This window comes from Marinitoga hydrogenitolerans DSM 16785 (assembly GCF_900129175.1).
GTDB classification, from domain to species: domain Bacteria; phylum Thermotogota; class Thermotogae; order Petrotogales; family Petrotogaceae; genus Marinitoga; species Marinitoga hydrogenitolerans.
The window spans coordinates 1-57,671 of record NZ_FQUI01000010.1; the positions used below are offsets into that span (position 1 = coordinate 1).

Annotated in this window: 50 protein-coding genes and 1 riboswitch (1 of these 51 running past the window's edge); of the genes, 33 read left to right on the forward strand and 17 right to left on the reverse strand. The window is 26.6% G+C overall.

Annotated features, from left to right (window positions below):
* Positions 1-306, forward strand: a 306-nt coding sequence (locus BUA62_RS04200) for a transposase (RefSeq protein WP_143148321.1), incomplete at its 5' end; no start/stop codon positions are given.
* Between the two features lie 112 nt (positions 307-418).
* On the opposite strand, the gene BUA62_RS04205 is transcribed toward BUA62_RS04200, so the two are convergent.
* From BUA62_RS04205 to BUA62_RS04215, 3 genes are read right to left on the reverse strand one after another with little or no spacing between them, the layout of a single operon-like run.
* Complete coding sequence (locus tag BUA62_RS04205) at positions 419-2,002, reverse strand: hypothetical protein (RefSeq protein ID WP_072863776.1); 1,584 nt, start codon at positions 2,000-2,002, stop codon at positions 419-421.
* Positions 2,003-2,017: 15 nt separating this feature from the next.
* A complete protein-coding gene (locus BUA62_RS04210) occupies positions 2,018-2,782 on the reverse strand; it encodes an outer membrane lipoprotein-sorting protein (RefSeq protein WP_072863778.1) in 765 nt (254 codons plus the stop codon).
* Positions 2,779-5,508, reverse strand: coding sequence for an efflux RND transporter permease subunit (locus BUA62_RS04215; protein ID WP_072863780.1), 2,730 nt, complete (start codon positions 5,506-5,508; stop codon positions 2,779-2,781). The genes BUA62_RS04210 and BUA62_RS04215 overlap by 4 nt, the downstream gene beginning before the upstream one ends.
* Positions 5,509-5,709: 201 nt before the next feature.
* On the opposite strand from BUA62_RS04215, the gene BUA62_RS04220 reads away from it, so the two are divergent.
* Positions 5,710-6,453, forward strand: a complete 744-nt coding sequence (locus tag BUA62_RS04220) for a transposase (protein WP_072863782.1) — start codon at positions 5,710-5,712, stop codon at positions 6,451-6,453.
* Between the two features lie 87 nt (positions 6,454-6,540).
* Here the strand turns inward: BUA62_RS04220 and BUA62_RS04225 are convergent, their stop codons facing one another.
* The gene (locus BUA62_RS04225; protein WP_072863784.1) at positions 6,541-7,881 is read right to left on the reverse strand and encodes an NCS2 family permease; all 1,341 of its coding nucleotides are present in this window, start codon (positions 7,879-7,881) and stop codon (positions 6,541-6,543) included.
* Between the two features lie 256 nt (positions 7,882-8,137).
* A riboswitch (purine riboswitch) is annotated at positions 8,138-8,239 on the reverse strand.
* 62 nt (positions 8,240-8,301) lie between these two features.
* Entirely contained in the window at positions 8,302-9,972 is a 1,671-nt protein-coding gene (locus BUA62_RS11665) for an HD-GYP domain-containing protein (RefSeq protein WP_200782320.1), read from the reverse strand.
* A gap of 288 nt (positions 9,973-10,260) precedes the next feature.
* Here BUA62_RS11665 and BUA62_RS04235 point away from each other — a divergent pair, with 288 nt between their 5' ends.
* Together BUA62_RS04235 and BUA62_RS04240 are read left to right on the forward strand one after the other, a co-directional pair.
* Positions 10,261-11,922, forward strand: a complete 1,662-nt coding sequence (locus tag BUA62_RS04235) for a formate--tetrahydrofolate ligase (RefSeq protein WP_072863786.1) — start codon at positions 10,261-10,263, stop codon at positions 11,920-11,922.
* 9 nt (positions 11,923-11,931) lie between these two features.
* A complete protein-coding gene (locus BUA62_RS04240; RefSeq protein ID WP_072863788.1) occupies positions 11,932-12,723 on the forward strand; it encodes a bifunctional 5,10-methylenetetrahydrofolate dehydrogenase/5,10-methenyltetrahydrofolate cyclohydrolase in 792 nt (263 codons plus the stop codon).
* 7 nt (positions 12,724-12,730) lie between these two features.
* Here the strand turns inward: BUA62_RS04240 and BUA62_RS04245 are convergent, their stop codons facing one another.
* Positions 12,731-13,246, reverse strand: a complete 516-nt coding sequence (locus BUA62_RS04245) for a chromate transporter (protein ID WP_072863790.1) — start codon at positions 13,244-13,246, stop codon at positions 12,731-12,733.
* Positions 13,239-13,769 carry a chromate transporter gene (locus tag BUA62_RS04250; RefSeq protein ID WP_072863792.1) on the reverse strand — a complete coding sequence of 177 codons (531 nt, stop codon included), beginning with the start codon at positions 13,767-13,769 and terminating at the stop codon, positions 13,239-13,241. The genes BUA62_RS04245 and BUA62_RS04250 overlap by 8 nt, the downstream gene beginning before the upstream one ends.
* 158 nt (positions 13,770-13,927) lie before the next feature.
* Between BUA62_RS04250 and deoD the strand changes: the two genes are divergently transcribed.
* From deoD to BUA62_RS04280, 6 genes are all read left to right on the forward strand, one after another.
* A complete protein-coding gene (gene deoD / locus BUA62_RS04255; protein WP_407656617.1) occupies positions 13,928-14,635 on the forward strand; it encodes a purine-nucleoside phosphorylase in 708 nt (235 codons plus the stop codon).
* Between the two features lie 83 nt (positions 14,636-14,718).
* A complete protein-coding gene (locus BUA62_RS04260; protein WP_072863796.1) occupies positions 14,719-16,470 on the forward strand; it encodes a sensor domain-containing diguanylate cyclase in 1,752 nt (583 codons plus the stop codon).
* 171 nt (positions 16,471-16,641) lie between these two features.
* On the forward strand, positions 16,642-18,441 hold the full coding sequence (gene abc-f, locus BUA62_RS04265; protein ID WP_072863798.1) for a ribosomal protection-like ABC-F family protein: 1,800 nt from the start codon (positions 16,642-16,644) through the stop codon (positions 18,439-18,441).
* 4 nt (positions 18,442-18,445) lie between these two features.
* Positions 18,446-20,434 carry a glycoside hydrolase family 13 protein gene (locus tag BUA62_RS04270; RefSeq protein ID WP_072863800.1) on the forward strand — a complete coding sequence of 663 codons (1,989 nt, stop codon included), beginning with the start codon at positions 18,446-18,448 and terminating at the stop codon, positions 20,432-20,434.
* Between the two features lie 43 nt (positions 20,435-20,477).
* Positions 20,478-20,792: an STAS domain-containing protein gene (locus BUA62_RS04275; RefSeq protein ID WP_072863802.1), complete on the forward strand. Its 315-nt coding sequence runs from the start codon at positions 20,478-20,480 to the stop codon at positions 20,790-20,792.
* A gap of 119 nt (positions 20,793-20,911) precedes the next feature.
* The gene (locus tag BUA62_RS04280; protein WP_072863804.1) at positions 20,912-21,151 is read left to right on the forward strand and encodes a glutaredoxin family protein; all 240 of its coding nucleotides are present in this window, start codon (positions 20,912-20,914) and stop codon (positions 21,149-21,151) included.
* Between the two features lie 45 nt (positions 21,152-21,196).
* Here BUA62_RS04280 and BUA62_RS04285 read toward each other — a convergent pair whose 3' ends face one another.
* A complete protein-coding gene (locus BUA62_RS04285) occupies positions 21,197-22,549 on the reverse strand; it encodes a glutamine synthetase family protein (protein WP_072863806.1) in 1,353 nt (450 codons plus the stop codon).
* Between the two features lie 217 nt (positions 22,550-22,766).
* Here BUA62_RS04285 and BUA62_RS04290 point away from each other — a divergent pair, with 217 nt between their 5' ends.
* From BUA62_RS04290 to ppdK, 6 genes are read left to right on the forward strand one after another with little or no spacing between them, the layout of a single operon-like run.
* Positions 22,767-24,035 (forward strand): hypothetical protein, encoded by a 1,269-nt coding sequence (locus BUA62_RS04290; protein WP_072863808.1) that lies wholly within the window; start codon positions 22,767-22,769, stop codon positions 24,033-24,035.
* A 12-nt stretch (positions 24,036-24,047) separates the two neighbouring features.
* Complete coding sequence (locus BUA62_RS04295; protein WP_072863809.1) at positions 24,048-24,950, forward strand: ABC transporter substrate-binding protein; 903 nt, start codon at positions 24,048-24,050, stop codon at positions 24,948-24,950.
* A gap of 23 nt (positions 24,951-24,973) precedes the next feature.
* Entirely contained in the window at positions 24,974-25,369 is a 396-nt protein-coding gene (locus BUA62_RS04300) for a MazG nucleotide pyrophosphohydrolase domain-containing protein (protein ID WP_072863811.1), read from the forward strand.
* Positions 25,362-26,540 carry a metallophosphoesterase gene (locus tag BUA62_RS04305; protein WP_072863813.1) on the forward strand — a complete coding sequence of 393 codons (1,179 nt, stop codon included), beginning with the start codon at positions 25,362-25,364 and terminating at the stop codon, positions 26,538-26,540. The genes BUA62_RS04300 and BUA62_RS04305 overlap by 8 nt, the downstream gene beginning before the upstream one ends.
* A gap of 14 nt (positions 26,541-26,554) precedes the next feature.
* Positions 26,555-27,538, forward strand: a complete 984-nt coding sequence (locus BUA62_RS04310; RefSeq protein ID WP_072863817.1) for an NAD(P)H-dependent glycerol-3-phosphate dehydrogenase — start codon at positions 26,555-26,557, stop codon at positions 27,536-27,538.
* 33 nt (positions 27,539-27,571) lie between these two features.
* Positions 27,572-30,235 carry a pyruvate, phosphate dikinase gene (gene ppdK / locus BUA62_RS04315; protein WP_072863819.1) on the forward strand — a complete coding sequence of 888 codons (2,664 nt, stop codon included), beginning with the start codon at positions 27,572-27,574 and terminating at the stop codon, positions 30,233-30,235.
* Positions 30,236-30,648: 413 nt separating this feature from the next.
* Here ppdK and BUA62_RS04320 read toward each other — a convergent pair whose 3' ends face one another.
* Both BUA62_RS04320 and BUA62_RS04325 read right to left on the reverse strand, forming a co-directional pair.
* Positions 30,649-32,568, reverse strand: a complete 1,920-nt coding sequence (locus BUA62_RS04320) for a BMP family ABC transporter substrate-binding protein (protein WP_072863821.1) — start codon at positions 32,566-32,568, stop codon at positions 30,649-30,651.
* Positions 32,569-32,588: 20 nt separating this feature from the next.
* Positions 32,589-33,323: a metallophosphoesterase family protein gene (locus BUA62_RS04325; protein WP_072863823.1), complete on the reverse strand. Its 735-nt coding sequence runs from the start codon at positions 33,321-33,323 to the stop codon at positions 32,589-32,591.
* A gap of 343 nt (positions 33,324-33,666) precedes the next feature.
* Between BUA62_RS04325 and BUA62_RS04330 the strand changes: the two genes are divergently transcribed.
* The 3 genes from BUA62_RS04330 to BUA62_RS04340 are packed head-to-tail and all read left to right on the forward strand — an operon-like array spanning position 33,667 to position 36,924.
* Positions 33,667-34,683, forward strand: a complete 1,017-nt coding sequence (locus BUA62_RS04330) for a Fe(3+) ABC transporter substrate-binding protein (protein ID WP_072863826.1) — start codon at positions 33,667-33,669, stop codon at positions 34,681-34,683.
* A 1-nt stretch (position 34,684) separates the two neighbouring features.
* The gene (locus BUA62_RS04335) at positions 34,685-36,271 is read left to right on the forward strand and encodes an ABC transporter permease (protein ID WP_072863828.1); all 1,587 of its coding nucleotides are present in this window, start codon (positions 34,685-34,687) and stop codon (positions 36,269-36,271) included.
* Complete coding sequence (locus BUA62_RS04340; protein ID WP_072863830.1) at positions 36,271-36,924, forward strand: ABC transporter ATP-binding protein; 654 nt, start codon at positions 36,271-36,273, stop codon at positions 36,922-36,924. Before BUA62_RS04335 ends, BUA62_RS04340 begins: the two co-directional genes overlap by 1 nt.
* A gap of 73 nt (positions 36,925-36,997) precedes the next feature.
* On the opposite strand, the gene BUA62_RS04345 is transcribed toward BUA62_RS04340, so the two are convergent.
* The 7 genes from BUA62_RS04345 to lpdA all read right to left on the reverse strand — a co-directional run bounded on the left by BUA62_RS04345 (position 36,998) and on the right by lpdA (position 44,007).
* The gene (locus BUA62_RS04345) at positions 36,998-38,716 is read right to left on the reverse strand and encodes a phospho-sugar mutase (protein WP_072863832.1); all 1,719 of its coding nucleotides are present in this window, start codon (positions 38,714-38,716) and stop codon (positions 36,998-37,000) included.
* Positions 38,717-38,743: 27 nt separating this feature from the next.
* Positions 38,744-39,052 carry a hypothetical protein gene (locus BUA62_RS04350; protein ID WP_072863835.1) on the reverse strand — a complete coding sequence of 103 codons (309 nt, stop codon included), beginning with the start codon at positions 39,050-39,052 and terminating at the stop codon, positions 38,744-38,746.
* Between the two features lie 82 nt (positions 39,053-39,134).
* Complete coding sequence (locus BUA62_RS04355; RefSeq protein WP_072863837.1) at positions 39,135-40,178, reverse strand: GGDEF domain-containing protein; 1,044 nt, start codon at positions 40,176-40,178, stop codon at positions 39,135-39,137.
* Between the two features lie 57 nt (positions 40,179-40,235).
* Complete coding sequence (locus tag BUA62_RS04360; protein ID WP_072863840.1) at positions 40,236-40,541, reverse strand: type 2 periplasmic-binding domain-containing protein; 306 nt, start codon at positions 40,539-40,541, stop codon at positions 40,236-40,238.
* A gap of 1 nt (position 40,542) precedes the next feature.
* Positions 40,543-41,790 (reverse strand): amidohydrolase family protein, encoded by a 1,248-nt coding sequence (locus BUA62_RS04365; RefSeq protein WP_072863842.1) that lies wholly within the window; start codon positions 41,788-41,790, stop codon positions 40,543-40,545.
* Positions 41,791-41,872: 82 nt separating this feature from the next.
* Entirely contained in the window at positions 41,873-42,643 is a 771-nt protein-coding gene (locus BUA62_RS04370) for a metallophosphoesterase family protein (RefSeq protein ID WP_072863844.1), read from the reverse strand.
* An 11-nt stretch (positions 42,644-42,654) separates the two neighbouring features.
* Entirely contained in the window at positions 42,655-44,007 is a 1,353-nt protein-coding gene (gene lpdA / locus BUA62_RS04375) for a dihydrolipoyl dehydrogenase (RefSeq protein WP_072863846.1), read from the reverse strand.
* Positions 44,008-44,271: 264 nt separating this feature from the next.
* Here lpdA and BUA62_RS04380 point away from each other — a divergent pair, with 264 nt between their 5' ends.
* The 14 genes from BUA62_RS04380 to BUA62_RS04445 form a co-directional block, all read left to right on the forward strand.
* Positions 44,272-44,589 carry a hypothetical protein gene (locus tag BUA62_RS04380; protein WP_072863848.1) on the forward strand — a complete coding sequence of 106 codons (318 nt, stop codon included), beginning with the start codon at positions 44,272-44,274 and terminating at the stop codon, positions 44,587-44,589.
* 15 nt (positions 44,590-44,604) lie between these two features.
* Complete coding sequence (locus tag BUA62_RS04385) at positions 44,605-45,645, forward strand: V-type ATPase subunit (RefSeq protein WP_072863850.1); 1,041 nt, start codon at positions 44,605-44,607, stop codon at positions 45,643-45,645.
* A gap of 2 nt (positions 45,646-45,647) precedes the next feature.
* Positions 45,648-47,504: a V-type ATP synthase subunit I gene (locus tag BUA62_RS04390; RefSeq protein WP_072863852.1), complete on the forward strand. Its 1,857-nt coding sequence runs from the start codon at positions 45,648-45,650 to the stop codon at positions 47,502-47,504.
* A 14-nt stretch (positions 47,505-47,518) separates the two neighbouring features.
* A complete protein-coding gene (locus BUA62_RS04395; protein ID WP_072863855.1) occupies positions 47,519-47,956 on the forward strand; it encodes an ATP synthase subunit C in 438 nt (145 codons plus the stop codon).
* 3 nt (positions 47,957-47,959) lie between these two features.
* A complete protein-coding gene (locus BUA62_RS04400) occupies positions 47,960-48,274 on the forward strand; it encodes a V-type ATP synthase subunit F (protein ID WP_072863857.1) in 315 nt (104 codons plus the stop codon).
* A complete protein-coding gene (locus BUA62_RS04405) occupies positions 48,267-48,842 on the forward strand; it encodes a V-type ATP synthase subunit E family protein (RefSeq protein ID WP_072863859.1) in 576 nt (191 codons plus the stop codon). The genes BUA62_RS04400 and BUA62_RS04405 overlap by 8 nt, the downstream gene beginning before the upstream one ends.
* On the forward strand, positions 48,842-50,587 hold the full coding sequence (locus BUA62_RS04410) for a V-type ATP synthase subunit A (RefSeq protein WP_084670693.1): 1,746 nt from the start codon (positions 48,842-48,844) through the stop codon (positions 50,585-50,587). Before BUA62_RS04405 ends, BUA62_RS04410 begins: the two co-directional genes overlap by 1 nt.
* A gap of 22 nt (positions 50,588-50,609) precedes the next feature.
* Entirely contained in the window at positions 50,610-51,980 is a 1,371-nt protein-coding gene (locus BUA62_RS04415) for a V-type ATP synthase subunit B (protein WP_072863863.1), read from the forward strand.
* Between the two features lie 33 nt (positions 51,981-52,013).
* Positions 52,014-52,622 (forward strand): V-type ATP synthase subunit D, encoded by a 609-nt coding sequence (locus BUA62_RS04420; RefSeq protein WP_072863865.1) that lies wholly within the window; start codon positions 52,014-52,016, stop codon positions 52,620-52,622.
* A gap of 406 nt (positions 52,623-53,028) precedes the next feature.
* Positions 53,029-53,421, forward strand: a complete 393-nt coding sequence (locus tag BUA62_RS04425; protein ID WP_072863867.1) for a methylglyoxal synthase — start codon at positions 53,029-53,031, stop codon at positions 53,419-53,421.
* A gap of 1 nt (position 53,422) precedes the next feature.
* Complete coding sequence (gene trhA, locus BUA62_RS04430) at positions 53,423-54,073, forward strand: PAQR family membrane homeostasis protein TrhA (protein WP_072863880.1); 651 nt, start codon at positions 53,423-53,425, stop codon at positions 54,071-54,073.
* Positions 54,074-54,105: 32 nt separating this feature from the next.
* Positions 54,106-55,014, forward strand: coding sequence for a phospholipase D-like domain-containing protein (locus BUA62_RS04435; protein WP_072863869.1), 909 nt, complete (start codon positions 54,106-54,108; stop codon positions 55,012-55,014).
* The gene (locus tag BUA62_RS04440; protein ID WP_072863871.1) at positions 55,007-56,017 is read left to right on the forward strand and encodes an ABC transporter substrate-binding protein; all 1,011 of its coding nucleotides are present in this window, start codon (positions 55,007-55,009) and stop codon (positions 56,015-56,017) included. The genes BUA62_RS04435 and BUA62_RS04440 overlap by 8 nt, the downstream gene beginning before the upstream one ends.
* A gap of 1 nt (position 56,018) precedes the next feature.
* Positions 56,019-57,671 carry the 5' portion of a diguanylate cyclase gene (locus BUA62_RS04445; RefSeq protein ID WP_072863873.1) on the forward strand. Its footprint extends 153 nt past the window's final position, so the window shows 1,653 of its 1,806 coding nt (coding positions 1-1,653); the start codon lies at positions 56,019-56,021; its stop codon lies beyond the right edge, outside the window.

The window sequence follows — 57,671 nt, forward strand, 5'->3', positions numbered from 1 at the left end:
TATGAATATCTAAAAGAAATATATGAAGCAGTAAAAGAATTCAAAAAAGTGCTATTTTCCAAAAGCACAGAAAAATTACATAATTGGATAAAAAAATATGAAAAAAGTTCTATTCAAGGGATACAGAGTTTCATACATGGAATAAAACGAGACATAGTAGCAGTAGAAAACGCAATAAAATATGAATATAGTAATGGCTTAGCAGAGGGAAAAATAAACAAAATAAAATTAATAAAAAGAATGATGTATGGAAGATGTAAATTTGAAACATTAAAAAATAAAATTCTGTTGATTGAACATAATTAAACTAATCTAAGCATAATCACAGTTTATTCAAGTAACTTTGGAAAGAGCCAAATTAATATATAGCTAAGTAAGCAAAAATCACCTGCTAACTTGCAGGTGATTTTTTAACACTTTAAAAGTAAATTTTTATATTTAAGGAAATTGCATTTAATTTTTCTATTTGTTTTAATGAATGTTTTTTATCTTCTGAATATGCATATTTTAATTGTAATGATGGTTCAAAATTATCTATTCCTGAGTATGAAATTTTTATATTAGTCATATAACCTGGTTTATATTTATTATCTATTTTCGAAAATGCTATTAATCCTAAACCTTCAAAAGAGATATCTGATATTTTCATTTTTAAATAAGCATCACTTCCAAATGAAATATTATCTTTTAATTCCTCAGTTGGTAATCCATTAAAACCTTCAATTCCTAAAGTAAAATCTTCACCTTTTGTATATTCTATTCCACCAATCATTTTTACATAATATTTTTCGAATATTTCAATATTTGTAGATGTTTTTGTCGCAATAGTTTTTGTGGGTTGATTTGTATCTGGAATATAATATGATGTATTAACAACAACATACTTTTTTTCAGGGATTATAAATGCAGCTTCTCCATGATAGCTAATAGAATCAAATAAATTTGATATTCCTTGAGTGTCTAAAATTATAGAATTTCTTGCTGGTCTATATAAAATTGTTTTTGATGTTCCTGATCCATCTTCAGAATATTGTATATCTATTTTTTCTGGAACCATAAAATGATAGTGATCATGAACATATCCTAATTTAACATCAAAATTCATTAGACTTGTTGTAAAATCAAGAGAATAATTTCCATTTAGAGTGTTTAATTCATCAACATTTGTGGCTGAAATAGTTGTTGTTTTTATATTATACTCTTTAGGTAATGTCAATAAAGTTTGCCCTAAATAAACTTGAAGAATTTGAGTTTCGCTTAAACCAGCATTTGATAGCAATTCGGGATTTTGAAGCATCGCTTCTATTTCAGTATCACTTAATCCTGAAGATTCTAATTGAGCTTTTAATGCAGCTATTGCAGCTATTGCTTCTTCATGTTTTTGTGTAAATTGATATGTTAATATAGTAGCATTTTCTTCCGCTATATTTCTATTAATACTTATAGGATATAAATAAAATCCAGGTATGTCATCATAAGTTTTTGGTGTGAAAATGAAATTATAACCGTAATCGTTTAAATAACCATTAAATTCTATTCCATCTACTGGTAATGATTTATAGTTCTCAAATGGATTTAAACCATCATGAGCGTTCAATAATACAGAAGGACTGTATAATGTTGAGCTTCCGTTATTTAAAATAAATCTTCCAAATTTTAATGTCGAATCTTCTATATATATATCTGAATATGCTTCATTTAAAACGTATAACGTCCAAGGAATATTTGGTTTTATTAATTCTGAAGGAATTAATCCCATAATGTTTGTAGTGTCAATCTTTAAAGAATTTTTTCCTTCATCTAATCTAAATAAATCTAAAGAAAGTTTAAAATATAAAGAATCCATTGAATTTTCTAATGTTATATTTGACTTTAATCCAGAATAAGTTTTTGAGGATTCATCTGAAAAGTTATATCCATATATATATTGTAAGTCTCCATTAAATGAGAATATTAAAGTTGCAAATAATGTAAATAATATAATATTTATAATTTTTTTCATTCCTCTCACCTCGCATTATTTATATTTTAATACTGGCTTTGAAATATTTCTTCTATCAAAGAATCTTTTTGTTATTGGAATATCAAATTCTACTTCTTTTATTTTCAATATCGTTGAATGATTTTCCTCTAAATTATTTAATTCAATTTCTGTAGCTAAAATGTGTCCGTCAAAATTTTGTTCATCTCTAAAACTCATTGTTTTAATTAGCTTATTTTCATGATTATAAAATTCTATTTTTTGAAATAACATATGTTCTTTTTTTATTGTCATAACTATTTTTCCGTAATCATTATCTTTTTCGTGAGGAATTATTTCTACAACATATTTATCATTATTTTCTTCAATTAATTTTGAGTTATAATCACCATTTTGTTCATTATATATTAAGGAAATATCGTTGTATTTAAAATCCGAACCTACGAATTTACCATTTTTAGCTCCACCAGAAATTCTTTTTGTTTTTCTGTATGCAGGCATATATAAATATATTTCATCATCTGATAGTGTTAAAAGGGTTATATTTTTTACTTCAGAAGGTTTGTTGAATCTTACCAATGCTAAAGAATCATCTCCATAATGCATTAAATACATGTTAAATTCTCTTTCTCTAATGTTTCCATTTCCATCCTTTAATTGCATAATAACTACTGATTTTTCTGTTTTAAAATTATCATGTGCATCTTTTACTTTATCCAGTACCTCTTGCCCTGTAATTGCAAAACCTAATGAAGTTAATAAGATAAGTACTACTGATAAAATCACTACTTGTTTTTTCATGCTGCTTCCTCCCTTTTCTTTAGTTTTCTTTTTAATATGGATTCTTTTGATATTTTAGTTAATAATTTATCACTAAGTATGGTCATCAAAACAGGAAAAATTGTTAAAGTTAATAATGGTGCCACAAACATTGCAGTTGCAGTTAATACCCCAAATTGTTTTAGCATACCTATTTCAGAGAAGATAAATGTTGCAAATCCTAGTATTACAGCTAAAGAATTTATAACGATAGCTCTTCCAGATGTTGCAGATGTTCTTATTGCTGCCTTAAATTTATCCTTGCTTTCTCTATACTCTTTTTTAAATCTTGAAATATAATGTATAGTATAATCGATACCTGTACCTATTGTTATTGATGCTATCGTAACAGTAGCTGCATTTAATGAAATTCCTGTTAATCCCATAATTCCAAAATTTACAACTATAGTTAAAGTAATTGGTACTAGTGATAATAATCCTAATATTATAGAATGCATTTGTATTGCAAATAATATAAATACTAAAATATACGCTAATAACATACTTTCTTTTTGATTATCAAAAACCATATCATTTACTTTGTTTGTTAAAACAGGGATTCCTGTAACTCTTGCTTGTAATATATTTTCACCATTCTCTATAGGAACTTGTTCATCGTTTACGTATTGAGATAATTCATTTAAAGCATCTTTTGAAAGTTTAATATCAAGATTTGACAATTTGTTTATTACATATTGAGCTTTTAGATTTGGTTCATTATCATACAAGAAATAGTCATAATATTCTTTTAAATATTCATCATCAATCATATGATTAATTAAAGATTCAAAAGTTTTATAATCTATAGTATTTTCTTCATTGTATTCTAAATAATCATTGAACATATCAAATAATTCTTTTGCATTTAAAGAGGTAATTAAATTTTCTACATTTTCTGATTTTGCTTTAATCATCATATCTACAATTTCTTTTTTATACTCACCATTTCTTGAAATTACAAATTGTTTAATTTCTTTTTCATAAGCTTTGATATGTTCAGGATTTGATATATCAAAATTTTCTATATGATATTTTGTCATTATATATGTGTTTATATATTTTTTTAAAGCCGATTCAAGGAGTTTAACTTCATTAAAACTTTTTGTATTTACCATAATTTGTGAGATAGATTCATTTTTTTCTGGAGAAAGAATTTTATCTATTCCATCACTACCTTCAATTAACATATAATTTTGTTCCATCGCATCATTTGAACCAGGTATATATTTGTAACCAGTAAACCCTTCTGTTAATTCGGCTACAACATCACCTATATTTGTTATTTGTGAAACAACAGTATAATTTTTAGCAAACATTGATACGTCTCTTATAGATCTGTTAAAATAAAAATCTCTAAAAGAATTTTTTCCTTTAGCTTGAAAATCAACAAATATATAATCATTTCCTCCAAAATTATTTCTTAAAAATTTTGAACCTTTAACCATTTGAGTTTTTTCGCTCATGAAATTTTCAATTTGCATATCTGATTTTATTCTTGGAATAAACAAAGTGGTAATTAATACTAATCCGAAAATTATAATCATTGTTATCACTCGATGATGAACGATTTTATCAGATAAATTTCTTAATAAACGGCTTTCGCCATTTTCAGATAATTGAATTTTTGATTTTGGTTTAAAAATAATCAACATTGCTGGAACAAATACTGTAGCCATTAATAAAGCTAGAGCAATACCTAATGAAGTAAAGATGCCTAATTGCCAAACAGGTGTTAAATCAGCAGTCAATAACGATAAAAATCCAGCTATAGTTGTCAAAGCGCTCAAAACAACTGCAGTTCCAACATGTTTTAATGTGTTATTTACAGCTTCTACAGCAGAAACACCTTTATGAAGTTCTTCATAATATTTGCTGATTATGTGAATAGAATATGCTGTACCTATCCCTACAACAGCTATTGGAACAGCAGATGTTGTAATATTGAAGTTAATACCTAAAAGGTACATTATTCCAACTGTCCATATGTCTGCTATTAATACAGAAATTATTGGTAAAATCACACCTGCGATATTTCTATAGCTAAAATATAAAACAAGCATAACAAGTATTAATACTATAGGAATTAATTTTAAAATATTTTCCTTTACTATGTTTTCAATTTCTCTATTAGCAATAGCTGTTCCGAATATATAATAATTAACACCAGCATCTTTGAAAATATTTTCAACCATTAATCCTGCTGATTTTTCTTCAACATTCTTTTTTAAACCAATAGCAAATAAAACGCTTTTTCCATCCTTCGAAATAAATTTTCCTTTAATCATGTCATCATTAATTAATTCATTTTTTAGCCTTTTTGCATCATATGAAGAATTTGTTGAGAAATCAAAACTTGATTTTAAATTACCAACTGAAATATCTCCATATTCCGTCGTACTTATTCTTGGTGCATTTACAGGTGATATGACGTTATCAACAACATCTAATTTTTTTAATTTTTCAGTTATTTTATTGATTTCATCAAAATGTTTATATGCATCATCGAATTTAACACCTGTTAATATAATTCCATTCAAACCAAATTCATCAGCAACCTCATCATAAATTACTTTGTCTGGATCATCTTTTGGTACATAACTTGCAATGTTATCCTTTACACTAACTTTTGAAGCGTAATTCATAAAAAACACTGTTAATATAGTTATCGCAACTACTATGAAAATCGATTTACCTTTATCTAATTTCATACTCTCCCTCCTTTGGTGGCAAATAATTAATACTTATTTCAAATTGAATATACTCCAAGATTATTTCATTTTTATTTAAATTTATAGAATTTTTTGGTGGCAAATAATTAAGTCTTTATTAATGTGGTAAAATATATATAGAAAAAATTTTTCTTATTTCTTTGAACAACAAGATTTATACTTTTGAAAGGGGTATTTGGTATGACAATTGAAGATTTAAAAGATGATAAAGATGCGGAAAATTTTCTAATTGAGTTAGAAGTGTTAAAAATAGAAAAAAAATGCCCATACTGTGGTAATACTGAAGTTTATACGGTAAGAAGAAATCATTTAAAATGCAAAAATTGCAGAAGAGAATGGTCAAAGTATAATAATACTATATTTAAAGATATTAGAATAAAACCTTTAAAGTTTTTAAAAATAGTTCATGCAATCGCAAAAGGAAAAATCTTAAAAAAAATATCATTGGAAATTGGAGTTTCGTATAATACAGTATTAAAAATTAAAAATCTTATTTTAAAACGTCTGTTAAAAAGAATTTTTAACATAGATGAAGTTAAGCCTTTGTTTTCTATAGGTATTAAAATAAAAGAAGAAAATATCACATTAGATTATATTGAAGAAATTAATCTTAAAGAATTATCCAAATTAAAAAATGAAAAAATCGGTAGATTATATTTATTCAAAAATATAAAAGATTTTGATTTGTTAATAGTTTTTTCTGAAAAGAATATTAAAGAGTTTGAAGAGAAGTCAGATAGATTAAATATAAAAAGTTTAAAGAAAGATTTAAGGGATATAATAAAGTCATTTTCACAAAAAGTATTTCAAGGAAAAATCTCAAATATAGACACTTTGTTATATACATTAACCCACTGTCATTTAAATAACGAAAATGAAGAAGATGAACTCTTTTATTTTTTTCTAGAAATATTAAAAAATTAACCCCGCAAAAGCGGGGCAATTTTTTAATATCTTTATTGAATTTATTATATTTTTATTTAGAATCAAATATACTAACGCTAATCATTTTTAATGTTGTAAGAAAATCAAATAATATACAAAAGCTAATGCTAATATCCAATTTAACCAATGAATTTCTTTTCCTTTTCCAGAGAATATTTTTACTAATGGATATAATATCAAACCAAGAGCAATACCATTAGCTATAGAATATGTAAGAGGCATCATAATTATTGTTATAAATGCTGGTATAGCTTCTGTTGTATCTTCCCATTTTATTTTTGTTAAATTTTTAAGCATTAAAGATCCAACAAAAATCAAAGCTGGTGCTGTTGCTGCTGCTGGAATAGTTAACCCTAATGGAGAGAAGAATAACATTAATAACATCAATATTGCTACTGTAACTGCTGTTAATCCTGTTCTGCCTCCTTGGGCTATTCCTGTTTCACTCTCTATATATGTTGTTACAGTAGAAGTACCAAACAATGCTCCTACACTTGTCCCAACAGCATCTGCCATATATGCTTTATTTGATCTTGGGAAATCCGATCCATCCTTTATAAACCCTGCACTTTGTGCTAATCCTGTTAATGTACCAAGAGTATCAAAGAAATCAACAAAGAAAAATGTTAAAACAACTACCCAAAATGTTCCCGATAACAAATCTCCCCAGGATAATTGTAACTTCATAAATGTTGGAGCAATACTTGGAATTTTACCTATTATACCTTGATAATGCGTAACTCCAAAAACAGGAAATGCTCCAATAATTGTTGAAATTATAATCCCCAATAATATTGAGCCTGGTATCTTCAAAGCAAACAATACTGCTGTTATTATTAAACCAATAATGGCAACTACCGCACTTGAATTAGTTAAATCACCTAAACCTACAAAAGTTGCTGGATTTGAAACAATAATATTTGCACTTTTCAAACCAATAAAAGCAATAAATAACCCTATACCGGCACTTGTAGCAAATTTTATATTTTGTGGAATAGCTTTAACAACAAAACTTCTTGCGCCTGAAACCGTTAAAAGAATAAACACAATACCTTCAACGAAAATTGCTCCTAAAGCAACTTGCCAAGGAACTCCCATTTTTAAAACTACTGTATATGTAAAATATGCATTTAACCCCATACCTGGTGCCAGCGCAAATGGATAATTAGCATACAATCCCATTATTAATGTTGCTGTTGCTGCACCAAAAATCGTTGCAACCATTATAGCCCCAAAATACTGACTATAAATAGTTGATCCAACCTCTGCGCCTGGAGCCATTGCTGTTACTAAAATGTTCGGGTTAACAAAAAGAATATACGCCATACTCAAAAAAATAGTCAATCCAGCCAAAATCTCAGTAGTTACAGTTGTTCCGTTTTCTTTTAATTTAAAGAACTTTTCCACCCCTTGACACCTCCTGAGTTAATAAAATATAAAAAAACCTTAACATTATTGTATAGAAAATAGATTACTTTGTTTTTTCCGTTTGTTTAAAACGGTGTTAATTTTAATTTCAAAGTTACAAAAAACTTTTTCACATAATCTATCAAACATTTATAAAAATAAATCTAATATACGATTACTAAATTTTTATAATAATAAAATATAGATAAACACCTTTAAAAATAAAAAACCTCTCTGGAAGAGAGGTGTAATAAAAATCCTACAACTCCCTTCCTATAGTCAAACAGTTTACGGCTGTTTGGTAGAAACTCCCGAGCCATATTCTCAGGATTATATAGGAAGATAAATATTATCAACTTTTTCATACAAATATTACTAAAATTCCATTAATTTCATCTATTTAGAAAGAAAATATTTTCATCAATCAACTTTATCAAACTTTTCAATCTCAATTCTTTCTCTTTTCTTGTATTCTGTATATATTTTATCAAATTCCAAATGATATTTTTTAAATACTTCTAAAACTTCAGGATCAAAAATTGATGGTTTAGTTTTAAAATCACCTTTAACAATTATATTATATGCCTCTTCGTGAGTATATTCATCTTTATAAGGTCTTTCACTTCTTAAAGCATCATAAATATCTGCAAGTGCCACTATTCTTGCTTCAATCGGGATATCTTCTCCTTTTAATCTAAATGGATATCCTGTTCCATCATAATTTTCATGATGATACATAGCTATATTTTTTGCCATCTTAAAACGTTCATCATCACCAAATATTTTATCAGCTAATACTGTATGTTTTTTCATTTCCTCATATTCATCTCTTGTTAATCCTCCTGGCTTATTTAAAATTTCATGTTTAATCATAAGTTTCCCTATATCATGAAGAGGAGCATACGCTTCTATATCACTTACAAACTTTGCGCTGTATCCCATTTTCTTCGCAATTATTTTAGAATATTTTGCCACCCTTTCAATATGATTACCCGTTATTTCATCATATTTTTCTGCAATTGAGGACAAGTGTGCTGAGAATTTTCTATATGATTCTTCTAAATCATTATATGCTTTTTCAATTTGCAAATATAAATCTTCAAGTTCTTTATTTGTTGCTTCTAATTCCTCTGTTGATGCACTAATTTCATCAAATAATTCCAAAATTTCTTTCACCGAATAAAACTCTACTTCTTTTAATTCTTTTAATTCTTCAAAGTAAAATTCCTCATTTTTTATAGGTTGTATAACATCTTCAAAATCTCTTTCTGAAACATTCAAAAAACTTTGTTTATCCAATATCCTCAATTCTTTCAAAAAATTTTCCATACTTTTAATTATTTTAGAAAATTCCATTTCAAATATATTCATAAAATTAAGATTTTTCTTTCTATCAACAAAATTCCATATAATAATTATTAACATTATCAATGAAATTACCAAATTATATAGCAACTGATTAGTTATATCAACAAAAGTATATAATGTTATTTCATTCCATTTTGAAGGAAAATTTATATATAATCTACCATCTAAATATAGAATTTTACTGATTGATTTTAAATTATATTTTGAATATATTATTTCATTCTTTTTATTCTTTATAGCAACAAAATAATTAGAATCATTTCCAAAATTTATTTTTTCTAATTCTCCAACTAAATAAGTTTTATTAAATTTACCTCCGATATATAAACGAGATATCTCATCGTTAGTTTTAAAAATAAAAATACCTGAATTATTGTTGGTTAATTCATAATAAAAATTAGTATCTGATATATTATTTTCTTTATCAAATATTGGTGGTAACGCTTTTCTAATATTTCCTTTTTCATCTATAACATAAAATTTAGAAATATTAATATCTTCTAATAACTTTTCATCATTAATAATACTAATATACTTCAAATGATAATAATAATTATTCATCATATCATTAAACTTATTTAAATTAATTTTAGATATGGATTTCAAATTTGAATTTATATTCAAAAAAAACAATATCCACAATATGAATATAATCAATAAAAAGATTATATTTTGAATTGTGGAATTTTTTATATGTTTTTTAATTAGTTCGCTATATCTCATATTTTGACCTCTTAATTTTAAATGTTTTATTAACTCAAAATTAATATATCAGATGATTAATTAATTTTCTATTCGATTATAACATAAAATATATATTTTCTCAAGATCATGGGAACAATTATTATTATATATAATTCAAATTCTATTCATTATATTTTTCGACAAAAAAGTCAAAAAACCTTAATATTTTGATATAATAAAAATGAAAATTATATATGGTTATATAATTTTAAAAAGCGAAATTGTTATTCAAATCTATATTAAAACAATGGAAGGGGGAGAGAATTTATGTTAAATGATATTGAAATTGCTAAAAAGACTAAATTAAGAAAAATAAATGATATTGCTAAAGAATTAAAAATCGATGAACAATTTATTCATCAATGTGGTCATCATATTGCAAAAATTTCTCATCATTATTTAAGAGAACTAAATCAAAAAGAAAATGGAAAATTAATTTTAGTTACAGCGATAAATCCAACACCTGCCGGTGAAGGAAAAACTACAACAAGTATAGGTCTTTCTATGGCAATAAACAAATTAGGGAAAAAATCAATAGTTACACTTAGAGAACCTTCATTAGGTCCTGTTATGGGTATAAAAGGTGGTGCAGCTGGTGGAGGTTATTCGCAAGTTTTGCCTATGGAAGATATAAATCTTCATTTCACTGGTGATATTCATGCCGTTACAACTGCGCATAATCTTGTTTCTGCAGTGATAGATGCGCATATAAAATATGGCAATGAATTAAATATAGATGAAACACGTATTTTTTGGAAAAGGGCTATGGATATGAATGACAGGGCTTTAAGACAGATTGTTATTTCATTAGGAGGACGCGCAAATGGTTATCCCAGAGAAGATGGTTTTGTAATTACAGCAGCTTCTGAAATTATGGCAGTATTATGTTTAGCAGAAGACATTCCTGATTTAAAAAGACGATTACAGAATATTGTAATTGCAAGAAACATAAAAGGAAAACCTATTACTATTGGCGATTTGAAAATAGAAGGCGCTTTAGCTGTTGTATTAAAAGATGCCTTAAATCCCAATTTAGTCCAAACAATTGAAGGTACTCCCGCCTTTATACATGGTGGCCCTTTTGCAAATATTGCTCATGGAACAAACTCATTAATTTCCACTAAAATGGCTTTGAAAATTTCCGATTATGTTGTAACAGAAAGCGGATTTGGTGCCGATCTCGGAGCAGAAAAATTCCTTGATTTTGTATCTCCCGCAGCCGGATTCAAACCAAACGTTATAGTATTAGTTGCAACGATTAGAGCATTGAAATATAATGGTAAAGCAAAAGAACTTGACAAAGAAGACATGGATGCTTTAAGAAATGGAATCGTTAATTTAAGAATACATATTGAAAATCTTCAAAAATTCGGGATACCAATTGTTGTTGCTTTAAACAAATTTGATACTGACACTGATACTGAAATAAAATATGTTGTTGATTTTGTTGAAAATATGAATACTCCCATAGCAATAAATAACGCATATTATGAAGGTTCTAATGGTGCTTTAGAACTTGCTCAAAAAGTAATCAATGCTGCAGAAAAAGATAGTGAATTAACAACAATATATAACTGGCATGATCCGCTGGAAGTAAAAATAATGAAACTTGCAAAAGAAATATATAGAGCAAAACATGTTGATTATGAATTGTCTGCAAGAAACAAAATTAAATTTTTCAAAAAATTCGGATACGATCACCTTCCTGTAATAGTTGCAAAAACTCAATATTCAATTTCAGACGATCCAAAAAAATTAGGCGCTCCATCTAATTATAACTTTACTATTAGAGATTTCGAATTGTCTGCAGGTGCAGGATTTATTGTTGCATTAGCTGGTGAAATAATGAGAATGCCTGGATTACCTAAAATATCAAATGCCGTTCATCTTGATATTGATGCAAAAGGTAATATTACAGGATTATCCTAAGGTGATATCATGATTATTAATATTGACAATCTTGCAAAAAAAATTACAGAGAATATATTGAAAACATCAACAAAACATAAAATTAAGCTCACTAGTGTTGCTTTAAATCCTGAAAAACCAACATTGGCATATCTAAATTCACAGAGAAAATTGGCAAAAAAATTACATATTGATTTTGATTTAATCAAATTATCTTCAAAAAATGAACTACTTGAAACTATACATATTCTAAATAACAAAAATGATGTTCATGGGATTTTTTTAGCTCAACCATTACCTTTTGATCCTTTTGAAATAATCTCTAAAATCAATCCAAAAAAAGATATTGAAGGCATAACACCTTTTAATTTAGGAAACTTATTATATGAAAAATCCTATTTTAAACCATGCACAGCAGACTCTGTCGAAAGAATACTTAATGATTTTACAACATTAGATGGAAAAAAAGTTACTGTAATAGGAAGAAGTGTTATTGTAGGAAGACCTGTATCTATATTATTATCAAATAGCAAAAATAATGCTACTGTAACAATTTGTCATAGTCATACAAAAGATTTAAAAGAGATTACTTTAAATTCTGATATTATAGTATCTGCTGTGGGTAAAGCTGATTTTATAACAAAAGAAATGGTAAAAAAGAATACTATAATAATTGATGTTGGAATAAATTTTAAGAACGGGGAACTTACTGGTGATGTGTCTCCTGATGTAAAAGAAATAGCTTACGTTACAGAAGTCCCCGGTGGTGTTGGAGAAATAACTTCTCTAATTTTATTTGAAAATTTAACAAAAGCTTTGTGATTTATTTTCATAATATTGCTATTATTAATCCCATCAAAGCCGAACTTAGGATAATATAAATAGGATCAAGTTTGGTTTTCATAAATAATATAAAAGCATACGCTGCTATTAATAAACTAATCAAACTTCTATTTATTATTACTGGCTTCAAAACTGATAAAAGAGTCATTGATATTAAAATAATTGTCCCCATTCTCAGCGATTTTATTAATCTTTTTTTATTAATATTGAATTTTCTCAATAAATTTTTAGCTACTATATAATAAATAATAGCTGGTATAATTAAAAATATTGTATTAAAAAACGCACCTAAAAACCCATATTTTAAATATCCAATATACGTAGCGAGATTAACCGCTACAGGGCCTGGTGTCATTTGAGATATAGATATTGCACTCTGTAAAGCTTTTTCTGTCAATAATCCATTTTCTAAAATTAGCTGTTTAATAACTCCTAAAGATGCCCATCCTCCACCAAAAGAAATAAAACCTATTTCAAAAAAAATTAAGATCATTTTAAGCATTTTTACCAAATCCCTTATCTAAAAAATAAAAAAGTATTATTGAAGCAAAAAATATAATAACAGTAAACCGGGGATAAAAAAACATTATGAAAACCGAAAAGATTATAATTAAAATGTCATAAATTCTAATTTTTGTACTTTTTATGAAATCATATAAAATTCCTCCAACCATACCAATTAAAGATGCATATGCTCCATTAATAAACCCAGAAACATAAATATTATCAGAATATTCTTTTAAAATAGATGCAACTAAAATAATGCTAAAAAAAGGCGGAATTAATACTCCCAACGTTGCAGCTATACTACCTTTAATTCCAGCAATTTTTTTACCTGAGAGAAATGAAATCTTAAAAGCTATTGGTCCTGGCATAGCTTGTGCAACTATTAAAATATGTTTAAATTCATTATTTGTAAGATATCCTTTATTTGTTAAGTTTTTCATCATAACTGGTACCATAGCATATCCACCACCTAATGCTACAGCTGAAATTTTAAAAAACATCCAAAAAAGTCTCAACATAATATTCCTCCCATATTATAATACAATTAATATTATAATACCATAATTACTTCAACTTCAATTTTCTTAATTGTAATTATATTGAGACATTTTTAAATCGCAAAAAGTGTATAATTATAAACACACTACTTAAAAAATCAAAGGAGGAGATACTAATGATTCCAACACCACATATTGAAGTGGATAAAAAAGGTATTATTGCAGAAACTGTTATTATGCCTGGAGATCCTTTAAGAGCCAAATTTATTGCAGAAAATTTTTTGGAAAATCCTGTATTATTTAATAAAGTAAGAAATATGTTTGGCTACACAGGAACTTATAAAGGAAAAAAAATTAGTGTAATGGGTAGTGGTATGGGAATGCCAAGTATTGGTATATATTCATATGAATTATTCAAATTTTATGATGTTCAAAATATAATAAGGGTTGGTTCTTGCGGAGCATACACTGATGAAATTGATTTATATGATGTTATTTTAGTAGAAGAAGCTTATAGCGAATCAACTTTTGCAAAGGTTATGGCTGGCATAGAAGATAAAATATTAAAACCTTCTTTTGAATTAAATGAAAAATTGGAAAATGCGGCAAAAGATTTAAATATCCCTATTCACAAAGGTAGAATTCATAGTTCGGATGTTTTTTACAGACAAAATTTTGATGATTACAAAAAAATAAGAGATGAACACGGATGTATTGCTGTTGAAATGGAATCTTTTGCTCTATTTGCAAATGCAAAAGTTACAGGTAAAAATGCGGCATGTTTATTAACTGTTTCAGATTCTTTAGTAACAATGAAAGCTACATCAAGCGAAGAAAGAATGAAATCATTTACAAATATGATGAAAATAGCCTTAGAAATGGCGTAATATAGAAAACAACAAAAATGGGCTTTGCCCATTTTTGTTGTTTATGTTATAATTAGTATATATTAAAAAACATAGGTGATAAAATGAAAGATATTTTATATAAAGGATTATTCGATTATACAGATAACGCTATTTTTTATTGGAATAAACACTTAAAATTAATAAAAGCAAATAAAAGAGCCGCAGAGTTATTAGGATACACATCTCCAGATGAGATGATAGGTATTTCTTATGAAAAACATATTTATGATACCGAAATTGAAATATTAGAAAGAATTAAAAAAGCTATAGAAAATAAAACCTTCATACAGATATTTGAAAAAAAATATATTTCAAAACATGGAAAAATAAGATGGGTTGAGGTACATATTTCACCTATATTATTAAAAAACAATGATGATTATATAATACAAGAAATAGCCTATGATATTACCGAGAGAAAGAAATTAGAAAGCCAACTAGATTTTGAAAAAAGAAAGTTTGAAAATTACTTTAATCTATCACAAACTATAAATATAGTTTTGGATAAAAATGGAAATATATATGATATAAATAACAAAGCATGCGAATTGTTAAATGTAAATAAAAAAGAGATCATAGGTTCAAATTGGTTTGATAACTTTATTGAAAAAGAATTTAAAGATGAAATTAAAAGTGTTTTTTTCAAAATAATTAATAATGAAATCGAGCAAGTTGAATTTTATGAAAATGAGATTGTCAGTAAAAATGGAGAAAAGTATTTGGTTTCCTGGCATAATGGATATATAGAAGAAAATGGGAGAATTAAATATATAATTTCTTCCGGTATTGATAGAACAAAAGAGAAAATATATATCACTCAGTTGGAATATAATAATATACTATCAACTGAATTGTTAAAATTATCTAATGAAATTATCTCTTTTGGCTATACTGATGATTTATACAAAAAAATATTGGATAAATTAGTAGAAGTTTTGCCTCATGCTGAAGCTGGGAGTTTTGTTTTAAAAAATGGTGATTATTATGAATATAAAGCGGTTAATGGTTTTGACTTCGATAAATTAAAAAAGATAAAATTTCAGGTTGATTTTGAAAGCTTTTTAAAAGATAGTCCAAGTATAGTTACACAATGGAAAAATTTTTATACTGCTTATGGTCATGATAAATTTATACTGAAAAAATACGGAAAAATTGACAAAATAAAGGAAACTTTAGTTATTCCTTTATATATAAAAAATTTATTTTACGGCTTTGTAAATTTCGATACATTTACCAAATCATTTGACGAAATCGAATTAAACTTTGCTAAAGTCTTGAAATCCAATTTAGAATTTTTGTTATGGAAAATAGAAACTGATAAAAAATTAAAATATGCTGCTGAATACGATTTTTTAACAAAAATCTATAATAGACAAACCTTTATTTCTAAAACTACAGACTTAATGAAATTTGAAAAAAGACATAAAGAGAAAATAGCTTTTATATATATGGATATAAACAAATTCAAACAAATCAATGATAAATATGGCCATAAAATTGGCGATGAAGTCCTAAAATTTTTTGCTGAAAAGGTTTCTTCTATTCTCAGAGAAAGTGATATTTTCGGAAGGGTTGGTGGTGATGAATTCATAATCTCCTTACCTAACACCGATAAAAATGGTGCCGAAAAAGTAATTGAAAAAATAAATAAAGCTCTTTTAACACCTTTTAAATATAATAATATCGAAATATATTTATCAATAAGTTATGGTTATTCTATTTTTCCACAAGATAGCGAAGATATAAATAAATTATTTGATATTGCAGATAAAAGAATGTATAAAAACAAAAAAAAATATAATGAAAAAAAATAACTCTATTGAAATAAAATTATATACAGTTAAATATTCAACAGTTGTATTCATACTACAAAAGAAGATAAAAAAATGATTTATTCTAAAAATGTTGTTTTATATAAGAATATATAAAAAATGCCATTAATCAAATATATATGATTTTTTCAGAAAGCAACATGAGGTGAAAATATGCTTTTTAAAATAGAAAATGTTTCTCATAATTTTGGAAACCAGGACATCTTCTACGATGTCAATTTGTTTGTTTATGAACAAGATAGAATAGCATTAATAGGTCCTAACGGTTCAGGAAAAACAACTCTTTTAAAAATTATAAACGGAGAAATAGAACCTTTAGAAGGAACAGTTTTAAAAACCAAAAACTTAAAATTAGGTTATTTAAAACAATTTAGAACAGAAGAATTAAACCTTTCATTGTTTGAATATGTTTTAAAAGAAATTGAAAAAAATATTAATGATGAAATGAAAAACAAAATAGTTCGTTCTGTACTTAAAGGTATGGGATTTAAAGAGAGTGAATGGGAAAGAAAGATAAATTCTTTAAGTGGTGGCGAATTAACACGTTTAGCTTTAGGTCGTGTATTAGCAGGTGACTATAATTTATTAATTCTCGATGAACCTACTAATCATTTAGATATATATTCCATTAAATGGTTAATTAATCATTTAAAAAATTATAAAGGCGCCCTTATTTTTGTTTCACACGATAGAACATTTATCAGTGAATTGGCTAATAAATTTTGGGAAATAAATAATTATAAAATTTGGAATTTCAACGGAAATTATAATCAATATTTAACTCTTAGAAAAAATAAGCTTACTAATATTATAAATAGAAAGAAAAATTTAGAAAAAGAAATTGAAAGACTAAATGCAATGATAGAACGTTTTAGAAAATGGGGAACAGAAAAAATGATGAAACAAGCAAAATTTAGGGAAACGCTAAGAGATAAGCTTATAAAAGAATACGAAGAAATAGATAATTTAAAAGATGATGAAATAATAAAAATTAAAATTCCAGAACCTAAAAGAACGGGATATAATGTTTTAACTGTTAAAAATCTTTCCTTTGGTTATGAAAAAGGTAATTTACTTTTAAAAAATTTTAATTTTGAAATAAACGAAGGAGAAAAAATAACCATTTTAGGGAAAAATGGTTGTGGAAAATCTACATTATTAAAAATTTTAATGGGAAAGCTAAATTCATATAACGGAATAGTCAATTGGGGATATAATATAAAAATTGGATATTTAGATCAAGTTATATCTTCCTTAAACAAATCTTTAAATGTTATGAACATAATATGGAAAGATGTTCCAGAATGGAAAGATTTTGAAGTTAGAAAATATTTGGGTCGCTTCGGTTTTTCTGGAGATTCAGTTTTCAAAAATGTCAACTCTCTTAGTGGCGGCGAATTAACAAGATTAGCTCTCTCTAAATTAATACTTCAAAAACCTAATGTTTTAATATTAGATGAACCTACTAATCATCTAGACATCTTTACTGTCCAAACTTTAGAAGAAACATTAAAAGAATTTAAAGGATCGATTATTATGGTTTCTCATGATGAGGATTTAATCAAAAACATCTCTGATAGAATTTTTTTAATTAAAGATGCAAATTTAAAAGAATACGGAAATTTTGAAGAAGTATTACCAAAATTAATAGATGATTCGTTTAAACTAAAAAAACAAAATAGAACAAATTTAGATTTTGAGCTGTCAAAAAAGATTAAAAACAAGATAAAATCATTAAAGCGAGAAAAAAAGAAATTAGAAGGAGAATTTGAGGATATTCTGTTGAAAATTGATGAAATAGAGAATTTAATGTTCACTTATTCACAAAATTATCAAAAATTGATGGAACTAGAAAATGAAAAGTCTTTATTGGAGAAAAAACTAAATGATATCTCTAATAGAGAAAACGAAATAATTCTTGAGTTACAAGAATTAGAAAATATTGGAGGATGATTATATGTTCTTTGGAATTTATTCCGATCAAAGCGAAAACTTTTTAACACCTACTAATCCAAAAATAGGCGACGATGTAATAGTCAAGATTAGAGTACCAAAAAAATATGGAGAAGTCTCTGGAAATTTATATCTTTTAACAAAAAAAAATTCAAACAAATATAAGCATTCACCTATGCATTTAGAAAATGAAAATAGTTTATTTTGGTATTTTTCAACAAAATTTAAACTAACAGAAAGATATATAAGATATCATTTCGAATTAAATTTTATTAACCATAATAAGAAAATAAAATATGATTCAAGAGGTGTTGCTGAAAATAGACATATCGAAGATTTTGTTATTATACCAGAATTTGAAGTTCCCAAATGGGCAATTGGCGCTGTTTATTATCAAATTTTCCCTGATAGATTTCACAATAGTGACCCTTCAAATGATCCTGTTGATGGTGAATATATTTATGATGGCGAACCTATAAAAAAGAAAGAATGGAACGAACTCCCACATCCTACAAAAGGTCACACAGAATTTTATGGCGGAGATTTAAAAGGTATTATAGATAAATTAGACTATCTGAAAGATTTGGGTATTGAGGTTATTTATTTAAATCCTATATTCGTATCTCCAAGCCCTCATAAATACGATACTCAAGATTATGAACACATAGACCCTCATCTTGGAGTTATAGTTGAAGACACTGATAATTTAAGTGAAAAATATAAAGTAAGAACAACTTCAGAAAAAAACTTGACTGAAAGTGATAAACTTTTTGCAAGATTAGTTGAAGAAGCTCATAAAAGAAACATAAAAGTAGTTTTGGATGGTGTGTTTAATCATTGTGGTTCATATCATAAGTGGGTTAATGAATACAAAATTTATGGTGAAAATGTTGGAGTTGCTAATGATCAAAATGTTCCTGAATCTGAATTCTTTTACTGGCATAAAGGTGAATATGAAGGATGGTGGGGATATAAATCTCTCCCAAAATTAAATTATGATAAAACAATGTTAGTTTGGAAATACATTTCAAAAATTGGTGAAAAATGGGTGAGTTATCCATATAATGCTGACGGTTGGAGACTCGATGTTGCAAGAGATTTAGGAAAAAATAAAAACATTAATAAAACATTTTGGAGATATTTCAGAAAAATCGTAAAAAAAGCAAATAAAAATGCCGTCATTTTTGCTGAAGATTACGAATCCCCAAAAGAGTGGATAGAGAGTTTGTCATGGGACGGAGTAATGAATTATATTGGTTCGATGGATCCTATTAGTTATTTTTTAACGGGCACAGAAAAACATAATGATGAATTTAAACCGGAATTGATTGGAAATTCCGAATGGTTTATAATGCACTTAAAATGGGCATGGAGCCAATTACCTTTAAATTCAAAATATATTTCATTAAACCAATTAAGCAATCATGATCATTCAAGATGGGCAACAAGAACAACAAAAAAAATTGGTAGAGCTCATTCTTCAGGACATAAAGAAGCCGAAACTGGAATTGATTGGGATATATTCAAAATTGGTTATTTAATGGCATTTACTCTTCCTGGAGCACCTGGATTATATTATGGAGACGAAATAGGTTTAGCTGGATGGACGGATCCAGATAATAGAAGAACTTTTCCATGGGAGAATTTAAATGAAAAAACTTATCAAGAGCGTTTGATTTTTACGAAAAATATGATACAATTCTATAAAGAGCTTTCTTCATTAAAAAATGGTTCTGTAGAGTTTTTAAAATGGGATAAAGGTTTTATATCTTATGGTGTATGGAATAAAGATGAACACATAATTGTAATAATAAACATAAACGAAACACCATATGAGTTTGAAATACCTGTATGGATTTCTGAAATTCAAGATGGCATATTAAAGACTATTTTCAATACTAAACCCGTTAAAAATAAAGAATTTAATGTATATAATGGTGTAATCAAAGGAAATATTCCAGAAAAATGTGCTATTGTACTTCAAAAATTATAATTTTTTGTGTTATAATTAATTGTATTATGAAAGGAGGAATAATATGAAAAAAGAAATTTACGGGAATAGTGCGACAGTTTTTTTACAAGGTAGAATCGACATAAATAATTCTGAAGAGCTCAGGGATGAATTAAACGAATTAGCCGAAAATGGGATAAAAAGGATATTTATAGATATGTCTGCTTTAGAATACATTGATAGTAGTGGGCTAGGTAGGATATTATACTTTTTTATGAATTACAAGAAAAAAGGTGGCTCTATGGAACTTCATAATGTAAAGAATGAAAACGTTAAAAAAGTGATTGAAATTGTTAGATTAGATAAAATAATTCCCGTAAAAGATTATAATGTTGAATAAATCTTCCCATATGGGAAGATTTATTTTATTTTAACATAAAATGCTTTTAAATTTAAAATTATTATGGCATAAATTTTCTTAGATATATACAATTTGTATATAATTAAGGAGGGATTATTTTGGCTCATGTAAAAATTGCTATATACACTACATCTCGTTGCCCTTGGTGTAAAAAAGCAAAAAAATATTTTAAACAATTGGGCATTCCTTTTAAAGAATATAATGTAGAAAAAGATCAGAAAGCTGCAGAAATAATGGTAAGGAAAACAGGACAAATGGGCGTACCTGTAATAGAGATAGGAAATCAAACTATTGTTGGATTTGATAAAGCGAAAATTGAAAAATTATTAGGAATATAATAGAGGAGACTATAATAGTCTCCTCTATTATATATTTTACAACCACTATAATTCAAAATATAATTCAAATTCTTTTGGAACAGGGATTGAATAAATAATATTAGCTTCTTTTAATTTGGTATCAACCCATTTATTAATTAATGATTCTGGAAATGTTTTTAAATATTTATTATCTTCCTTTAACCCTATGATCACATCTTTTAAATTTAAAGGAAACTCTTTATTATTCTCTCCTTTTGAATGAAATCCCATTTCTATTGGATCATAATTATTTTCAATTCCACTTAACCCTGCTAAAATCATAGCTGACAAAAAGAAATAAACATTTGCCGTTGCATCACCTGTTCTAAATTCAATCCTTGTATCAGCTTTACTCAAATAACCTGGAATTCTTATTGCCGCACTTCTACTACCTTTAGAAAATGATGCAGATATTGGCGCTTCAAAACCTGGCACTAATCTCTTATATGAATTAGTACTTGGATTAGACCATGCTAATAATGCTCCTGATAAACTATGCTTTAAGATACCTGCAGTATAGTTTAATGCCAATTTGCTTAAATTATAAATTTCGTTTCCAACAAACAAACTTTTTCCTTCTTTTTCCAGATATTGATGTACGTGCATACCATTTCCTGGCATATTAAATATTGGTTTTGGCATAAAAGTTACATATAATCCATATTCTGATGCAACTCTTCTTATTAAATATTTCGCTAAAGTTACATTATCCGCTGCGTCAACTAAACTCATAAAATTTAATTCAATTTCATGTTGAGCTATACCTACTTCATGATGATGATATTTCACAGGAATTCCTGCATTTTCTAATACTTTTACAATATTATTCCTCAACTCAAAATGGATATCGTAAGGTTCGTTTAAATGATAAGATGAAGCGTTTGCTCTTGGATAATCATGCCCTTCTCCTAAGCCTTCTGCGTTTTCAACAAAATAATAGGATTCTGTAAACGCTGTTTTGTAACTTACTTTTTCAAAAACATGAAATTCAAGTTCTACTAACATTTTAGCATCGTCTGCTACATTAGATTTTTTTATATATTTTAATGTTTCTTTTGTAATACTTCTTGGATATTGATTAAAAAATTCACCTGTCAATGGATTAATAACATCGGATAAAACATGAATAATCTTCCTATCTTCAATTATTTCTAAGTACATTTTCAACAAATCCGGAATAGCCACCATATCTGAATCTGTTACTTTTGCAAATCCAAAATTAGATGCATCAAAACCTATTCCTTCTTTGAAAGTTTTTTCACTTACATAACTTTTTGGAAGAGTTACATGTTTCATCTTTCCATGTATATCTACAACCATAATATCTAAAAAATCATAATCTTCCAAGAGCTTATCAATTTTATAAAATTCAATCATAACTACACCTCCAATAATAATTTCCAAATATACTATATCATCTTTGAAATTTTTTTCATAGTTCTATTATATAATCTATTTTGTTATTACATCTAAATAAATCTATTTATTATCAAAAATAGTTAAATTTTTCATTTTTAATAATCTTAAAACATTCTTCTTTAATTTTCCTAAGTTTTATTGTATAATAATATTAGACTAGATACGGGGGTGTCATATGAGAAAAAACGTTATACTATTTTTAATACTTACTATTTTATTTCTTCAAAGTTGTTCTCTTTTTAACTTTCAAGAAAAAGATATTATAAATATTATAGAAAATAAAAAGCAATTTAATATTTCACTAAAAAACAATACTTTCGTTGCTTCAAAAAGATTCAGAATTCCTTTTAATATTTATATTTCTAACACTGTGGCTGCTACACCTTTTGAAATTATAGATAAAATTAAAATTATTCCAGAAACCAAGAATGCCACAGTAAAAATCTATAAAAATTCTCTTGACTTTATAAATCTTACTAAATCCGGAACTTATACTATTACGTTTTATCATTCTAATATATCTACTTCATTAACCTTAAAAGTACTACCCGATAAACCAAAAGATATTAAATTAGAACTATCTCAAAAAGTTTTTTTTGCTTCAGAAAAAATTTTAATTCCTCTTAAAATATATTACACAGATATATACGGAAATAAAATTATTAAAAATTTTAAGAACATTTCTTTGTTTCCATATGTAAAAAATGATTTGAAAAAAATTGATGATGAAAATTATGAATTGACTTTATATAATATTACGAAACCTGGAAAATACTTATTTACATTACATATTGAAAATACTACTTCAAAAAGTTTTTCTTTCAAAATTATTCCAAGCAATCCAAATAAAATACTTTTTGAAAATAGTATTATATATTTAGCAACAAATTATGAGGATAATACACATTTTCCACCAAAAAAAGCTAAAATAAAATACTCATTATTAGATAATTTTGATAATGAAACAAAAGTAAAAAAATTAAGTTTTAAAATTGTTTCTAATAATTTTTTAAAACCTACAATATCAATAGAAAATGATTATATAAATATTATTTCAAACATTTATCCGGGTAAGTATTTAGTTGAATTTTATTATAATGAAAAAAAACTCGATGGGCATCTTGAAATAAATGTTGTAAGCGTTCCAAGAAAAATTATTTTCGTTGATAAAATTATTAATAGTTCTCTCTATTTGACTTTCTCAATACAGGATGGTAATACAAACACAACAAATAATATTGAAATAAGTAAGATAATAATTAAAGCTGGCAAAACAGAAATTCTCATTAATGATAAATTAAAAAAATACATATATAGAAGAGGAAATCTGTTTATTTTTGGCAATTATCCATTAGATACCTATTTTAATAATATTGAAATTACCTTTTATGTAAAATCAAAAACTTTCAATTACACAAAAAAAATTACAGAAAAAATTTATTAGGGGGTGTGCAGAATGAAAAAATTTTTGATTTTTTTCATTTTAATTATTGGATTAACAATTTTTAGTGGTACCTTTTATAATCCACTTGGTCCAACATTATTGCCAGCTGCTGGAATGTATATAAATAAAGTACCCACATTGCAAACGTCTTATTGGAGAAATATTGATCAAGCACAAATATTAGTATTAAAAGAGCAGGCAGATTTTATTGTTTTACCTGTCGCTTTAGGGGTTGAATTAATAAATAAAGGTGCTAACTACAAATTAGCTGGTATTTCATTATGGAAAACCTTTTATCTTATATCTTCAAATGAAATAAAAACTATCGAAGATTTGAATGGAAAAAGAATAGTCACTTTACATGGACCTGGTCAAACTGCCGATGTTATATTAAAGATATTGAAAAAAATGAAAAACATTGATTTTGATATTGTATATATAACAAGCGGCCCAGAAATAATACAATTGTTAGCATCCGGGAAAGAAACTATCGCTGCTTTACCTGAACCTTTTGTGTCGCTCGCCGAAGTAAAAACAAAGGGAAAAATAAAAGTACAAATGGATTTACAGGATTTATATGCTGATTTATTTAATTTAGAAGATAAAAGGTTACCAATTGCTGGTGTATTTGTTTCAAATAAAAAATTTAAAGAAAACCCGAATTTCGTTAAACGTGTTTTGAATGCTTATGAAAATTCTGCGAATAATTTTTATAAAAATAATTTTAATGATGCTGTAAATTATGTATTTAAAATTATGCAAACAATGCCAAAACCTGTATTACAAAAAGCCGCAGAAAGATCTGAGATTTATTATACAAAAGAGATACAAGAAATTACAGACTTATATTTAAAAAATCTTTTTGAATATGGCGCAATATCAAAACTTCCAAAAGATTTATATTTAAATTATTAAAATTCAATTTATCAAGGTGAAATATGAATAAAGAATTTTTTGAACAATTCAAAAAACTATGTGATATTGTAAAAAGAAATATTGAAAAATGCCCATGGGTAAAATCAATAACATTAAATACTATGATAAAAGAAGCCTCTTCAGAAATAAAAGAAATTGAAGAGGCTTTATTGAAGAATGATCTTGATAATTTAGAAGAAGAAATAGGTGATCTTATTTACGATGCCTTTTTAATACTAAAAATTGCTGAAAGAGATTATAAAATTTCTTCACAAAAAACTATACAACGTGTAGTTTCCAAAATCTCCAATAGAAAACCCTGGCTTTTTTGGGATAAAGAAATATCTCGAGATGAAGCTGCAAAAATATGGATAGAAAGAAAAAAACAGGAAAAGAAATTAGGTGAGAATTTTGATTAAACTGTATTTAAGTGATCTTCATATAGGTAATGGAAATAAAAAAGATGATTTTAAATATGATAAAGAGTTAATTAAAATTTTAGAAGATTTAAATGAAGAATCAAAAAATGAATTGTATATTGTAGGTGATGGCTTTGAAATCTTACAATCATATGAAAATCCTCAAAAAAATAATGATATATATGAAATAATTAAAAATTTTGATTTTGATTCTATTTTGAAAAAAATAAAAGAAAGTCATAATGATTTAATCATGGCTTTTAGAAATTACTCAAAAAAGAATAAAATACATTATATCGTTGGAAATCATGATTATTATCTTCTTTTTGATGAGAAAATAAAAAACAAATTTAAAAATTTTCTTGGTGAAAATGTTGAAATTCATCCTTATTATTATGATGAAAAATGGGAAATTTTTATAATACACGGAAACCAATTTGATACACTTAATAGATTAACGGTTACTAAAACAGGCAAAATCCTTCCACCTTATGGTGAATTAATGGAAAAATTTATTTCAAAATATTTTGATAATGAAGTCTTAAATGTTTTACCTGATGAAATTTTAATGGACTATGATAATATAGAACCAAAAATGGATATATTTTTATGGTTAGAAGAAATAAGAAATAAATATTCTATAGGACTTGATCTTGAGTATAAATGGATAGATATGTTTGTTAATTTTGTTAGAAGTAAAGAGTCAAAAGAATGGCTAAAAGAAAATTATCCTTTTATACATATTTTATCTTATTTATTTATAAATAAGATAGGCGGTATAAAATTCGGAGAAATACTTGTTAGGACAATTAGTTCTTTGCGTGGTGCGAAAAAAACAAATTATTTAATGGAAAATGTTAAAAAAATTTTATATAAAAATAGAGTTATACCAAAAAAATATTGCATAGGCTATTCTAATGAAGATATCTTGATTCCTTCAAAATTACAGGGGATAATAATGGGACATATACATGTTCCTACATATGAAATATTCCCAAATAATAATGGTGAAATATTTTATTGTAATTTAGGCAGTTGGAAACATACTGTCAAAAAAACTTCTGTTAAAAATAAAACCAAATTTTTAAGAAGAACTCAGATAAGTTATTTTATAGTAAAAGAAAGTAACAAAAGCTTAAACACTCAATTTGTAATAAAAGATATGATATAATTAAGGAGGATATTATGAATATTGGAATTATAGGTGCTGGAAGTTGGGGAACTGCTATCTCAAAAATTCTTTTAAATAATGGTCATACTGTTAGAATATGGACAAGAGATACCAATGTATACGAATCTTTAACAAATGGGGAGAATCCTTATTATTTACCAGGAATTTCAATACCAAAAACAATAATCCCTTCTATAGATTTGAAAGATGTTGTAGTAAATTCCAAATTAATTGTTTTAGCCATCCCTACGCAAGCAGTAAGGGAAGTCGCTAAGCAAATTAAATCTTATTATCAAAATCAAATTATTGTAAACTTAGCAAAAGGGTTAGAAATAAATTCTCAAAAAAGAATTAGTGAAATTTTAAGTGAAGTTTTGGGCAATGTTAAATATGTTATATTAAGTGGGCCAAGCCATGCAGAAGAGGTTGCGAGAGATATACCTACAAGTGTTGTTGCCGCATCAGAAAATAAAAACTTAGCTAAAATCACTCAAGAAACTTTTAGTAATGTCTCATTTAGAGTTTATACTAATGATGATGTAATTGGTGTAGAACTAGGTGGATCAATAAAAAATGTCATTGCAATTTCAGCTGGAATTATAGATGGAATTGGTGGTTGGGACAATTCAAAAGCCGCATTGATAACAAGAGGACTTGCTGAAATAATAAGATATGGGAAGAAAAAAGGTGCAAAAAAAGAAACTTTCATGGGATTAGCTGGCCTTGGAGATCTTATTGTTACATGCAATAGTTTGCATAGTAGAAATAGATATGTTGGCGAAATGATTGGAAGAGGCAAAAAATTAAATGAAATTATAGAAAATATGAATATGGTTGCAGAAGGAATTTATACAGTTAAAGCATTATATGATGAAATAAAAGCATTAAAGGTTGAAATGCCGATTATAGAAAAAACCTATGAGGTTTTATATTTAAATAAAGATCCAAGAAAAGCTATTCATGAATTAATGATGAGGGAATTAAAAGATGAAAATTAAACCTTTTATATTGGAATAAGGAGGGAGAAACACATGGAAAAGATGGTATATTTTTACGGAGGCGGTATCGCAGAAGGTAGCGCAAAATTGAAAAACTTACTTGGTGGTAAGGGTGCAAACCTTGCTGAAATGGCAAAAATGGGTTTGCCTGTTCCAGCTGGTTTCACTATTACAACAGAAGTTTGTGATTATTATTGGAAACATAATAAAACATTCCCAGAAACATTAGAAGCTGAAGTTGAAGCTGCTTTAGAAAGATTAGAAAAAGTTTCAGGTAAAAAATTCGGTGATAAAGATAATCCATTATTAGTATCCGTTAGATCAGGTGCTGCTGTATCAATGCCTGGTATGATGGACACAATCTTAAACTTAGGTTTAAATGATGAAACTGTTGAGGCATTAGCAAAAAATACAGGTAATCCTAGATTTGCATATGATGCTTACAGAAGATTCATTCAAATGTTTGGAGACGTTGCATTAGGTATTCCTCATCATGATTTCGAAGAAGCTTTAAACGAAGTTAAGGCAGAAAAAGGTGTTAAATCAGATATTGAATTAGAAGCTGAAGATTTTAAAAAAGTCGTTGAATTATATAAAGAAATTTATAAAAAAGCTGGAAAAGAATTCCCACAAGATCCTAAAAAACAATTATGGATTGCTATTGAAGCTGTATTTGGTAGTTGGATGAATGACAGAGCTATAAAATACAGAGCTATTAATGGTATTAAAGAAGGAGAATTATTAGGTACAGCAGTTAACGTAGTTATGATGGTATTTGGTAATATGGGCGAAGATAGTGGTACAGGTGTATGTTTCACAAGAGATCCAAATACAGGAGAAAAGGTAAAATATGGAGAATATTTACCAAATGCACAAGGTGAAGATGTTGTTGCTGGTATTAGAACACCTTATCCATTAGAAAAATTAAATGAAATTATGCCAGATGTATATAAAGAATTAATAGACATTATGGATAGATTAGAACATCATTATAAAGATATGCAAGACATTGAATTCACAGTTGAAAAAGGAAAATTATATTTCTTACAAACAAGAACAGGAAAAAGAACAGCTAAAGCTGCAGTTAAAATTGCTGTTGATTTAGTAAAAGAAGGATTGATTGATAAAGCTACAGCAGTTATGAGAGTAACACCTGATCAAATTGATAAATTATTACATCCTGCTTTTGATGAAAACGAAGTAAAAAAATCACAAGAAATCGGAGAAGGTTTGCCTGCATCACCAGGTGCTGCAACAGGTAAAGTTGTATTTAATGCCGATGAAGCTGAAGAATTAGCTAAAGAAGGAACACCTGTTATCTTAGTAAGACCAGAAACAAGCCCTGAAGATGTTGGAGGTATGAATGCTGCAGAAGGTATCTTAACAGCTACAGGTGGTATGACATCACACGCTGCTGTTGTTGCTAGAGGTATGGGGAAACCTGCTATTGTTGGAGCTGAAGAAATTGTTATTGACGAAAAAGCAAAAGAATTTACAGCAAGAGGAGTTACTGTAAAAGACGGAGACTGGATTTCAATAGATGGTACAACAGGTAAAGTTTATCTTGGAAAAATAAAAACAATTAAACCATTAGGTTTAGAAGGTGAAGTTGCTGAATTATTAGAATACGCTGATGATATAAGAGTATTAGGGGTTAGAGCTAATGCTGACATTCCAAGAGATGCTAATGTTGCCAGAAACTTTGGTGCAGAAGGTATTGGATTATGTAGAACAGAACATATGTTCTTTGAAGGTGACAGAATTCAAAAAATGAGAAGAATGATTGTTTCTAAAACAGTTGAACAAAGAGAAGCTGCATTAGCAGAATTATTACCATTACAAAAAGAAGACTTCAAAGGATTATTTGAAGCTATGGAAGGATTCCCTGTAACAATCAGATTATTAGATCCACCATTACACGAATTCTTACCAAATGACGAAGAACAAATGAAAGAATTAGCACCACAATTAGGTATAACTGTAGAAGAATTAAAAGAAATCGTTGAAAACTTACACGAATTCAACCCAATGATGGGACACAGAGGTGTAAGATTGGCTATCACATATCCAGAAGTTGCTGTAATGCAAACAAAAGCTATTATTTTAGCTGCTATCGAAATGGTTAAAGAAGGTAAAAAAGTTAAACCTGAAATAATGATTCCATTAGTAGGAACAGTAAATGAATTAAAATACTTAGATAAAATAGTTAGAGAAACTGCAGATAAATTAATTGAAGAAGCAGGAATTGATTTAGATTACAAAGTTGGTACAATGATTGAAGTTCCAAGAGGTGCCATTACAGCTGATGAAATTGCTGAAGTTGCTGAATTCTTCAGTTTTGGTACAAACGACTTAACACAAATGACTTTAGGTTTCTCAAGAGATGATTATGGCAAATTCATAAATGATTACATTGAAAAAGGAATTTACGAAAAAGATCCATTCAAACATGTTGATCAAACAGGTGTTGGCAGAATGGTTAAAATTGCAAAAGATTACGGAAGATCAGTAAATCCAGAATTAAAATTAGGTGTTTGTGGTGAACACGGAGGAGATCCAGAATCAATCGAATTCTTCCATAAAACACAATTAGACTACGTAAGTTGTTCACCATATAGAGTTCCAATTGCAAGATTGGCTGCAGCACAAGCAGCAGTTAAATTCAAAAGAGGAAAATTTGTAAATTACGCTGACTAATATAATAATCAAACCCCGGGAGAATATTTCTCCCGGGGTTATTTTATTTAAATTTTTCACGTATTTCAAAACATGTATTCTCTTCTTTATTCATTAATAATTTTATTAACCTTATAAATTCTATATCCTCTATTACCTATTATTAATATATGATCATTAACATTTAATAATCTAACATTGATTTCAAATATTTCATCCAATTGTAATTCATAAAATACTTTAACTATTTTATTTGTATAAGATACATAAGCAACCTTTAGTTTTTTTCACACTTGCCCCTCCTCATACACATATATATCATCTTCAAAAATACTCAAATATAATATTTACAATATTTTTATATTTTTCTTCTACCCAGCTTTCTGTCAAAGTCGGGAGGTAATTCTAAATACATTTTATTTCCTCCAATTTATTTATACCTGTTTATCTGTACTAAAAATTACCCTTTCTAATTCTCCTTCAACATTGTCAAGATACCAATCTATTTTCAGTAAATCTTCATCCATTATACTTTCATTTTTATCAACAATTAAGTTATTATTATGATCATATATAGGACCGCTAAAAATATCAAATTCTCTATTCTTTATTAAATGTTTCATTATTCCAACTAATTTTTCTGTTTGTCCAGGTATTAAAGATTTTGATTTGTATAGTCTAACAATTTTTCTATCCATACCATACCAATATTTTCTCAAATCTTCTCTGTTTTTTGTTGAAGTTATGACCCATTCATCATTCAACAATTTCTTTATTATCTTTTCATAAAATGGCCCCCAATTCCATGTAGCTGCTGCTAAATACGTTTTTGGATTTATATGATCTGTTTTTATATTATAACCAATATTGTATATATTATATTTATCAGCTATAATTAACGGTATTAATGTATCCATATTAGAAGATAAAATATCGATCCCTTTATTTATTAATTCCAAAGTTGTTTTTTCTTCTATTTCTTTGTTTATCCATTCTTTCGTCCATTTTATAATAATCTTCGCCTTGGGATTTACCATTTTCACACCAAGGGCAAATGCATTCAAACTTCTTATAAATAATGGCAATGGATAAGGTGCAATGTAGCCTATTTTATTACTTTTAGTCATTGTACCAGCAAGTATTCCCGATAGAAATTTGGGTTGATATATTCTCCCAAAATATACAGAAAGATTTCTATAACTCTTATATCCTGCACAATTTAAAAATTTTATGTTTGGAAATTCTATTGCCGCTTTATATGTTGAATCCATATAATCAAAACTGGTAGTTATTATTAAATCATAATTTTGTTCTACTAATTCTTTAATTACATCATACGATTTTTCTTTTTCAACATTTTCTATATAAAATGTTGTTACTTTATCTTTAAATCTTTCTTCTAAATACTTTCTTCCTATATCATGAGATTTAACCCATGTACTTTCTTCAATGCGATTTCTATATAAAAAAGCTATATTTAAATGTTTTTCTGAATGTGTTTTTATTAAAGATAGAAAAACATCATGGAATATATTCTTTCTTCCTTCAATATAAATATCTTCTAATTCTTTTATTATTAATCTAACCTGTAATTTTAATTCTTTATCAAGAATTGATTTTTCGATTCCATATTTTTTTAAATAGTATAAAAATGCTTCTCCTGTAGTAATTGGTAGTTTCTCGCCATTTAATTCATGGTATATCTTTCTGAAATTCCAATAAATTGATTTCTCAAAATATCTAAAAAATTCTTTTGGATTCTCTTTATTTTTTTTGATATAGTCAAATAATATTTTTTCTAATTCTTTAAAACCGCCTTCCCTTTTAAACCAGATCATGTTTATTTTTGTTTTATCATAAAATTCTAAAAATTCATAATATATTCTTATATTTAAATCCATTTCATCATACTTTGGAACTAACCTTTTTACATTTGCCATTATTGATGGTGAATCAAGGTATTTTAAAACACTTGCACGTTTATTTCCTTCCACAACATAAAATTTATTTAAGTATTCATAAGCAATTATAGCATCTCTAATTCCCTCTTCTTGCTGTGCTTCGAATAAATTCATCCATTTTATAGCAAACTCTGTATCTTCTTCCAAAAGTGGCATAAAATTCTTTGCAAATGCACTTTTTCTTGATCTATAAAGTGTTCCTTTTACCTTTTTTATAGGAACTTCTATAATCCCCAAGGAAACTTCACTAATAATATGCTCATCTTTTAATATCTCTTCAAGTGCTGGTAAATATCCATCTTTACCTCTACTTTGCCAATATAATAATTCCCTTTCTCCCATCTTTTTTGCATTTCTATATTCTTTTGAACTATCATATCTTATATTGTTCATATTACCCTCTCCCGAATTTTTTAAATATAAATATCTTTAAAAGGAATGATTCCTTCTTCACCTATAATTTCTAATATTTCTTTTTTCTCTTCATCATATTTCACGTACTTATAAGGAACGGTGTTAAGCAAATAAGAAACTTTGTTTTTGTAATGAATTTTAAAATTTAGTTTTTGATCTGTATATCTCGGATGTATATGGCCATAAAACCATATTTTAGGGAAATATTTTTTATATATTAAAGCCATATTTTTTGAACCTTTATGATATGAACTAATCTCCTTTTCAAACATATTTTCTAATCCAGGTGGGGAATGTGTTATTAATATATCTATATTCTTTATAAGTTTTAATGTTTTACTCCTTTGGAGTTTTCTTTTAAATGGAATCACATCTTTTTCTGAAAAATGAAAAGGTTTTTTTCCATATGAAAAGGCTCCAGAAAAACCAACAATAAAAAGATTTGATTTTAGATTTAATACATTTTTTAAATTTTTAATATCGTTATGAATAATAGCCAAACCTTTATAAGTATTAGAATAACCGTTTAATTCCACATCAAAAATATTTTTAAAATATTTTTTATCATGATTTCCATAAATCATATAACTTATTTTTGGTTTTAATGTGTTTAATAAATAATCAAAGTATCCAGGTGATAAATCCCCACAACCTAATAAAATATCACATTTTTTTATTTTTTTTGGTATATAATTTCGTTCCTCATCAGAAACAGCAACTATTTCAATCATCATATCTTCCTTCCAATTTTTTTATTATTATACCAGAAATTTATTAAATATATTTGTAGATAAACTACGATTTCTTATGTTAATTTATTGTAATTTGTTAATATTTTTGTCATATTGTATGTAATATTCTAATATAAGGTCTTTCATTATATTAATATAACGAAATCCCTATAACCTGGGGGTGGGAATATAAATTTTATATAAAAAAAGCATTACCTTTTTATAACTAGAATTAGTTTTTAAACTTTTTTTATAATAAGTCTTTATATTTTCTTAGCCATATATACGATAATTTTTGTTATAATTAATTTGTATTAGTGAAAAATATATCGAAGGAGGTTGTAAAATGAAAAAGTTTGCATTTTTTATAGTTTTGATTATTTCTTTAAATATTTTTGCCGGAGTATTCGGGTATGGCCAAGGCGGTGAAGTAAATGTTTATACCAGCAGACATTATGATACAGATCAAAAGTTATATGATGAATTTACAAAACTAACTGGCATCAAAGTTAATGTGATTAAAGCGGGTGAAGACGAGTTAATAGAAAGAATGAAAAATGAAGGAAAAGATACAAATGCTGATTTATTTATTACTTCTGATGTTGGAAGATTACACAGAGCTAAAATACTTGGTTTATTGCAACCAATGGTAACTGAAACTTTAACAAGAAACATTCCAGCCTCTTTAAGAGATAGAGATAATTATTGGTATGCTTTAACTGTAAGAGCAAGGGTTTTAGCTTATGCTCCGGAAAGAGTTGATATTACAAAAATAAAAACATATGATGACTTAATTAATCCAGAATGGAAGGGAAAGATTCTTATACGTTCTTCTTCTAATATATATAATCAATCATTAGTTGCTTCATTTATTGCAATGTATGGTGAAGAATGGGCATTTAATTGGTCAAAAGGGATAGTTAAAAATATGGCAAGAGAACCAAAAGGAAATGATAGAGCTCAAGTTATAGCTGTAGCCTCTGGTGAAGGTGATATCGCTGTGGTAAACACTTATTATATTGGAAAAATGTTATTTTCATCAGATAAACAACAGGTAAATGCGGCAAAAAAAGTAAAATTATATTTTCCTGAGAAAACACATATAAATGTAAGCGGTGCTGGTATTGCAAAATATTCCAAAAATAAGGAAAATGCCATTAAATTATTAGAATTTTTAACAAGCAAAGATGCTCAAAAAGAATTTGCTGAAGCTAATTATGAATACCCTGCAAATCCTGAGGTTGAACCCTCTGACTTCTTAAAATCATTTGGTGAATTCACATCACAAGGCGTAGATTTAACTTTATTAGGAGAATATAATTCAAAAGCTGTAGAATTAATGGATAAAGCAGGATGGAAATAAAATGAAAAAAACTACCTATATATTAATTTTACTGATTTCTATACCAATATTTATTGTTTTGTACAACCTATTTACTTCATATAATGAAAATTGGATACACATTTCTAATTATCTTTTAAAAGATTATATAATTAATTCATTAAAATTAGCTATAGGTACAGCTTTATTTTCATCTTTATTAGGAGTATTAAGTGCATGGTTTGTTAGTTATTATGATTTTCCTCATAGAAAATTTTTTGAATGGGCGTTAATTTTACCTTTAACAATACCTCCATTTATCGGAGCATATGTTTATGCTGGAATGCTTAGTTATACTGGCACTATTCAAGTTTTTTTAATGCGATATACATCTTTTTCTGGAAAATCTTATTTGATAGATATTATGTCTATTCCAGGAGCAATTTTTATTTTTTCAATGTTTTTATTTCCATATATATATTTAACAGTAAAATCTTTTTTTTCGAAACAAATTTCAGGAATTATTGAAGCATCTTATTCTTTAGGAAAAAACACTTTAACAACATTTTTTAAAGTAATTCTTCCGTTGGCTAGACCCGCTATTGTTGGCGGGGGTAGCCTTGTAATAATGGAAGTTTTCAACGATTATGGTGTAGTTAAATATTATGGAATACCAACATTTAGTACTGGAATTTTTAAAGCTTGGTTTTCTTTAGGTGACATTAACACAGCAATAAAATTATCTTCCATTTTATTGATATTTGTTTTTGGTATTCTTTTTACAGAAAGATTATTAAGAAAACACAAAGCTTATTTCACGAAAAATAAGAACGTTATAAAAAGAAGGAAAATTAAAGGCTTTAAATTGTTTTTAATTTTATTCTTTTTAATTACATTATTTTTATTATCTTTTTTATTACCTTTATTACAATTAATACAATGGACAATTTTTTCATTTAAAAATACAAATATTAGGTTTTTCGAATTAACTTTTAACTCTATTTTTATTTCTTTAATAAGCTCTATTTTAATAATTGTTATTGCTCTTATTTTATCTGATACTATACGATTTAGTGGAAAGAGTTCAAAATATGTTGCAAAATTGGCAACCATGGGATATTCAATACCAGGAGCAGTAATTGCTGTTGGTGTAATGGTTTTTTTTATTGGATTAGACAAAAAAATTATTCCACTATATAATTTTTTAAATTTTAAAACTAACTTAGTTTTATCATCATCTATTTTAATGCTTATATATGCTTATATTGTTAGATTTTTAAATATAGCTTATAGTCCTATTGATGCAAACTTTGAAAAAAACGGAAAAATATATCATGAATCTTCTAGAAGTTTAGGAAAAAGTTTTTTTACAACTTTTATAAAAATAGATATCCCTATGATAAAACCAGCCATTATAAGTGCGTTTATATTCTCATTTATTGAAATAATAAAAGAATTACCTCTAACGCTCATATTAAGACCTTTTAATTTTGATACATTAGCAACAAAAGTATTCGAATATGCAAATGACGAAATGATTCACGAAGCTTCAGTGGCTTCAATAACAATAATTTTTATAATATTTATTTTTATAATAATATTAAGAAAAATAACAGGAGATGAAAAATAATGTTTTTATATATTGAAGATATTTGGTTTAAATATGATAAAGAATTTGTTTTAAAAGGTGTTGATTTTCAAATTTCAAAAGGAGAAACTGTTGCAATTTTAGGAGAAAGTGGTAGTGGAAAAAGCACCATACTTAGAATAATTGCTGGTTTTGAAAGACAACAAAAAGGTATTATTAGATTAGAAGATCAAATATTATCATCTAAAAATAAATTTTTATTACCAGAAAAAAGACATATTGGATTTGTTTTTCAAGACTATGCTTTATTTCCACATATGACTGTTAAACAAAATATAGAGTATGCCAAAAAAGGTAAATATAAAAATATGTTAAAATTAGTCGATTTAGAAGGATTCGAAAACAGATATCCTCATGAACTAAGTGGTGGTCAACAGCAAAGAGTTGCTCTTGCTAGAACATTGGCAGTCGAACCAAAATTACTTTTATTAGACGAACCTTTTAGCAATTTGGATGAAATGTTAAAAGATAAGATAAGAAATGATTTAAAAAATATATTGAAAAAAGCCAAAATAACAACAATTATAGTTACTCATGATAAAAATGATGCATATGCTTTAGCTAATAAGATTATTACATTAAAAGACGGAAAAGTTGAAAATATTGAAAATACTAAAATTAAAGTCATGATGTGACCCAAAAGAACATTCGTTCTCGATCTTTATATTATTTAAAAATCCCCTGTACAAAAAGTACAGGGGAGATTTGTTAATCAACAGAATTAATTATTTCCATTATCTTTTCCTTCATTAATGCTAGTTTCTCTTTTGATTTTTCTTCTTCATTATCTTTAGAATATATATATATTTTTAACTTTGGCTCTGTTCCTGAAGGTCTTACAGCATACCATGAACCATCATCAAAGAAAAATCTTAAAACATTAGATTTTGGCACATCAGTTTCTTTTGTTTCACCACTAATAAGGTCATAATCTTTCTTTTCAAGGTAATCAATATATCTAACAAGTTTCATATTTCCTATTTTTGTTGGGAAATCTTTTCTATAAACTTCCATAATCTTTTTCATTTTAGCCATTCCTTCTAGCCCTTCAATTATAATAGAAAAATTATTTTCAAAATAATATCCTATTTCATTATATAAATCATACAATACATCGATTAATGTTTTTCCTTGTTTTTTATAATATGCTGTTGCTTCAGAAACAAACATAGAGGAAATAACCCCATCTTTATCTCTTACAAAAGTTCCTGTTACATAACCTATACTTTCTTCATATCCAAATTCGAAATCATATTTGCCTTCTAATTCATTTTCTAAACCACAAATATTTTTAAATCCTGTTAATGTTTCAAAAGTAACTACTCCATATTTTTTTGCCAACTCTTTTCCTAAATCACCTGTAACTATAGATTTTATAATCATTCCTTTATCAGAAAGTGTACCTTTTTCTTTTCTTCCTTCTATAATATATTTAATTAATATAGCACCTGTTTGATTACCATTTAACGGGATATATTCACCATTATGTTTTACCATTACAGCTGTTCTATCACAATCAGGATCTGTTGCTATTATTACATCTGCATCTTTTTCCTTGGCTAATTTTTTTGAATATTCAAATGCTTTTATATCTTCTGGATTTGGATAACCTACTGTTGTAAAATCTGGATCAGGATTTTCCTGCTCAGGAACAACAAAAATATTTTTAAACCCTCTTTCTGCCAAAACCCTTCTTACAGGTTTATTTCCTGTACCATTAAGTGGCGTATATACAATTTTAACTTCTTTATCTATATCTTCTTCTCTAATAGCTAAGCTTTTCACTTTTTCAATATATTCATCCTCAATCTCTTTACCAACATATTCTAACAATCCTTTTTCAAGAGCCTCTTTTTCAGAAATCTTTTTAATCATTGAAAAATCAGTAAGTTTTTTGATATTTTCCATAATTGGTATGGCAACATCATCAAGAATTTGCGATCCTTGTTCCCAATAAACCTTATATCCATTATAATTCTTCGGATTATGACTTGCAGTTACAACTATCCCTGCTGCAGTATGTAATCTTCTTACAGAAAAAGATAATAAAGGTGTTGGTGCAATATGATCGAACAAATATGCTTTTATTCCATTTGCTGCAAGAATCAATGCTGCTGTTTTTGCAAAAAGATTAGAATTATGCCTTACATCATATGCAATAACAACTCCACGTTTCATATATTCTTCACCTTTAGAAACAATGAAATCAGCTAATCCTTGTGTCGCTTTCCCTACAGTATATATATTCATTCTATTTGTTCCTGCACCAAGAACGCCACGTAGACCTGCTGTACCAAATTCTAATTCTTTATAAAATCTTTCCATAATCTCTTTTTCATTATCTTTTATAGATAACAATTCTTTTTTAGTATCCTCATCAATATAAGGACTATTTAACCATTCTTTATATACTTTCATATAATCCACTCGAATCACTCCTTTTTATAAATTTTATTATCCACCACCAAGTAATGGTAAAATTTGCAACTCCCCATCCTGTATTTTTTTATCAATCGAAATAAATTCATTATTATAAATGAATTTGATTCTCATGGTTATATAACTTGGTTGACCCATAATATTAATAAATAATTTCACAACCATATGATCTTGTTCTTTCTTTATCACTTCAAATCTGGATTTAATAGCATTCCCAATTTCAGTTAAAATATCTTCAATATTTTTCTCTTCTTCCAATTTTAGTTCTATAGTCTTTTTATCAACTATACTTCTCAAATTACTCATAAATTTTATTTTAAGCATAAAATCACCCCTTCTTATTATATCACAATATTAAAAATTCATCGTAAAATCACACGCTTTTTCATTACTATTGTTAATAATTTTATTTAAATTTTTCTTTCATTTTATACATTTTTTCATCTGCTATTTTTAATGCTCCAATATAATTATCAATATATAATTCTGCTATGCCATATGATATTGTAACATCAAAATCAAAATTATTCTTTTTGATTTTTTGAGATAATTCTTTCATTTTAATTTTTATATTTTCAAATGAGGAATCTGGAAAAATTATTAAAAACTCATCCCCACCAAATCTGATAGCTATATCCATTTTTCTTATATTATTTAAAATAACACTTGATACAAATTTTAAAACTTCATCTCCTTTAATATGTCCATACATATCATTTATTTTTTTAAATTTATTAATATCTATCATTACTATAATAGATTTTTTATTATTCCTTTTTAAATATTCTATATGTTTTATAATCCATTCATTGAAAAAATATCTGGAATATAAATTTGTCAAAATATCTTTATTTGCTATAGTTTCAAAATATTCTTTTTCTTTTTGGTATTTTCCAAGAATATTCTGATATCTAATAATAAAATCTATTTGACGAGCTATAAGTTCTATCAATTTTTTTTCTTCTTCTGTAAATGCATCTTTACCTTTTTTTGAAAATGCAAATATCCCACCTATTTTTCTATTAAAATGATATGGGAAAATATATGAAGTTATCTCTCTATTTTTTATTTCTTTACACAAAATATTATATCCATTTATTTCAAATTTAGAAATATCCGGAATATATAATTTTTCTAAATTATTATCTACAAAATACCATATTATACTTTTATCCTTATGTGTTTTTGTATAGTTATATAACTTATTTTCATAATACAAAACCACTTTTGCGGTTTTATTATCATTTAAATTTGCATAAGCAAATAAATCTATTAATTGCATTTTTCTTAAATAATTGTATATAATTTCCATAGCTCCTTTTAAATTAAAACTTTCATCATAAGTTAAAACGAGCAATTTCTTTAAAACGTATTCTATTTCGTCTAATTTCTTAATTTTTTTATCCTTTTCTAATTTTATGGTTATATCATTGAAGACAGCTAATGTCAAGTTTTTATTATTTATTTTAATAGGATTTGAAAATATAGAATAAATCTTTTCACCAATTTACCTTAAATTATTTTCATAAATATACTCTTTCCCTTTCAATTTCTTCATCAATTCAAATATTCTTTCTTTTTGTAATAATTTTAAGACGTCATGATTTGTTTTTATATTATCATCAAAAACCATTTTTGCTTTAGAACTAATATAGTATACATTTGAATCATCATGTATTATAATACATTGTGGAACTTTATCCAAAATCTGATAAAGTTCTTGAGTTTTATTTTTTACTTTTTTATTTATTAAAAATATATATACCGATAATACAAAAACTAATATTGATAATATAAATAATAAATATATCATTTTATCCTCCGATCTCCGGAAAAGTTAATCTAACAAATGGATTTTCTTTAAAAATTAATATTTTATCTCTTTCGAATTTATCAATCTTCATTGGGAAATATGTCATATGATAAATTATATAATTTAATGGTATTCCTAATTTATTTAATAATTGCGCATCTCTAAACCAATCTGGAACCTCTACTGGGGCATCAGAAGAAAAAAACATAGGAACTTCTTTATCATATAATTCTTTAAATCTATACGTTAAAAAACTTCTTTCGCCTAATCTTGACTTTAATATTGATTTATCCGAAATTATGAATTGTGGTTGCATATCTAAAATTAATTTGTATTTTTTTATTTCTTCGATTTGATCGTCATGCAATATCGAAGCATGTATAATTCTATGGTGATTTTGTGGTTTAATTTCTTTTACAACATTTAATATTAAATCTGTAGCTCCATCACCTATTGAATGCATACATAAATGCAGATCATTGCTTTCACAAAACTCTATAACTCTTTTTAATTCATAACTATTCCAAATTAAAATTCCGTTATCTTTTCCATCATTATATTTTTCCCTTAAATATGCTGTCTTCCCTCCAAAAGAACCATCAATATAAACTTTTACTGATTTAAAACTTTGAAAATAATTTTTATTATAATACTCTTTCAATTCATTAAAATTGTTTACTGCAACTTTTTCATATATCTTTAAATCATTATCAAAAGGCAACTTTTCCTTAGTTATCCCATGCAAATCATCAGAATGCACATAACCATATCCTTTTGATATCAAATATTCTTTTGCTTTTTTATATGCCATATTGATATCAGAAAAATATCCGAATTTTTCATAAACCTCTTCTAACGCTTTTTCTCTAATTTCTCCACTGCTGTAGACTATATATTTTTCATTTTGGTTTAACCTCTCTAAAACTTTTGAATTTACTATAGCAACATGTCCACATCTTCTCACTAATATTATTGGAATATTTTTAGAAATTTCATCTAATTTTTTCCTATCAATATCTGTTTTGCTCCATCCTCTTAAAATGATTTTTGCGGGGTTTTCTTTTAATTTTAATTTGATTAATTTTAATATTTTTTTATCTTCTATCCTATCTAAATCCGGATTTAATAACTTTTCACCAAATCCTAAAATGTGCATATGTGTATCTGTAATCAATGGTGTTATATATTTTTTATTATTGAATTTTGTACTTTTATATATAAAATTCCCACTTTCATCTAAAATATACATTATCATTCTCCTTTTTTATTTTTATTTTAATTATACTACAATTTACATATTTAAAATAAAATCAGCTCTTCAAGAGCTGATTTTATAATTTAAATCCGATTTCTTTTTTACTTATAGCCTTACCCATATCAAATGTTCCACCTAAAGCTAACACAGTTGCTAATTCTACTGGTAATCCTGCTCTAATAATTTTTTCTACTGTTGTTTTTACATCATATTTAACTTTGATAAACTCATAATTATATACACCATTATTAAGATTTAAAACCATATATGTTGCTACTGATTCACCATCTTTTGTTCTTCCCACACTACCTGGATTCAAAACCGTTTTACCATTAATATGTTTTGCCATTATTAAATGTGTATGACCATTTATAATTATTTCTGCATTTACATTATCTGTTAATTCTTTCAATCTTTCTGATAAAACATTGGGCCTTACATATTCAAGTAAATAGTTTAACGGACTACCATGAACTAATAGAAATTTTACTCCTTCTATTTCTATTTCTTTTTTTAATGGTAATGTTTTTAAAAACTCTTTATTTTCTTTCGATGTGTTTTTAATAGTCCAATTTATAGATTCATCTCCAACCTCAGTTTCCCTTCCGGGATTATACGCACACCCACAACTTTCTTTTTCATAGCCAATTGCATCATCATAATTTCCCATTATACTTTCTATATTATTTTTTCTTATAATATCTATAACTTCATTGGGATTTGGACCATAACCTACCAAATCTCCTAAACAATAAATTTTATCAATATTTCTATTTTTTATATCTTTTAAAACAGCTGTTAATGCTTCTAAGTTACTATGAATATCAGAAATAAAAGCTATCTTCATTTTATGCCTCCTTATATGTGTAAAGCCATCCCCTCTGCTGATTCAAAAGAACCTAAAATAGTTTCTGTTAAAGTTGGGTGTGGATGTATTGAATTAACAACTTGTTCTAAAGTCAATCCATATTTAACTGCTAGTACCCCTTCCATAATCATATCAGTAGCAGAAGCTGAAACCACTGAAAATCCTAAAACTTTTTTGGTTTTCTTGTCAATAATGACTTTTGCAAAACCATCTCTTTCTTCCATAGTTCTTGCTCTTCCATTAGCTGAAACTGGAAATTTTCCTACAATAATCTTTTCTGGATCTAGATCTTTTTCTTTTAATCCAGTTGAAGCAACTTCTGGATTTGAAAAAATAATTGAAGGTATAGCAGAATAATCCATTTTCATATTTTCACCTGCAATATTATGAGCAGCAACTATACCTTCAAACATTGCAACATGTGCAAGCATTATTTTTGCCCTTATATCACCAATTGCATAAACATTATCTATATTTGTTTTCATGGTATTGTCTGTAATAACTCCTTTTTCTATTTCTATCCCTAATCTTCTAACATCCTCTGGAATATTTGGTCTTCTTCCAACAGCTAGTAATACTTTTTCTGATGAAATTTCAAATTCTTTATCGGAATCAACAATCACAGAATACACATCGTCATTCTTAATAACTTTTTTAACCTTTGATTTTTCATAGATTTTAACTCCTTTTTTCAACAAAGTCTTTTTAATTTCTTCCGCAACATCCAAATCTTCAAAAGGTAAAATATGATCTGCAAGTTCAACAATAGTAACTTCTTTTTTTAATGTGGAAAAAAAGGTAGCAAATTCTATTCCTATAACCCCACCACCTATTATAACAATACTTTCAGGTAATTTATCCATTTTAAAAACATCATCACTTGTCCAAATTCCTTCAACTTCATTAAAAGGGGGAAATTTTGATGGAACAGATCCATGAGCTAATACTAAATAATCACCTTCTATTATTTCACCATTTACCCTTACATGATTTTTATCTATTATTTCACCAGTTCCTTTTAAAACATCAATAGTATTTTTTTTCATTAAATATTCTATCCCTTTTCTTGACATAGTCACAGATTTCTTCATATGTTTCATAATTCCTGCAAGTTCATACGTGACATTTTCCACTTTTATTCCAAATTTTTTAGATTTAGAAATAATATCAGAATATAAATGCGCTGCTGTAAGTAAAGCTTTTGTTGGAATACATCCCTGATTTGTGCATGTTCCACCTAAATTTTCTTTCTCAACTAATGCAACCTTTTTTCCTAACTGAGACAATCTAATAGCGGTAACATATCCGCCAGGACCCCCACCAATTATTATTGCATCGTACATTAAAACCACCTCTTTTTGAATAATCTATCTTTATTTTATAATTTAAACTGTAAAAAGCATTTACATTTATGTTAAAGCATTAAAAAGATATAACTTCTAAAGCCACTATAAAATTTTTAATTTGTCAATCAAATATAAAAATATGAGATTTTTTATCATAATTGACTTTAATAGTTTCTTAATAGTTTTAAGCTATGAATATACATATATTTTTATTGAAATTTCAAATATTAAAGGAGTATAATATTTTCAGGAGGTGGTAGAATGGATTTATCCCCAAATGAAATTATCAATAAAATTGTTAACGCTGAAATTGAAACTAATGAGAAATTAAAAAAAGCTGAAGAAAATCTAAAAAAAGAATTAAAAGAGAAAATATTTGACTTAGAAAAGAAAAAAAATGAAAAGTTTGATGAAATTAACAAAAGTTATTATACTATTATAAAAAATGCTGAAATATCATCTAAAAAGATTATGGATGAATGCGGAAAAGATATTTTAAAAATAAAAGAAAAGTTTGACGAATTAGAAAAAAATATTGATTCTATTACTTTAAAAGTGTTAGATAAAATCATTTTATAATTGGGGATGATTAAATTGAAATTTCCAGCTTTAATGGCAAAAATAAAATCTTTAAATTCTAAAATCCTTAATAAAGAAGATTTTAGAAATCTAATAAACACTAACTCAGTTACTGAAATTGCTGAATATTTAAAAAAACACACACATTATAATAAAATATTTGAAAATGAAGATATCTCCAAACTCCATAGACGAGATATTGAGATATTAATCAGAAAATCTATACTTTCAGATTTTTACAATATTTATTTCTATCTTCCAATAGAAGGGCAAAAATTTTTTAAAATTATGGAAAAAAGATTCGAAATTGAAAATATAAAGTTTGTATTAAGGTCTCTTCACTCAGAACATTCTGAATATATATCAAAAGAAAAATTTTTTCCTTTAAATCATCAATATATCGATGAAGATATTTTAGCTTCAACCAAATCTTTTGATGATGTTCTAAATATTCTCAAAAATACACCTTATAAATCTGTTATAGATTCCACATTTCAAAATTATTTAAAAACAAATAAAATTCAATATTTGTTAAATGCTTTCGATTTTTGGTATTTTACAAAAATGAAATCCATCTTAGGATTAATCCCAAGCTTCGGAAAAAATTTAAAAAAAATATTTTTTATACAGATGGATCTTGCAAATATTCAATGGGTATATAGAGCGAAAGTTTTATTCAAATTTTCTACAGAAGAGGTTTTAAATTTTCTTATGCCTATTTCTTTTAATCTTTCATCTGAAGAATTAAAAAACATAGCTACTGCCGAAAACACTGAAGATTTTATAAACAAAATTTCTGTTTGTTCTTATGGTAAGTATTTCCAAAACATTGAAAAAGATATATTTCCATACGTAATAGAAAGAACATGTGAAAAGATCTTATTAGAAAATGCAAAAATGCTACTTAGTCACACACAAAATGGATTTGATGTTATGAGTGGATATCTATACGTAAGAGAATATGAATACAAAGATTTAATTACATTAATAGAAGGGAAAAGATATGAAATCCCAAATGATAAAATTAAAACTTTTTTACTTCTGGTAGGTGATTGATTATGCATGAAAAATTAAAACCTTTTACAATTATTTCTAATAAATACGAATTAGAATCTATTTCAAAAAAAATTTTAGATTCACAAGAAATTGAAATTATTTCACTCGACAAAGTTTTAGATCAACACGCTTTAAAAGTATTAAAAACTGAAAAAGAAAACGCATACAAATATATATATGAAAATTTTATAAATATATTTAATTACGCAGAAAAAGTTCCAGAACCTAAAACAAAAAAAATAAAATTTCCATTAATTATAGATAAAGAAAAAATTTTAGAATTTTCAAAAAAATTAGATTCCAAAATGAAAAGCATATCTGAAACAATGGAAAAGCTAAAAGAAGAAAGAGAAAAATTGGAAAAAGAAATTGAAATATTTGAAAAATTAAAACCTATAAAACTAAAAATTGAAGACCTTAAAAAATTAAAATTTTTAAAATATACTGTTGGAAAAATTAGTACTATGTATTATGCCAGATTCTTAGAAAGTATTAAAGATAGAAATATACTGGTAATTAATCTTGCTGAAGACTCTGATTTCACATGGCTTTTTATTATTTATGACTCAAAAATTAAAATCGAAAAAACGTTATCAATCGCTAATTTTCAAGAATATATTATTTCAAATGAGTATATTGGAACTCCAAAAGAAATACTTTGGGAATTATATGATAAATATCGTTCTTTGAAATATGAGATTGAAATGTTAAAAATCTCTTTAAAAAAAATATTTTTTGAAAACAGAAGACATATTTACAAATATTTCGATTATATTTTCGTATTAAAAAATATATATGATCTCACTCATTCAATGAGATTCACAGAAAATTTCTTTGTAATCTCAGGTTGGGCAACTGAAAAGATATATTCTGAATTATTAAATTACTCGAAAGAAAATGAATTTGTTTTACTTCTTGATTATTCATTTAACGAGAAATCCCCAACTCTATTGAGAAACAATAGCTTTTTTAAACATTTTGAATTCGTCGTAAAAATGTTCGGAACACCTTCAAGTGATGAAATAGATCCAACTCCTATAATTTCAATATTATTCTTACTGTTTTATGGCATGATGTTCGGAGATGCTGGACAGGGAATGATATTATCTTTATTTGGTTTCTGGATTTATAAGAAAAAAAAGAATGATCTCTTTTATATTATTGGCGCTTCCGGTATTTCGTCTGTACTATTTGGTATTTTATATGGAAGTTTTTTTGGTTTCGAAAATGTAATAAAACCTTTATGGAAAAGGCCTATGGACAATATAAATTATTTTTTAATGCTTTCTATATATTTTGGTATTGCAATACTTACAGCAGCAATGTCTTTGAATATAATAAATAAAATAAAAAATAAAAAGAATAAAGAATTAATTTTTGATCCGAATGGATATGCTGGAATTTCTCTTTATTGGATTTTATTAGGTTCAATATTTTATATGATAAAAAATGGTGTTTTCCCATCTATTAGTTATTTTTTCATCATATTTCTCATAACTCTTATATATATAAAGAGCATTATTTTTGAAGAAGGAAGTTTAGGAGAAAAAATTGTCCAGGGATTTTTCGAATTATTTGAAGTTATGTTGGGTTATCTAAGTAATACCCTATCTTTTATCAGATTAGGCGCTTTTGCATTAAATCATGCCGGATTATTTTTAGCTTTTTATATGATGTCAAAAATGACAAATAATTCCTTTTTATCTTTTACAATTCTTTTGCTTGGTAATGTTTTAATTATTGTTTTAGAAGGTTTAGTCGTTTTTATTCAAACATTAAGGTTAGAGTATTATGAATTCTTTACGCGTTTCTTTAAAGGAAATGGAAAAGAGTTCAATCCTATTAAATATAAATTTTAGTGGAGGTGTTAGTTATGGCATACATTATTTCTCTCTTTATTTTAGTATTTTTAACTGTTGTTTTCGGATTTTATTTTGCAAAAAACCCAGAAAAATCCAGAAGATTCGCAAAGAAAATATTTGCAGGAAACATAGCTCTATTTATAGCTATTATGGTATTCGCTTTAATTAGTTTAGTTCCAACAACTACATACGCTGCTTCTGATAATCCTTCAACTCCTGTAGTTGATACAACAGACAATACAGGTCTAGGATTAATCGGTGCTGCTTTAGCTACAGGTTTAGCTGCTGTTGGTGCTGGTGTCGGTGTCGGTATGGTTGGTGCTGCTTCAGTTGGTGCAATTAGTGAAAAACCGGAATTGTTAGGAAAAACTTTAATCTATGTTGGCTTAGCTGAAGGTATTGCTATTTATGGGTTAATAGTTACCATAATGATACTTGGGAGGATATAATTCATGAAATTTTTTCTCATTAGCGATAACATCGATACTACAACAGGTTTAAGATTAAGTGGTGTAAAAGGTGTTGTTGTTCATGAAAAAAATGAGATTTTAGAAGCATTTAAAAACGCTCTAAAAGATAAAAATATTGGTGTTATTTTAATTACAGAGTTAGCAGCCAAAAAAATACCTGAAGAATTAAAAAATCATAAACTTTCAGGAAAACTTCCTCTTATTTTTGTTATACCTGACAGACACGGTTGGAGAAGTGATAAAGATTTTATTACCAAATATGTAGAGGAAGCTATTGGGGTGAGAATAAATGAATGAAATGGAAAATAAATTAGACAAAATGATAAGATTATTAGATAAAGATTTTGAAATAGAATTCATCTCTATTAAGAAAAAGTATGAAGATGAATATAAAAATATTGAAGAAAAAATAAAAAAGGAAATAGACAATTATGAAAAAATAAAACTTAAAGAAGCTCATGAAAAACAAGAACAAATCTTAAAATTAGCTGAAGCTAAAGCTGAACTTAAATTAAAACAAGAAAATTTAATTTTAAAAAATCAGTTGTTATCCAAAATATTGGAATTATTAAAAAGTAAACTAATAGATTTAGATCCAGAAAGAAAAAAGTTGTTTTATCAAAAATTATATAGAGAAGCAGTTAAATTGATTGATGAAGATTACATTGTCTTATGCAACGAAAAAGATTATAATATCATTAACTCTTTTATAAAAGATCATAAAATTGAAATAGACAATACCATTAAAGGTGGAATAATCTTGAAAGGAAAATATTTAAATATAAAAAATACTATAGATTCATTTATAGAAGAAAATAAAAACTGGATTTTCAGCCTTGTCTTAAAAGAGGTGGGAGAAATATGATGCAAATTAGAGAAATAAATGGCCCTGTTGTAAAAGTTAAAAATGCAAAAGGGGTTTTTATGAATGAAATGGTTAGAGTTGGTAATTTTAAATTAACTGGTGAGATTATAGGTATTGATGGTGATATTGCAACAGTACAAGTGTATGAAGAAACCTCAATGCTAAAACCCGGAGAACCTGTTGAAGGTACTGGAAAGATGCTATCTGTAGCTCTTGGTCCAGGATTACTCGGTAGTATTTATGATGGTATTCAAAGACCTTTAAATGAATTAATCAAAAAATCCGGGTCATTTATTGGAAGAGGTATTGATTCTTTTGGCCTTGATGAATCTAAATTATGGGAAGTTTCATTTATAAAAAAGATTGGTGATATTGTATCCGGCGGAGAAATTATTGCAGAAGTTCAAGAAACAGAATATTTAAAACATAAGATAATGATACCTCCAAATATTAACGGAAAAATAATAGAACTTAAAGAAAATGGAAGCTATAGAGTCACTGACACATTAGCAAAAATCGAGACAAATAATGGCATTAAAGAGATAAAATTATATCAAGAATGGCCTGTCAAAATACCAAGACCTGTGAAAAAACGTTTAGAGCCAAAAATTCCATTAATTACTGGGCAACGTGTAATAGATTTGTTTTTCCCTATAAGCAAAGGCGGAACAGCTGCTATACCAGGAGGTTTTGGTACAGGTAAAACAATTACTCAACATCAATTAGCAAAATGGGCAGATGCTGATATTATTGTATATATAGGTTGTGGAGAACGAGGTAATGAGATGACAGAAGTTTTAGAGGAATTCCCTAATTTAAAAGATCCAAGAACTGGGGCTCCATTAATGGACAGAACTGTTTTAATAGCAAATACCTCTAATATGCCTGTTTCAGCAAGAGAAGCTTCTATTTATACAGGTATCACTATTGCAGAATATTTTAGAGATATGGGATATAATGTTGCAATAATGGCTGATTCTACATCAAGATGGGCTGAAGCTTTAAGGGAATTATCTGGACGTCTTGAAGAAATGCCAGCTGAAGAAGGTTACCCTTCATACCTCGCATCTAGAATTGGCCAATTTTATGAACGAGCTGGAATTTCTGAAAATCTAAATGGAACAAAAGGTTCCGTTACAATTATAGGTGCAGTTTCACCTCCCGGTGGAGATTTTTCGGAACCAGTTACACAAAACACCAAAAGATTTGTAAAATGTTTCTGGGGATTAGATAAAAACCTCGCTTATTCCAGGCATTATCCATCAATTAATTGGCTCACAAGTTATAGTGAATATTCAGAAGATTTAAAAGAATGGTTCTCAAATAACGTTGAAGAGAAATGGAATTACTATCGAGATGAAGCAATGAAATTATTAACAGAGGATGATAGATTACAACAAATTATAAAAATTGTAGGGGAAGATGTCTTGCCAGATAACCAAAAATTAGTTGTTTTAATAGCTAAAATAATAAAAGTTGGTGTTTTACAGCAGAGTGCATTTAGCAACGTTGATTCGTTTTGCTCATTGGAAAAACAATATAATTTAATAAAAGTTATTATGGATACTTATAATAAAGCAAAAATATATATTGATAAAAATATAGCTATTAGTCGTGTTTTACCATCAGAAATTGTTTCTAAATTACTTACAATGAAAGAAGAAATTAAGAATATTGACGAATTTAAAGAAATAGAAAATATGATGAATGAACATTTTAAAAAATTAGACACTATTTATAATTAAGTCTCCTTGTGGAGGTGAGTTAATGGCAATTAGAGAATATAGTGGAATTTCACAGATTCACGGACCACTTATTGTTATTGAAAATGTTAAAGATATAAAATATGATGAAGTTGTTGAAATTGAGCAAAATGGTCAAAAAAGAACTGGAAAAGTTATAATGGTTAGTGAAAATGCTGCTATTATCCAAGTTTTTGAAGGAACACAAGGCTTATCTTTAAAAGAACCTAAAATAAAATTTTTAGGAAAACCTTTAGAAATTAATATATCTCCTGATATATTAGGAAGAACTTTTGATGGTTTAGGAAGACCTATTGATAACATGGGCGAAATTATTGGAGAAAAAAGTATCGATATTAATGGTTCTGCTATTAATCCGGCAGCAAGAGAATATCCAAGAAATTTTATACAAACTGGAGTTTCAGCTATAGATAGCATGCTTACTCTGATTAGAGGACAAAAACTCCCTATTTTTTCCGGAAACGGATTACCACACAACAGATTAGCTGTTCAGATTGCTAAACAAGCAAAATTAAAGTCAAATGAAGAATTTGCTGTAGTTTTTGGGGCTATTGGTCTAAAGAAAGATGATGCAAATTTTATTATAAAAAGTTTCGAAGAAAGTGGCGCCATTAAAAATATGGTGGTTTTTTTAAACTTAGCTAGTGACCCAGTTGTTGAAAGAATTGCAACTCCCCGAATAGCTTTAACGGTTGCAGAATATCTGGCATTTGAACTAGAAAAACATGTACTTGTTATATTAAATGACATGACAAATTATTGTGAAGCATTACGAGAATTATCTAATTATAGGGGTGAAATCCCGGGAAGAAAAGGGTTCCCCGGTTATCTTTATTCAGATCTTGCATCCATATATGAAAGAGCTGGTATGATTAGAGGAAAAAAAGGATCTGTTACGCAAATTCCTATTTTAACTATGCCAAATGATGATATCACGCATCCTATTCCTGATTTAACTGGTTTTATTACAGAAGGACAAATTGTTTTATCACGTGATTTGCATAGAAAAAATATTTACCCACCTATAAATGTTTTACCTTCATTATCAAGATTAATGAAAGATGGCATAGGTAAAGGATATACAAGGGAGGATCATCCAGATGTTGCTTCACAATTATTTGCTTCTTATTCAAGAGTTTTTGAAATAAGATCTTTAGCAGCTATTATCGGTGAAGATGATTTGTCAGATATAGACAAATTATATCTAAAATTCGGAAAAGAATTTGAAGAAACTTTTATCAATCAAGGATTTAATGAAGAAAGAAATTTGGATTCAACACTTGAATTAGCATGGAACATATTATCTATACTTCCAAAAACAGAATTGACAAGAATAAAGAAAACATTTATAGAGAAATATTACAATGAAAAATAATTTCTTTAACCACCAAAGATTGAAGGTGAAAAAATGATTTTTAATCAAACAATTCCAACAAAAGGTAATTTAATAAATTTAAAGCAACAATTTGTTCTTGCAAAGCAAGGACATGACCTGCTTGAGAAAAAAAGAAATATTATCATGAAAGAATTAATAGATTTAATAGATCAAGCCAGAGATATTCAAGAAAAAATATTAAAAATTTTTGAAAAGGCCTATGAGTCTCTTCAACTGGCAAACCTTGATTTGGGAATTGAAAATGTTGAAGAATATGCAAATGGTGTTCCTGAATATGATAATTTAAATATAAGATTTAGAAGTGTAATGGGTGTAGAAGTTCCAGAATTCTATCGAGAAAAACAAACAATTGAGATTCCATATGAAATTTATAGAACTAACGCCGCTCTTGATCAAGCTTATATTTCATTTAAAACTGTTTTGGAACTAATAACTGAAGCCTCAATTATAGAAAACAAAGTTTATAAACTTGCATATGAAGTAAAAAAAACCAAAAAGAGAGTTTCATCACTCGAAAATATTGTTATTCCTCAATTGAAAGAATCTATAAAATTTATTCAAGATACTTTAGAAGAATTTGAAAGAGAAGAATTTTTTAAATTAAAAAAATTAAAAAAATAAAAACTCTTGACAAAATATTTTTTTTATGATATAATTAACAATGAGAGTTGTTTTTACGACCTGGAATTTTCAGGTCGTTTTTTGTTTTCTATGGGATTTGAGCATCTTAAAAATTTTATTGTTCGATAAAATTATGTTATAATTTAGATGTTTAAAAACATACGCTTACGATGTCTAAAAAGTCAAATTCACTCAGACAGCTTGATTGCTAATCCTTAAAATTATTTATTCTCAGCCGTCGCTCAAACAATACATCGTGTATTGTTTCGCTCAAAATTACATCCATGTAATTTTGACGGCTTCCATTCATAATTTTAAGGGCAATCTTCGAGTCTTCGTTTCATTTGAGACTTTTTAGACAACCTAAATATATGCTAAATATAATTAAAATTTTTGGAGGGATAAAATGATAAATGTTGCTTTAATAGCTCATGATAAGAAAAAATTGGATTTAGTCATGTTTGTAAAAGAATGGAAACACGTTTTCAAAAAATGTAATTTATATGCTACTAATTCTACAGGAACTTTAATTGAACAAAAAGTTGGTTTGAAAGTAACAAAATTTGCTTCTGGTCCATATGGCGGTGATTTACAAATAGGTGCTATGATAACAGCTGGAAGTATGGATTTTGTAATATTTTTACGAGATCCTTTAACTGCTCAACCACATGAGCCTGATGTTTCTGCTTTAATGAGAGTATGTGATGTTCATAATATCCCTCTTGCTACTAATTTAGCTACGGCAGAAGGTCTTGTATTAGAAATTGAAAAAAAAATTCCTATAGCGGAAGGTGAATGATATTAAAGACTTAAATAATTTTGAAAAATATACAAAAGGCGAAGAACTTGCAAATTCAATAACTCATGGAATAGGTGCCATATTAAGCTTGGTTGCTCTTGTCATCTTGATTATTTTTTCTTCATTTAATGGAACTTTTTTACAGACATTTAGTGTAATTATATATGGAATTAGCTTATTTTTGCTATATTTATCTTCAACTTTATATCACAGCATTCAACACAAAAAAGCAAAACAAATTTTAGAAATTATAGATCATTCATCTATTTATTTATTAATCGCAGGAACATATACACCTTTTACTTTAGTAACTTTAAACGGAAAAATTGGTTGGTCAATTTTCATAATAGTATGGATACTTGCTTTAATTGGTATAATTTTAAAACCTTTCTTTGTAAAAAAATTCAGAATATTATCAACTCTATTATATATTGCAATGGGATGGATGATTATCTTCGCCATAAAACCTCTTGTTAATAATCTTCCACAAACAGGTATTATGTGGTTAGTGATTGGTGGATTATCATATACTATTGGAGCTATATTTTATATCTGGAGAAAATTGCCATATGGTCATATGATATGGCACCTTTTTGTGTTAGGTGGAAGTGTTTCTCACTTTATAGCTGTATTTTTTTACGTTTTAAATTAAACATTATTTTTTATATTAAATCGGGGGATATTATGTATAAATTCTTCATATTGATTTTTATCCTATTTGCTCATATTATTTTTTCTTATGAAATCTTCATAACTCCTTCTTATAAAATATATAATTTTATAAAAGAAAAAACTATCTTATCAGATAATCTAAAATTTGCTTCTTTAAGTATAAATTCCCCATTTTTAGAACTTTTAGATACCAACAAATCTTCAGGATATATAGAATATGAAAATTTATATTTCAAAAGTTACAATATATTACCAGATAAAAATCTTGAAGGGTATTTGCATGAAAAATTTATTATTTTTGATAATAATAGCGTTTTATTTGGAACAGGAAACTTTACAAAAGGTAGCATTTTTGAAGATTTAAATATTTTTATATATTCTGAAGATAAAAACATTGTTTCTTTGTTTTTAAAAGAATTTGATAATTTTAAAAATGGGAATTTTGGAAAAAATAAAAGAATAATAGATAAAGTTATAAATTCAAAAGATTTAGGTAAGGTCGTATTTGTAACAGGACCATCAGAAAACATTTTTAATGTAATAGATAATTTTATATTATCTTCGAAAAAAATTCTATATATTTTCACTTTTTCGTTTACCGATAATAGAATTTTATATAATCTGGAATATTTATCTTCAAAAAATATAGATGTAAAAATTATAGCTGATAATTGGAATATAAAAAACTACTCTAATTTAAAGTATTTAAAAAGCGTAAAATATACTATTTCAAAAAAATATAGAAATATGCATTTAAAGGTGTTAATAAATGAAAACGGTGTTTTACTCGGAAGTTATAATTTAACTTATAGAGCCAGAGAAAAAAATGATGAGTTCATTATTATTTTATACAATAAAAATATACAAAAGACTATGTTAGATTTATTCAACAAATTATGGAGTGAGGAAAAATATGAATAAAAAAACTTTTTTTATCTCTTTTATGGTTGTTATTATTGTTACTATATATATAATAAATAAACCTATAAAAATAGGAATAATAGGAAATTTTAGTGGTGATGAAACTTTTACAACACAAGATGTGGTAAGAAGTGTGAATTTATTCTTAAGTGAAAACAAACAAGTTAAACTAAAAATATATTATGAAGACGCCAGCGGTAATCCTGATAGTGCTTTAGTTGCTTATAATAATTTAAAAAAGAAAAATATAAAAATTATACTATTCTCGACAGATTCCACATCATTTAAACCTATATATCCCTTATTAAAAAAAGATAAGATACTTGGAATAGGTATTTCTATCAGCCATGATTCTTATACCAATGAAGATGATTGGTTTATAAGAGTTTCTTTAAATAATAAAAACGAACAAAAAAAAATTTCAGATTTTTTAAATAAAAAAACTAAAAAAATTTTAGTAATTAAAAGCTATGAAAATTCTTTATATATAAATAATGCTTTTGAAAATTTTAAAAAATTCTATAATGGAGATATTAACTTAATTACTTTAGATAAAATTACATCATCAATAAAAAAAATTAAATCTCTTTATAATGGCGAAAACTATGCTTATCTATTAATAAACTCTGTTAATAAAACCGTTTTAATTTCAAATCTTTTGAAAAGATTAAATCCTGAGATAAATATAATAGTTTTATCCTGGTTTAATGATGATGAAATTACGAACTTATTTGATAATCATAATAATATTTTTTCTCTTACATATTTTCAACAAAACCCTGATTTCTTAAAAACTTTTAAGAAAAAATATAATAAAAACCCAAATATATATGCTTATCTTACATATGAAACACTGGAAATATTATCTCAAACATTTAAAAATACTAAAAATAACCCAAAAGATATTAAAAATTATATATTGAATAATTCGTTTACTACTTCATTTGACACTGTTGAATTTGATAAATATGGCGAAATTAAACGCACCTTACGGAGTGAATAATGTGAAAAAAATTATTCTATTATTCATTATTATAACATTAACGCAAATTTCTTTGAGCTATACATTAAAAATAGGGGTTTATGAAAACCCTCCGTTGATGTATGCAGAAGATGGGAAAATCAAAGGAATATTACCTGAAATAATGAATTATATTGCAAAAAAAGAAAAATTTACTCCTCAATATGTTTATTTAAATTTTTCTGATGCTTTGGATTATCTCGAAAATGATTTAATAGATATGGTATTGGGAGCTGGATATACGAAAGAAAGAGATAAAATATTTGAATATAATTCCGTTCCATTATACGATACTTATGGTAAGATTTTTACGAATAAGCATACGAAGATACAAAATTTTATAGATTTGAAACATAAAAAAATTGGCGTTATAAAAGATGATATTTTTTATACAGGTGAAAAAGGTTTAAAAAATATAAATGAAATGCTTGACTTAGATATTAACTTTATTGAATTTAATACACATGAAGAGATGTGTAAATCGTTAAGCAAAAATGAAATAGATGCTGGATTGCTTAATTATTACTCTGGAATAACTTTATACAAAAAATATAATTTAGTAGAAACACCTATTTCCTTTTATATAATCAATGCTTATATCATATATCATAAAAAAAGTTTAAAGGATATAATTCAAAAAATAGATATTGAATTGAGTGAATTAAAAGCTAATAAAAATTCCATATATTATACAGTAACAAACAAATATATTTTCAATTTTAAATTTCCAACATGGATTAAATTATTTGTATTTTTTTCTTTAATAATTTTAATTTCATTATCTTTTATAATATTATTAATGAGAAACATTATTCAAAAAAGAACCATAGAATTAAAAAAACAAATTGAAATTACAAAATCTAAAAATGAAGAATTAAGATTTTTGTTAGATTCCCTTGAAGCATATACAAGAGAGTTACAATTCACAAAAGAAAAATTAGAAAAATCCGAAACCTTATTAAAAGCCATTATAGAAAATAGTCAGGATGGCATTTTATTTGTCGATAAAAAACTCAATATAATACTGGCAAATTCTGTCTTTAAAAAATGGACAAAAAGAGACTTTAAAAAAGAATTAAAAGAAGGAGATAATCTAAAAGATGTTTTTAAAGGAGAAAACCTGTTTTTTAAAGAAATCGAGATTGCTATAAAAGAAAAAAGAAAGTTCTTTGTAGAAAAGGAAATAAAAAGATTTGATGGAAGCAAATATTGGGTAAGCAATAGTTACTATCCAATTTTCCAAAGCAAAGAAATACAAGGTATAGCTTTAATTAGCAGAGATATTACAAAATCTAAAAAGAATGAATTAGTTTTGCAAAAAATGGCTCATTTTGATTCTTTAACAAATGTTTATAATAGACATGCTGGATTTCAATTATTAAATGAAATCATATCTTTATCCAAAAGAAACGGTATTCCTGTTACTATAGGTTTTATAGATGTAGACAACTTAAAAAACATAAATGATACTTATGGTCACTTTGAAGGTGATAAATCATTAAAAATCATAGCAAATACTATAAAAAAACATATTAGAGAATCTGATATTGTTGCAAGATATGGCGGAGATGAGTTTTTTATAGGTTTATACAATTGCAGATTAGAAAATGCTCGGAGACTTGAAAAAAATATAGCA

Excerpts from the sequence above, each read along its gene's own strand:
- BUA62_RS04205 (WP_072863776.1), bottom strand. The coding sequence starts at position 2,002 with ATGAAAAAAATTATAAATATTATATTATTTACATTATTTGCAACTTTA.
- BUA62_RS04210 (WP_072863778.1), bottom strand. The coding sequence starts at position 2,782 with ATGAAAAAACAAGTAGTGATTTTATCAGTAGTACTTATCTTATTAACT.
- BUA62_RS04215 (WP_072863780.1), bottom strand. The coding sequence starts at position 5,508 with ATGAAATTAGATAAAGGTAAATCGATTTTCATAGTAGTTGCGATAACT.
- BUA62_RS04220 (WP_072863782.1), top strand. The coding sequence starts at position 5,710 with ATGACAATTGAAGATTTAAAAGATGATAAAGATGCGGAAAATTTTCTA.
- BUA62_RS11665 (WP_200782320.1), bottom strand. The coding sequence starts at position 9,972 with ATGAGATATAGCGAACTAATTAAAAAACATATAAAAAATTCCACAATT.
- BUA62_RS04235 (WP_072863786.1), top strand. The coding sequence starts at position 10,261 with ATGTTAAATGATATTGAAATTGCTAAAAAGACTAAATTAAGAAAAATA.
- BUA62_RS04240 (WP_072863788.1), top strand. The coding sequence starts at position 11,932 with ATGATTATTAATATTGACAATCTTGCAAAAAAAATTACAGAGAATATA.
- BUA62_RS04245 (WP_072863790.1), bottom strand. The coding sequence starts at position 13,246 with ATGCTTAAAATGATCTTAATTTTTTTTGAAATAGGTTTTATTTCTTTT.
- BUA62_RS04250 (WP_072863792.1), bottom strand. The coding sequence starts at position 13,769 with ATGTTGAGACTTTTTTGGATGTTTTTTAAAATTTCAGCTGTAGCATTA.
- BUA62_RS04260 (WP_072863796.1), top strand. The coding sequence starts at position 14,719 with ATGAAAGATATTTTATATAAAGGATTATTCGATTATACAGATAACGCT.
- abc-f (WP_072863798.1), top strand. The coding sequence starts at position 16,642 with ATGCTTTTTAAAATAGAAAATGTTTCTCATAATTTTGGAAACCAGGAC.
- BUA62_RS04270 (WP_072863800.1), top strand. The coding sequence starts at position 18,446 with ATGTTCTTTGGAATTTATTCCGATCAAAGCGAAAACTTTTTAACACCT.
- BUA62_RS04275 (WP_072863802.1), top strand. The coding sequence starts at position 20,478 with ATGAAAAAAGAAATTTACGGGAATAGTGCGACAGTTTTTTTACAAGGT.
- BUA62_RS04285 (WP_072863806.1), bottom strand. The coding sequence starts at position 22,549 with ATGATTGAATTTTATAAAATTGATAAGCTCTTGGAAGATTATGATTTT.
- BUA62_RS04290 (WP_072863808.1), top strand. The coding sequence starts at position 22,767 with ATGAGAAAAAACGTTATACTATTTTTAATACTTACTATTTTATTTCTT.
- BUA62_RS04295 (WP_072863809.1), top strand. The coding sequence starts at position 24,048 with ATGAAAAAATTTTTGATTTTTTTCATTTTAATTATTGGATTAACAATT.
- BUA62_RS04300 (WP_072863811.1), top strand. The coding sequence starts at position 24,974 with ATGAATAAAGAATTTTTTGAACAATTCAAAAAACTATGTGATATTGTA.
- BUA62_RS04310 (WP_072863817.1), top strand. The coding sequence starts at position 26,555 with ATGAATATTGGAATTATAGGTGCTGGAAGTTGGGGAACTGCTATCTCA.
- ppdK (WP_072863819.1), top strand. The coding sequence starts at position 27,572 with ATGGAAAAGATGGTATATTTTTACGGAGGCGGTATCGCAGAAGGTAGC.
- BUA62_RS04320 (WP_072863821.1), bottom strand. The coding sequence starts at position 32,568 with ATGAACAATATAAGATATGATAGTTCAAAAGAATATAGAAATGCAAAA.
- BUA62_RS04325 (WP_072863823.1), bottom strand. The coding sequence starts at position 33,323 with ATGATGATTGAAATAGTTGCTGTTTCTGATGAGGAACGAAATTATATA.
- BUA62_RS04330 (WP_072863826.1), top strand. The coding sequence starts at position 33,667 with ATGAAAAAGTTTGCATTTTTTATAGTTTTGATTATTTCTTTAAATATT.
- BUA62_RS04335 (WP_072863828.1), top strand. The coding sequence starts at position 34,685 with ATGAAAAAAACTACCTATATATTAATTTTACTGATTTCTATACCAATA.
- BUA62_RS04340 (WP_072863830.1), top strand. The coding sequence starts at position 36,271 with ATGTTTTTATATATTGAAGATATTTGGTTTAAATATGATAAAGAATTT.
- BUA62_RS04350 (WP_072863835.1), bottom strand. The coding sequence starts at position 39,052 with ATGCTTAAAATAAAATTTATGAGTAATTTGAGAAGTATAGTTGATAAA.
- BUA62_RS04360 (WP_072863840.1), bottom strand. The coding sequence starts at position 40,541 with ATGATATATTTATTATTTATATTATCAATATTAGTTTTTGTATTATCG.
- BUA62_RS04365 (WP_072863842.1), bottom strand. The coding sequence starts at position 41,790 with ATGTATATTTTAGATGAAAGTGGGAATTTTATATATAAAAGTACAAAA.
- BUA62_RS04370 (WP_072863844.1), bottom strand. The coding sequence starts at position 42,643 with ATGAAGATAGCTTTTATTTCTGATATTCATAGTAACTTAGAAGCATTA.
- lpdA (WP_072863846.1), bottom strand. The coding sequence starts at position 44,007 with ATGTACGATGCAATAATAATTGGTGGGGGTCCTGGCGGATATGTTACC.
- BUA62_RS04380 (WP_072863848.1), top strand. The coding sequence starts at position 44,272 with ATGGATTTATCCCCAAATGAAATTATCAATAAAATTGTTAACGCTGAA.
- BUA62_RS04390 (WP_072863852.1), top strand. The coding sequence starts at position 45,648 with ATGCATGAAAAATTAAAACCTTTTACAATTATTTCTAATAAATACGAA.
- BUA62_RS04395 (WP_072863855.1), top strand. The coding sequence starts at position 47,519 with ATGGCATACATTATTTCTCTCTTTATTTTAGTATTTTTAACTGTTGTT.
- BUA62_RS04400 (WP_072863857.1), top strand. The coding sequence starts at position 47,960 with ATGAAATTTTTTCTCATTAGCGATAACATCGATACTACAACAGGTTTA.
- BUA62_RS04405 (WP_072863859.1), top strand. The coding sequence starts at position 48,267 with ATGAATGAAATGGAAAATAAATTAGACAAAATGATAAGATTATTAGAT.
- BUA62_RS04410 (WP_084670693.1), top strand. The coding sequence starts at position 48,842 with ATGCAAATTAGAGAAATAAATGGCCCTGTTGTAAAAGTTAAAAATGCA.
- BUA62_RS04415 (WP_072863863.1), top strand. The coding sequence starts at position 50,610 with ATGGCAATTAGAGAATATAGTGGAATTTCACAGATTCACGGACCACTT.
- BUA62_RS04420 (WP_072863865.1), top strand. The coding sequence starts at position 52,014 with ATGATTTTTAATCAAACAATTCCAACAAAAGGTAATTTAATAAATTTA.
- BUA62_RS04425 (WP_072863867.1), top strand. The coding sequence starts at position 53,029 with ATGATAAATGTTGCTTTAATAGCTCATGATAAGAAAAAATTGGATTTA.
- BUA62_RS04435 (WP_072863869.1), top strand. The coding sequence starts at position 54,106 with ATGTATAAATTCTTCATATTGATTTTTATCCTATTTGCTCATATTATT.
- BUA62_RS04440 (WP_072863871.1), top strand. The coding sequence starts at position 55,007 with ATGAATAAAAAAACTTTTTTTATCTCTTTTATGGTTGTTATTATTGTT.